This window comes from Leeuwenhoekiella sp. NPDC079379, assembly GCF_044542075.1.
Taxonomy (GTDB): domain Bacteria; phylum Bacteroidota; class Bacteroidia; order Flavobacteriales; family Flavobacteriaceae; genus Leeuwenhoekiella.
On sequence record NZ_JBITTU010000004.1, the window covers coordinates 345,499 to 403,169 of the forward strand.

A 57,671-nucleotide genomic window follows, 5' to 3' on the forward strand; every position below is an offset into this window, starting at 1 on the left:
TAAATCTTTACGCTGTGCAGGAAGCATATTTATTAACAAGCTTTTACCGTCTTTAAACCAGCTTATGGGACTTCCCATATTGGCATTTAGAGTGGGCTCAGTAAGTTTGCGTACGGTCGCAGTGTTTAAATCTAATATCCAAACTTCTACACCGGTTTCAGTTGTATTTGTAAGTGCCATTTTAGTCTCGTCTGGAGACCAGCTAAAGTTGCTAAGCATAGGATTATCTGGTAAGCCGGAAATAGCACGGGCTTCAGTTTCCTGTACTCCTTTTATTTTTACATCATTATAAAAGGTAGTACGACTGCCTATATTTGTTTTGGGATTTATACGTAAACCACCCAGACGCAATTCTTCTTCAGAAAGTTCTGCAATGGTTTTAAAACTGTCGCGGTAGAGTAGAAGCATCGTATCACCTGCGGTATTTATGACCACAGCGGGGGCTCTGGGAACGTCAACTAAATCAAGAATTTCTTTAGGTGGTTTTTGATAATCTAAATTTTCCTGCGCAAAAAGTGGGGTAGAGAGAAATAACATTAAAGCAAAGTAGCATATTTTTTTCATGAGATGGATTTTAATTCAATTTAGGAAAAATAATTATTCTAATTATTATGCACGCATAGCTAAAGGCAGCTGCTTTAAAGCATTTAAAATTGCAGAATCTGTATCTTTCCGCGGTTTATGGCATCAGAAATTCTGGTACTACTAATTATATCTCATATTTATTACCCTATGTATAATTCTCGAATTGCAGGAATGGGAGCCTATGTTCCCGAAAATATAGTGACAAATGATGATTTGTCTAAGATTATGGAAACCAATGACGCCTGGATACAAGAGCGTACCGGTATAAAAGAACGCCGTCATATAAAAGACGGAGACGGCAACAGCACCGCGGTTATGGGTGTAAAAGCTGCAAAAATCGCTTTAGAACGTGCAAAAATGACTGCGCAGGATATAGACATGATTGTTTTTGCTACATTAAGTCCAGATTATTATTTTCCGGGCTGTGGTGTACAGGTGCAGGAAATGCTAGATATGCGTACCGTACCTGCTTTAGATGTACGTAATCAATGTAGTGGTTTTATCTATGCCCTCTCTACAGCAGACCAGTTTATAAAAACCGGGATGTATAAAAATATATTGGTAATAGGTTCAGAAAATCACAGTGGCGGTTTAGATATGACTACGCGTGGGCGTAATGTATCAGTCATCTTTGGTGATGGGGCAGGAGCGGCAGTACTTACCCGAGAAGAAGACAATGCAAAAGGTATTTTATCTACACATTTACATAGTGAAGGTAAACACGCCTTAGAGCTTTCTTTAAAAGGACCAAGTACTTTGGAATGGGTGCCTGAATTGATTGAAAAAAATCCGCAGGAAGATATCCCGTATTACCCGTATATGAATGGTCAATTTGTATTTAAAAATGCTGTAGTGCGTTTTTCTGAAGTGATTGTTGAAGGTCTTGAGAAAAATAAACTAAAAGCCGAAGATATCGATATGTTGATACCGCATCAGGCAAATCTTAGAATTTCTCAATTTGTACAGAAAAAATTTGGCTTAAATGACGATCAGGTGTACAACAATATTCAGAAATATGGAAATACTACCGCGGCATCAATCCCTATTGCTTTAACTGAGGCCTGGGAAAATGGTAAAATTAAAGAAGGTGATACGGTTGTACTTGCTGCTTTTGGTAGTGGGTTTACCTGGGCGAGTGCTATTATTAAGTGGTAATAAGTATATACACTTAAATTTTTTCCAAAAAGAAGAACTTGAGTTTAAAAGCAAAAAAAAAGAGCAACCCTGTTGCTCTTTTTTTTTATTGAAATTCCTTTTTATTTTTTCTTCGGTTTAAAAACGGGTAGTATTTTAGTTTTTACCTCGCCAAAGCCTATACGTACTGCACCAGGTTTCTCGCAGTAACCTCGCATAATAACGGTGTCTTTATCTTCAATAAATTTACGATCACCACCATCATTAAGCTTAACCGGTTTAGAACCCTTCCAACTTAATTCTAGCATAGAACCAAAAGATTTAGGAGCAGAACCCGAAATAGTACCACTTCCCATCATATCTCCACTATTTACAGGACACCCATTAACGGTATGATGCGCCAGTTGCTGGCTCATATTCCAGTAGAGATGTTTAAAGTTAGAATTAGTAACTACCGTTTCTTCTTTATTTTCGGGCTTAATACTTACTTCAAGATTAATATCAAATGTTTTTTTGCCGCTGTATTGTAAATAGGGTAACAGTTCTTTTTCAGGCTTAGGACTCGCCGTACGGAAAGGCTCTAAGGCATCTAATGTAACAATCCAGCAGGATACTGAAGATGCAAAGTTTTTTCCTAAAAACGGACCTAGAGGTGCATACTCCCACCGTTGAATGTCGCGTGCACTCCAGTCATTAAAAAGTACCAGTCCAAAAATATATTCTTCGGCTTGATCTACAGGAATAGGTTGCCCAAGCTCATTAGCATCTGTAGTAATAAAAGCCATCTCCAATTCAAAATCAAGTTGACGTGATGGGCCAAATATAGGTTCTGTAGCGCCATTAGGTAATTTTTGTCCCTGTGGTCTGTGTACAGAAATACCTGATGGTATTATAGAACTGCTGCGCCCGTGATAGGCTACCGGTAAATGCATCCAGTTAGGTAACAAAGCGTTTTGAGGATCACGATATAAAGACCCTACGTTTATGGCATGTTCTTTACTACTGTAAAAATCTGTATAATCGCCTATTTGTACCGGAAGCTGCATTTCGACTTCATCCATAGCAAAAATAACACGTTCACAATGGTCTTTTTGATCTCTTAACTCGGCATTATCTGCTTCAAAAATCACCGAAATACGATTACGTACTGCACGCCAGGTCTTGCGACCGTCTGCTATAAAATCATTTAAGCTGTCTTGTAAGAAAATATCGTCTGTAAGGGGGATCTCGCTAAAATACCCTAATTGATGTAAAGCTCCCAGATCTATGGCAAAATCACCTATGCGTGTACCTATAGTGATAATGTCATCTCTAGTTAAAAACACACCAAAAGGTATATTTTGTATAGGGAAATCTGTATCTGCAGATGTTTCTAACCAGGTTTTGCGTTTTGGATCGTTAGTCTTTGAGGGCATAGATTTTTAATAAAATGTTAGTAAATGCTCATTTCAAATATAGAATTAAAATAGTACCAAAGGCATGTATTCACTACTTTTGAACCTAATTTAACAAACTTTATATCGCATGCAACGGGATACCGAAATCTTTGATTTAATTCAAGAGGAAAAACAACGACAACTTAATGGTTTAGAGTTAATTGCTTCAGAAAACTTCGTCAGCGAACAAGTTATGGAAGCTGCAGGTTCTGTATTAACTAATAAATATGCAGAGGGTTACCCTGGCAAACGCTATTATGGCGGATGTGAAGTGGTAGATGAAGTAGAAACCATCGCGATAGAGCGCGCAAAAGAACTTTTTGGAGCAGAATATGCGAATGTGCAACCGCATTCTGGTTCACAAGCAAACACTGCTGTATTTCACGCAGTGATGAAACCGGGAGAAACTTTTTTAGGTTTTGACCTATCACACGGCGGACATTTGACACACGGTTCACCGGTAAACTTTTCTGGACGTATTTACAATCCGGTATTTTACGGTGTAGATAAAGAAACCGGTCTCTTAAATTACGATAAGATAGAAGAACTTGCGATACAAGAAAAACCTAAAATGATCATTGCAGGGGCATCTGCTTACAGCCGTGAGATAGATTATAAGCGTTTTCGCGAGATAGCAGATAAAGTAGGAGCTATTTTATTGTGTGATATGGCTCACCCGGCAGGATTAATTGCAAAAGGGATTATAGGTGATCCTGTACCACATTGTCATATATGTACTACGACTACTCATAAAACGCTGCGTGGGCCACGTGGAGGTTTAATTATAATGGGTAAAGATTTTGAAAACCCATTTGGTGTTACTTTAAAGAATGGAAATCTGCGTATGATGTCTTCTTTATTAGACAGTGGTATTTTTCCGGGAAATCAAGGAGGACCTTTAGAGCATATCATTGCTGCTAAGGCAATCGCTTTTGGAGAAGCACTTACAGATGATTTCTTGCATTATATGGTTCAGGTTAAGAAAAATGCTGCGGTTATGGCTGCTGCTTTTGTTGAAAAAGGATACGACATTATTTCTGGTGGAACAGACAATCACATGATGCTCATAGACTTAAGAAATAAAGAGATTTCTGGTAAAGATGCAGAAGAGGCTTTAGGCAAAGCAGATATCACAGTTAATAAGAATATGGTACCCTTTGATACCCGCTCACCATTTGTGACTTCAGGAATGCGAATAGGTGTTGCAGCTATTACAACCAGAGGTCTCGTAGAGGCAGATATGAATAAAGTTGTAGAGCTTATAGATGCTGCACTTACTAATTTTGACAATAATGATAAGTTAGAAAGTATAGCAGATGAGGTTAATGAAATGATGGGACACAGACCATTATTTAAACATTAAAAACTGTATCTCATTAAAAGAATTTAAACCGGCATATTTTGCCGGTTTTTTTTTGAATAAAAACGATAGTCTACAATCCTAATGAGTTGAATTGTATTTAAGTAGATCCCTAAACAAACATCTTTCATTAATAAAAATGGCAGTTAACTTAATCGATTAACTTGTGAAAAACTACGATTGGGTGTTTGTTGTCGGATTTATTGTTAAAAATAATCAACTTAATCGATTAACTTACGTTCTTTGAACTCCCTAGAATAATAATATTAATTTCAATTACTTTTTATTTTTTTATTATGGACTTTAATACTACTATTTTTTTGATTGATGATGACGCTGTTTACCGCTATGGAATGCAGAAAATTTTAAGAGCACAGTTGAGCGATGTTAATATTATTCCATTTAATAATGGCCTAGAAGCATTAGAATATTTAGGAAATGAAACCCGGGAAATAGCATATCCTGATTTAATACTGGTTGATATTAATATGCCTATAATGAACGGCTGGGAGTTTCTTAACGAGTTAGACAAATTAGAAATTAATATAAATAAAGAAACATCTTTATATGTGGTTTCTAATTTTTCAGAAATTGCTCTAAAAGAAATTTGTAAGTCATTTACTTTTATAAAAGGTTATCTTAAAAAACCTATAGATTTAAGAGTTTCTCAATACGGAATACCTGGCTTAAGTATTGCGGTTTAATAATAATAGAGTTTATATTTAGAATGGTTAAAAGATTGACGAGTGATCGTCAATTTTTTTTTGCGATCTATGAAAGACAATTTAGCACGTTGAAGAGTGCGAAATACTTAATTTATATACAAGTATTTTTTAAAAACTGTAATCTAGAAATGTCTTAAAAACCCTTATTAAATAACTGTAAAACAGATAATTGTATTGTTTTGTAAGTTATGCTTAATTCTTACCTATAATTTACATCTAGTTTATTTTGTTTGTAAGAATAAGTCTCTTAAGTTTAATAGATATTTCATTTGTTTTTAAAGTTGAAATACAAAAAAATGTATGGTGTTTCCCTAAATACCAAAATATTAAACAGTGATTTTGCAAGTTTTTACAACTACAGATCTTAAGATTTAGCTTTTACTTGTAACCACTTTATATATTTAAAATACATATACAAGACTGTTAATCTGTGTGGCATGGGGATAAAAATACTTAAGCGATTTCTTCTTTTATACTTACCGGTTTTACTCTTTACTTTTTTGTGGAGTAAACTTCAATACGATCATCTCATTGAAGTTTTTTCAGTCGTGGAAGACCGAACCATAAAAAACAAAAAAGATCTTTTAGAAAATTTATGTCAATCTATTACTAGCAGTACTGAGCATTGGGGTGATATCATTGACTTTAACTATGTATTCGAGTTATCTCAAAATAGTACTGCCGTTAACCACTATTTTAAAATTATTGATGAATTGAAAGATTTTGATCAATTTAGAATTGTTGCTTTAGATGGGAATGAATTACTACGTTATGAGAGAGATAATCTAGGGAAGTTAAAGGTAGGGGAGTTACAAAACAAATACAATAGAGACTATTTTAAGCAGGGTATACAGCTCAAGCCTGGGCAGATTTTTCTCTCTCGAATTAATTTAAACAGAGAAAATGGTGAGATAGAAATACCATTAAAGCCCGTAATGCGAGGTATTGCTCCTATCTATGACAATCAAGGTATATTAAGAGCTTTAGTGATTATTAATTTTAATATGACTCGAATTCTCAATCAGCTAAATCAGCAAATTACTTTAAGCAATCTTTATTTAGTTGATCGAAATTTAAATGTAATCACGACTAATGTTTCAGATCTTCCGCTTTCTTACGAGCTCGCAGACACTTCTAAAACTGTGCATTTATCAGATAATATAGAAACATATTTTAAAACATTTGAGGATACCACACTTAGAGACGAGGGTGCTATCTGGACATTAAGTAAGTTTAATTTTTCAACTAAAAATTTATCAGACACTTCTAATAGTACAGGTTCACAAAATATTGTAACTCCTACAGATTGGGCTATTCTGCATGAAGTTCCTACAGAAGCTGTAGATTTAATTTTAGGTCCTATAATTAAGTTTTTTGTAATTTTTAATGTTTTTGGTGCGTTAACTATATTGATTATTTCATATATCGTTGAGCGAAAAAGAGTAATTAAAATTTCATTTTTAGATTCTCTTAAGCAGAAAAATGAGAAGTTACGTTTGAGTGAGATTTCTTTAGAAGAGTCTAATCAGAAGTTAATAGTTTCTAATGGTAGGCTAAAAACTCGTAATAAACAATTAGAAGAATTTAATTATTTAGTTTCTCATAATCTCCGCGCCCCTGTAACAAGTATGTCTACAGTAGTAGATCTCCTTAAAGAAGTACAAAATACAAATGAGTTAGATTTATTATTACCAAAATTATCTCAGATAAATAGTAATATAAGTATCATTACAGATGACATACGAGAGTATATTTCGATCTTAAGTGAGAATGGTATTGATCAAAAGAATTTCAATATAAAAACTGTTATTGAAAGTGTAGAGGGAGACTTTTCAGAATTAATCACTAAAGATATCGACTTTAAAATTATTCTAAAATTAGATGCCTGGGACGAATTGTATTTCTCAAAGTTCTACTTCAAGAGTATTGTACAGAGTTTTATGTCTAATTCTATTAAATATAGAAGAACAGATGTTGAATCTTTTATAAAGTTTGAAACCCAAATAGAAAATGGGCGTAAAGTACTTTACGTAATTGATAATGGATTAGGCATAGATTTAGATCTGCACAGTAAAGATATTTTTAAGTTATATAAACGATTTCATAGGGGATATTCTGGTAAAGGTATGGGGTTGTTTATTGTGAAATCGCAAATCGAAAATCTAGAAGCAACTATTGAAATTGAAAGTTCGGTTAACAAAGGAACCACATTTAAAATTACTTTTAAAGAATGAGTCAAGTTGCAGACATTGTTCTAATTGACGATGATGATGTATACCTATTTGTCGTAGGGCATATGTGTAATACCTACTGGCGTGATCTAAATGTAGTAACTATAACAGATGGGGAATTAGGTATAAACTATCTTAAAAAATCAAAAGAAGATAATATACAGTTACCTAAACTAATTTTATTAGATATCAACATGCCGTACCTTGATGGCTGGGGATTTTTAAATGCATTTAGATCTCAAGAAATAGATAAACAAGAAGAGATTACAATTTTTATGGTAACCTCTTCAAATAGAAGCTGTGATAAAAAACGTATGGAAAGTTATCCAGAGATAAACGGATTTATATTAAAGCCTGTTCGTAAAAAAGAATTGCATCAATTACTTGATTCAGTTTTTAAAAAATAATATGAGCAAGTTTACTTGATCTCCACGATTTTAATTATCTGATCTCTAAAAGTTACAGTCTCTCCCACTTGTGCGCCGGTTAGTAACTCACCTATAGGTGAAGCGCTAGAAATACAATATACATTGCCCGTAGCAAGTTTTAATTCTCCAAAAGGAATACCGATGAAATAACTGGCTTTATCTGTCAAAACTAAACTACCGTCTCCTATAATGGTGTTTGGAGTTAAACTTATACGACTTAAAATTTCTTTTTGTTTTTCAGTCTGATCTATTTGTCCTTGGGTGCGCTCCATTTCCTGCTGAATCATTTCAACTCCGGTTTCATATTTATCTCCTGCACTGCTTTTCCCGTCACTTTCTCGTGATTCTATAAGCCCTGCTTTGGTCTCACGCAGTTGTTCAAGACGTTTATTTAAACGTTCTTTCAATTCGTGTATAAGTTCTTTTTTTAACATTTGCAGATTTATTTAAAGGCGGCGAAATTAAGCTAAAAGCAGTCACTTGCGCAGCTGTTTATTTTTATTTAAGAATAAAAATCTACAAGTCTTTAACTACTTGTGTATGTGATAGTTTATCGTGAAAACCACTTTTAAATATTAAAAATGATAGGCGGTCTAGGGGTATAAGCCTGCATAAGGTGCGTATAAGTATTGTAAGCGCACCGGGTTTAGACCCATCAAGATTTACTACTTTAGTTTTGGTAAAAAATTTTCCGAGGGTTTTTTGAGAAAAGTATTCAGATACGCCATAGTAAACCATAAATAGTATGAAAACCATACCGTAACCTATACTCAAAAGCAACTCATTATTAGAAGTAGTAAATACTGAATCTAAAATAAATGTACCTGCTAAGATTAATAGTATAAAAACGATAAAATCTATAATAAAATTTACAAATCGTACTCCAGAATTTGTGACATACAATTGTATTTCCTGCACAGCAGTATTCTGTTGAGCAGCGGCTTTTACCAGATTAGCCATTTGAATTTTTGAAATAGAGCGGTTTGAGAGTTCACGCTCTGCAGCAACTACGGTATCAGGTTTATATTTGTGAACCTCTACAGTAACAATTTTTACTAGCTCTATATCTGTATACTTTTGAATATTAGAGATTGTCTCTTTACTTGCTGCCATTTTTAAATATATAGATTTTAATTAACGTGAGGTTTTAGATTTTTATATTGCAAGAATCTAACTAATATACCGTTCATATCTAGTTCTTTAAAAAGTTTTTTAAAGGGACTATAAATTTTTCAAAACGTTCTATATGGGGTAGGTGACCGGTATTTTCTATTTCTATTAAGCTGCTGTTAGGTATTTTCTGTTGGGTAGCTTTACCTAATTTATCATACAAGCCCATAGTTCTACGTATATTTTCAGAAACTAAAGGTTTACCTAATGCAGTGCGGTCACGATTACCTATAATTAAAAGCGTAGGAACGTTAAGTTCAGAAAATTCATAAACAACAGGTTGTGTAAAAATCATATCATAGGTAAGTGCAGCGTTCCAGGCGATGGTTTTATATTCAGAATTGAGTGTCCACCCGGCTAACACATTTACCCACTCATCATAAGCAGGATCCCAATTACCATCATAATAACTCTCTAATTGATACTTTTTTATTCCCTCATAATTTTTTATTAGTTCGTTCTCATACCACCATTCAACAGGTTTGTAAGGTACTTTTAGTTTCCAGTCTTCAAGACCAATTGGGTTTTCGAGAATCAATTTTTCGGTTATTTCAGGAAACATAAGCGCAAATCGTGTTGCGAGCATACCACCCATAGAATGTCCTAAAACTGCAGTATTTTTTACGCCTATATGGTCTAGAACAGCTTTGGTATTTAATGCTAGTTGCTGAAAGGTATAGTGAAAATGGTCTGGTTTTGAAGATTTTCCAAAGCCTATTTGATCAGGAACAATTACTCGGTAACCATCGGCGGCTAACGCATCAATAGTAGTTTTCCAGTACGCACCATTAAAGTTTTTACCGTGTAGCAGCATGATGTTTTTACCGTTGTAATTTTTTGGATTTACATCCATATAGGCCATTTCTAATTCTTGATTTTGAACCGAAATTATAATTTTATTTACTTCAAAAGGATACTCATAATTAGTGAGTTGTAGATCTAACAGTTGTAGTTGGCTTTCTTGAGCAGATACTAAAGATGCGCAAAGTATAAACAGGGTGAGGAATGTTTTTTTCAAGACGGAAAGTTTAAATATGTAATTATTTGTGGGTATTATCACTTCAAGATTACTAAAACTTAATGAGCTGCTCAACTCTTTAATATATCTTTAAAGCAGATAACAAGCCTATTTTAAACGGAAAGAATATCTAAATTGTGCCTTTAAAATTTCTTTAATGAACTCATCTCACATTAGCAGAAGAAACTCACTTAAGCTTTTTGCTTTAACCGGAACTACGCTTTTAGCAATGCCTAATCTGTTATTAAGTTGTGATAGTAAAAGAGATTTTAAAATCCGTTTTGGAATTTTGACAGATTCTCATTACGCCAATCGCGAACCGGTAGGAACTCGGTTTTATCGGGATTCAATACCTAAAATGCAGGAAGCAATTGAAGAATTAAATTCTCAGCATTTAGATTTTTTAATTCATCTGGGAGATTTTAAAGATCAGGATTCAGCTGCAAAAGCAGAAGATACATTAACATATCTTAGAGAGATTGAAGCTGTATTCCAAAGATTTAAAGGGGATAACTATCACGCGCTGGGTAATCACGATGTTGATAGCATTACCAAAGAGCAATTTTTAAAAAATATTGATAATACCGGCCAGAAAACTGCAGTGAGTTATTATGCATATGAGGCTAACGGGTTACAATTTATTGTACTGGACGCTAATTATGATGCCGATGGGACTTCGCATTATTTTGCCGAAGGTTCAGACTGGGAAAATGCTAATATTCCTGAAGAAGAAATGGAGTGGTTTGCAAACATATTGGCAAACTCAGATTTGCCTACCGTTGTTTTTTGCCATCATCCCCTGTATGAGTATTATAAAGAAGGTTCAAAGTTTCATGTGACCAATTACGCTGAAATTCAGCAGCTAATGGAAGCTAACGGAAACGTGATTGCCTGCCTCCACGGCCACGTACATGCAGAGGATTTTAAGGAGATTAATGGTATACATTATATAACCCAATTAGGAATGGTAGATTATGAAGGTCTTGATAATAATACCTTTAGTATTGTAGAAATCACACCTAACCAACTTAAAATAGAAGGATATAAACGTGCATCAAATAAGGATATTCTGCTTTAAATTAAAAATCTATAGCTGTGGTATTGTGTATTTCTTTCAGTACAAAATAACTTTCTAATACGCCTATATTCTGAATTTTTGAAAGCTTACTGCGCACAAACTCGTGGTACTCTTCAAGACCTCCTAAATGTATTTTTAAGAAAAAATCTACTTTACCTGCCATATGGTAGCATTCCTGTACTTCAACTAGTTCTTTAATCTGGCGTTCAAACGTATCTATAAAACCCTCGTTATGATAACGTAGAGATACCATACAAATCGCTGTTACCGGTCTGTTTAGCATCTTTTTATCTAAAATTGCGACATAATTTTTTATATACCTTTTTTTTTCTAGACGCCGTATTCGCTCATAAACCGGTGATGCTGTTAGGTTCAATTGTTCTGCAATATCTTTAGTTGTCTTCTTCGCATCCTCCTGTAAAATTCTTAGAATTTTTAGATCGGTTTCATCTAGTGTTTCCATAAAAGAAAATTTTCCTGTTTATAAGATTAGTTCATAACAGTATTAGGCGATAATTCTGCTAAATATTTATATTAAAGATAAAATTACTTAATTTTTAGAGTTTAGCAGTTTTTAATATGGTTTGAATTGTGTTTTTGCTAATTTTATGTTGAAATAAAGTTGTTATGAAAGAGCCTAAAATTTTAATTACCGGAGCTTTTGGTCAGTTGGGAACAGCACTTACTGAAGCTCTAATATCAAAATACGGATCTGATGCTGTAGTAGCTACAGATCTTCATATACGGGAAGAATTTAGTTGTAAAACATTAAAGCTTGACGCTACAGATATTCAAGCATTAGATGATGTTGTAAGACAGCAAAAGATCACTCAGATTTACCATCTCGCAGCCATATTATCTGCAAAAGGAGAAGAAAAACCTTTACAAACCTGGGATTTAAACAATTCTACCTTTTTTAATGTTCTTGAGGTAGCACGTTTAAATGCTATTAAAAAGGTGTTTTTCCCAAGTTCAATAGCTGTTTTTGGTCCAGATGCTCGCAAAGAACACGTGCCTCACGATTTTGCGCTGCATCCTACAACTGTTTACGGTATAAGTAAAGTAGCCGGTGAGCATTGGGCACGTTATTACAATGCTAAATACAATTTAGATGTACGTTGCTTACGTTATCCCGGTCTAATAAGTTATCAATCTTTACCAGGTGGAGGTACAACAGATTATGCAGTAGATATCTTTCATAAAGCAATTAATGGAGAAAATTTTGTAAGTTATCTTCAAGAAGATACGCAGTTACCTATGTTATATATGGATGATGCCATTGAGGCAACACTTCAATTAATGGAAGCACCTAAGGAAGCTATAAAAACAGTAGGTTATAATATTCAGGGAATTAGTTTTTCGCCTAAAGAGCTTTTAGAAGCGATTCAAAAACACATTCCAGAATTTAAAGCCGCGTACAAACCAGATCATAGACAAGCAATTGCAGAAAGCTGGCCTATATCACTAGACGATCGTGCTGCACAGGCAGAGTGGGGTTGGAAACCAAAATACGATCTTGCAAAAATGACTCAGGAAATGCTGAAGCAACTCGAGTTAAAAAAAAATAACAGTCAGAAACAACACGCATAAAAATCACACTATGTTTACATCAGTAAGAGAAAATATACAGAACGAACTAGAAGAAATACGGGAAGCCGGTCTTTATAAAGAAGAACGTATAATAACCACTCCTCAACGGGCTAAAATAAATACACAAAACGGATCTGAAGTTTTAAACTTTTGCGCAAACAATTATTTAGGACTTTCTGCACATCCAGATATTATCGAGGCAGGAATTTCAGCGATTAAAACACATGGTTTTGGTCTTTCTTCTGTACGTTTTATTTGTGGAACTCAAGACATTCACAAAGAGTTAGAGCGTAAAACTGCTGAATTTTTAGGGACCGAAGATTGTATTTTATATGCTGCAGCTTTTGATGCTAACGGCGGTGTTTTTGAGCCTATTTTGGGCAAAGAAGATGCTATTATTTCTGACGAATTAAATCACGCCAGTATTATAGACGGCATACGTTTATGTAAAGCTGCCCGTCACCGATACAGTCATAACAATATGGAATCTCTTGAGGAAGAATTGAAAAAAGCTTCAGGAGCCCGAAGAAAGTTAATTGTTACAGACGGTGTGTTTTCTATGGATGGTACAATTGCACAACTGGACAAAATTTGTGATCTGGCCGATAAACACGATGCTATGGTAATGGTAGATGATTGCCACGCCACCGGTTTTATAGGTGAGAACGGTAAAGGTAGTCACGAGTACAATAATGTGATGGGACGTGTTGATATCATTACAGGAACCTACGGTAAGGCCTTAGGTGGCGCTTCTGGTGGTTTTACTGCTGCCCGAAAAGAGATTGTAGATATGCTGCGTCAAAAATCGAGACCGTATTTATTTTCAAATACGCTGGCTCCCGCAATTGCAGGAGCATCTATAAAAGCTATAGATATGTTGAGCACTTCTGCAGATTTAATTGCAAAAGTTCAAAACAATGCAAAACGTTTTAGAAAAGAAATGACAGATGCAGGCTTTGATATTATACCGGGAGTGCATCCTATTGTTCCTATAATGCTATACGATGCTAAGGTCGCTCAGGAATTTGCAGCAAAATTATTAGGAGAAGGTATTTATGTGATTGCATTTTTCTATCCGGTAGTGCCGCAAGAAAAAGCACGTATTCGAGTACAGTTATCTGCAGCTCATGAAGATGAGCATATTACAAAAGCAGTTGCAGCATTTACTAAAGTAGGTAAGCAGCTGGGAGTTATTTAAAATTAAAATTGCGTTTAATTCTAAAGTGCCTTGCGTTTATCGCGGGGCATTTTTTGTTTTACCAAGACTTGATTTGAGAAAATATAATAAAAATGTGAAATAAACACTTATATTTAAGCTTCGCTAAATTTCACTAAAATGAAACTCTTTAAGCTTTCCATTTGCTTGCTTTTTTTAATTACTACTTTAAATTTACAAAGCTGTAAGCCCACAACACAACTGCCCGAAAGAAGTATAATCACATACAATAACCCTATAGTACCTCAGCGTGCAGATCCTTGGGTATATAAAGATATAGATGGTACTTATTATTTTATTGCGACTGTTCCTGAGTATGATCGTATAGAATTACGCCAGTCAAAAACACTAAATGGCTTAGGTACTGCGGAAGCTAAAGTGATCTGGACTAAACACACACAAGGCATTATGGGGGCACATATCTGGGCTCCAGAATTACATAAAATTAATGGGAAGTGGATTATTTATTTTGCAGCGGGAGATGTCGAAGATGTATGGCATATACGTATGTACGCGCTCTCAAATACATCTGAAAATCCTATGGAAGGAGAATGGGTTGAGGAAGGGCAAATTAAAACTGAAAGAGATTCATTTTCGCTAGATGCTACTACATTTGAACACAATGGAGAACGCTATTTAATATGGGCACAAAGTGTTCGGGAAGGAGAAAATACCTCCCTTGTACTGTCTAAAATGGAAACTCCTACACAACTTAAAGGAGAAGAATTAATTATATCAGATCCTGAGTTTAACTGGGAGCGTATAGGCTATAAAGTAAATGAAGGTCCGGCTGTTATTAAACGTAACGGAAAGATTTTTGTTACCTATTCTGCAAGTGCCACAGATAGCAATTATGCTGTAGGTTTACTCTGGGCAGATGAGCAAGCAGATTTAATGAATTTAGCAAACTGGCATAAATCTGAAACACCAGTTTTTTCAACTAATGAGGAAGTAAGAAGATATGGTCCTGGTCATAGCTCATTTACGGTTGCAGAAGATGGTAAAACGGATGTCTTAATTTATCACGCACGTGTATATAAACAAATACGAGGCAACTCCTTGCAAGACTTTAACAGGCACACACGAGCTCGTGTTGTTAAATGGGATGAGAAAGGATTCCCAGACTTTATGCAGTCTAAAACAGATTAATAATCACATATATTAGCCCTAAAAAAAAGCCTCGATTCAAATTCTGAAATGAGGCTTTTTTGTGTGATTAGACTTGATTTACTTAGAAAAACTAACCTGTAATGGGTTTGATAATTTTTCTGATGTTGTATTTAGAAAAGTAAGCCATTCTTGTTCATTTGTAAACTGGCCGCTTTTTTTCCAACCAAAACCTGCATAATAAATCACTTTGTTATTCTCAACGTTTATGTGCGCGTAGAGGTTACTTTCATCTTGCTTTGGTGTAAGATACTTTTCGGTAGCTTGAAGCCCTTGCGGAATAATTAGTGCCGATCCTAAGTCAGAATCATCAATGTGTTCCCAGTAAGAAATCCATTTATTTTCTTCATTTACTGATGTTTTTCCGGTATTGGAGTGTAAGGTAAGGCCGGCAGAAACGGTATCTGCACCGGTAATTGTGATTTCAAATTTAGAAAAATTGCTTCCGTAGTCGAGAGATATTTTTTTCTGCTCGGTTATTTGGGTCCCATTAGCATCCCAATCTTCATACTCGAGAATAAAACTGGTGCGTAAGGGTCCTGTCGTTAAAGTTTTCCACGTAGTAAAATTTTTAGAGTAGTAATAGGTTGAATCTTTTTTTACAGCAATACCGCCTATTCCTCTACTTGCACCTACGTGAAAATTATCTAAACCTTCGCCCGTATCTTCGTGATAGGTTCCGGCTCCTGAAGTCATTTTTTTATACCATTTATTGATAATAGGGTAATCAACGCGTTTAAGCCAGGCGTCTATTCCACTTGATAAAGTGCCACCGGGTATCTTATCTTCAATCATTTTTTGCGCCACAGGGCCATAAGTTCTAAAAGCAACTTTGTTGTTTTCCCAGGCATAATCATCTGTTCGCTCAGGTACAAAACGCGAGTACACAGCAGGGTCTGTTGTGCTAGTATCAGGTTTTTTATAGCTACTTGTAAGATTGTATGTATTAGTACTCTTAGCAGCTATCTCAGGCTGAAAAATGACCACATCTGCTACGCCATCACCATCTTCATCAACTAATTGACTCATTAAGGTATCTTTAGACTTGGTTTGTATAACGGCTATGGTAGTTGTTGTATCTCTTCGATTAAATGTAGTTAACCGATCAAGATCTACAGATACAGTCTCGTAAGAACGGTCTTCATTTAATGTATTTGTAACTATAACTTGTAGAGCAGAATTTTTAACGCCACAACTCGATAAAGCTAGCAGTGTGGTGGCAAGAAAAGCATTTTTAGAATAGTGCATGGAACTGGATTAGAGTTATCAAAATTTGAAATCCGAAGTTAGCGCACTTTTCTTTTCTATTAAAGCATTTGACTAAGAGATTAATTTAGAGCTTCTTTTATAGCATTTCAATTAAATAAGAATTTATTTGATTTTTGGTTTTTGGGATCTACAGCAGAAATTTTTTATAAATAGACTATGAATTCCAGTAGCCTTTAGTGCGATTTGAAAAATAACAGAATTTAGACCTTTTAGACAAATTTTCTTGTTTTTAGTTTCTGCACTTTTTGCTATGAGATATAACATGTATATACCTGAGATATCAATGAGTTCTAAGTCATTAAGTCTAATATTTATAGAGTTATAGTCGCATAACGTATCTTCTATTTTATGTTGTATTTCTGAAACGTTTTCGCTGGTAAGATTTCCACTAAGAGTAATCGTATTTTTAGTGGTTTCAAATTTGATCATTTTCTTAAAAATTTATCAAATATTGATTTTTATGATTTCCTATTTAGTAAAATTCGACTGCACGCAATTTACTGTAGATTAGTGGGTGATAGGTGTCTTTGAATTCTGAATATATGCGAGTAATTTTTGTATTTACTCAAGTATTTTTCAGTTTCACTCTAATTAAAATAGGCTTGAGACAACGGTATAATATTAAAGTTAGAAACTCCTGCTTGTACAAGCGAACTCGCTTCTATTTTAAACTGAATGGGTATATCTGTTCTACATCCTACAAATTCACAAACTTTAATTGCCTGAGAGGCATCATTAGGAATAGTAATATAATTACCTCCATTTGTGGCTGTCAAATCACGAGATCCAAGGGGTTTAATAATTAAAATATCATAGACACTAAATGAAGGAAACCGAAATCCGCTGTTTGTATAAGTTTTGGCCTTTACCGTTAGATTTTGGGGTGCATTCTGAGTATGCATAAAGACTCTGTATCTAAAAACATTATCACTACAAAGCGTGGAAGACGAGAGAATTAAAATAGGATTAAGTACAAAACTTATTTGATTTGCATCTATTGCGCTTTCAAAACCTATGTTGTTATCATCTATACCTGCTTCTTGTACGGTATCCTGAAATGACTGTATAAAGCTAGGCATACCATTTACATCTAAGGTACCATTTAAAAGCTGGCCTTGTAAACTAAACAGTGAGCATAAAGCTATTAAAAGTGATAAATACCGTTTCATAAGCGTTATTATTTTATCTCAAAAACCATTTCAAAACCACTAGGTAATGAGAGCGCATTGGGATTGTTAATTTGATATCTAATTTGATATCCCGTGTTTTCGCCATCGCCCGTAAATCCATTTGCGAAGTCGTAAACAAGAACTTGATCTGTCGTAGATAAACTTACTGGAGATAAGTTAGGGTTCGCTGCAAACTGACCGTTTATAGATGCAGTGTTTATAACCTGAAGTGTAATGGTCATATTTGAAGGTATGGGCAAATTTGTACTCGCATATATTCTTGCATTTTGAAAATTAGCACCCCTGTACGTAAAATTTAACCAAAAGTCACCGGTACTTGGAGATCCTATGCCCACAAATGGTTTACCGGCTTCTGAAACTACTACAGTATTTCCTGATGGTATAGCGTTCTCAGGTTCTAGATCAACGATATGTATAGGTTGTAAATCTAATACCGCTGAGACAACCTCTTGACCACCACCTAAAATAAAGGAACTAGAATTGTTTGCATTTATAGTTTCCTGCGCATGTAGTGTATGCTGAAAAACCATAATTAAAGCGGATGTAATAAATAGTAATAGCTTGCTCATCGTTAATTACTTATTATAAAGTTAGTAGTGTTGAACTTTATTTTTCGCTCTTTAGCTGTTAGATAGATTTGAATATCTTCCTGTTTACCGGAACTGGCAGTTATATTATTGTCACTTATTTTGTAGTAATCATTTTCATTCTTAAAACGTATAAGAGTTAGTTCATAATTGGCAGGCACAATATTTTTAAATATAAAGTTGCCTTTAGTATCTGTTTCAATAAAATAGTTATAATCATCTCCAGATAGTTTTACATATCCTTTATAACCAATAGTATCTTTTTTAGATATCAAATTAATTTTACCGTTTACCACAGCTGCTTTCACCAGTTCTATAGATAAATCTGCCGTATGATTTGAGGTGACATTTACTTCAAAAGGTGCTTTTCTGGTACTTACAATATTTTCAGGAAGACTGCTGTCATCTATAAAAACATAATTTTTTCCCAGAGGTAAATTGTTTAGGCGAAATTCTCCTTGTTCATTTGAAGCAATACGCTGTCCTGTAGTTATTATTTTGATATTTTCTACGGAAATAGTGTCATCTTCAGAAAAAATATATCCGTCAACACCACCTTGTTCCATTGTACGTTTTAATGGTGCGCCAAAGGAGTAGGTGTATTTTCCGAAGGCCGAAAGTTCACGGTTATTAATAGCTCCCGCATTCTCAAAATAATTAGCTCTAATTTCAAATAAATGATTTTTAGAGACGCGAACGGCAAGGTTGGCATTGATAAAGTCTCTCCTTAAATAACTGTCATCTGGACTAAAACCACTATTATAAGAACCATTAAAGTTTATTACTTTATAAAGGTTATAATTTATACCCAGATTGTACCGTGTATAACTCGTACTAAGTCCAGAATTACCGTATCTATTATTATAATTGTCATTTAATCCTACTCGCAGGGATAAGCCCGAAAATAACATATACGAGGCATTGGCATTATGAGCATACGAATCTCTATAGCCATCAAAATTACTGAGTAGATTACGCGTTTTTGATACACGACCATTAAAATTGAAATTAAAGCGACCTCCTGAAAAAAGATATCTATAAGTAATTCCCTTTTCTTTGTAAAAGTATGATTTAGGCTCTAACTGGTCTTCACGTTGTCTTTGATCTGCACGCACATCTACAGAATGTTTTTGATTAAAGCGGTAACCTAAAAGTATGAAGGTATTTTCAAAATAGGGTTCTGCTGCATAAAACAAGGGGTTAAGTCGTTGATTAACGCGAGAAACGGTATTACCAGTAGAAACATTCCATTTATTAAATTTATAAAATAGGTTATTTGAATATTGAAGACTGTTTCTAATAGAACCAAAATAATTTTCACCCGTAAGTGTAAGTGTGCCGCTATATGTTAGGTTTTTATAGGTTTGTATCAAATTCAAATACCCGGCATAATCGGTATGTAAATTTGTAAAACTTCCTGAAAATTCAGATTCTATAAACGTATTTTTGTTTTTATAATCTAATGATAAGGTGGCAATCTGGCCTTTTTCATTTTCATTGGCTTCTATCTTATTACTTGCACCTCTTATAGTTCCATTAGATGCGGCTAGCGATAAACCCATTTGAAGTCTTGGATTTATAGCATATTTCACCTGAGTACCATAAAGTGGACTATCATTAAAAGTGAACAAACGTGGATTAGAATAAAATGCAGTAAACGTCCAGTTTTTTACTTTTTCTTTTGCTAATTTTTTTACGAGATAAAGCATAAATACACCTGAACAGTCAATGTTTTCTAAGTTTTATATATTAATAATGAGATCACTAAATCGTACTAATGCATATTCTATTTTCCTTTGAATCTCAGATACATTACTACAAGTCAATTGACCTGTAATTTTAATTTCGTGTTTTGAACTATCTAAGAAAAACATATAAGTGGGTTTTGTTCTTCAGAGATTCTCAATCAAATTAGATATGTGTAAGAATTTTCGACAGGTAGCTTATTTGTGTAGATTACTCGCCTTTTTATATATTTAAATGAAATTTTATTTATGTAATAGTTAAATTTCAAGAATTTATATTCTGAAAAGGTTAATATTAAATAATTCCAATTTTTTCAAATAGCCGAGAGTAAGTTTAGTTTACAATGTATCGTTGAGTGATATTTTTTAACGATGTAAGTGTGCATTTGATAGACACTTTCAAAAGCATTTATCTAAAAAATAGCTAAAAAGCGTGCAAAGACGTTAATTTTATGAGGAGGTGTTTGACAAATGTTAATTGTCAATAACTTATAGTTTATAATATTAATTTAAACTTGAAGACATGACGCTAAAAATAGAAATAGATAGTTCCATAATTAAACTGAATGGAGTATTCCGCTGTAGAGTCAATACAATTGATAGATGAAATGTTAAAGGCATATTTAAAAACTAATATGCGCTTAGTTATCGATTTATCTAGTATTAGTAGAGTAGATGTAGAATGTGTATTTTTTCTTGAGAAATTTGTCAAAAAACAATCTAAAAAAAATAAATCTATTCAAATACGCCGCGTGCATAATAATAGAATTTATAAAGCTTTTAAAGTTCTTAAATTAGATTCGTTTTTTGAGGATTAATAAATATACATCTTAACTTTCCTGAGTTATCAGCTTAAATAGAGCTTATTATTTAAGTTAACGCGTACCCTTAAAATTAGTTCTAGCATAACAATCACACCAGTTTATAGCAACTTCCAGTATTAAATTTTTATCATTTAAAATTATATTAAAGTATTTGAGGGTATTCTCAACACAAGCTATATTTGTTACTATGATCGTAAGTGCAGATATCAACGGAACCCGAATAATTACGCAAACTCACCACGCGCATATTGCTTGTTACATAGGACATCATTTAAAAAATGATTATAAGAATGCGTATTTCTCTGATGTAATTGCGGCTATTGCTTTTCATGAAACCCGGGAGACCGATTTTAATTATACGCGTCAACTTAACGACCAAGGACAGCCCGTATCTTTTGATAAACCTGACGTTACCGAGACACAGCTTGGTCAAAAGGCAGAACAAATTTTGAATGGATTGAAGAGTAGATCATTGCTAGTAGCAGCTTTAGTATGTAGTCATCTTAAATTCTTATCTCCACAGGTTTTTGAAGCTGGTCTAGTCTCAAAAATTAATTGTGATCTAGATAAACAAGCTATGAAAGCATATAATCTTAAAGCAGATTCTTATAATTTTTTATATGGAATTGTGCGGTTTTGCGATCGACTTTCCTTAATGATTTGTCAGGATGAGTTTCCTGATGCAAACCGTTCTTACGAAATTAATGATGCGCTGGGAGATACTATTCACAACTTGTGTGATAAAGAGGGTGAATTAATAATAGATCCATGGCCTTTTCAAGATAATGAGATTGTGATTAATTATGAATATCACATTTTAAAACAGCGAAGTTTTAAAAACAGTGAAACCTTCTATAAAGCATTCAAAGAAAGTGAAATAGGATTTTCTAAAGTGACTTTTAAAAAATCCTAAATTTAAAATGGGGTAGTTTAATTAATCGGTACCGGTTAATTTTCTTTTTAAATATTTAGCAGTTTTACTTTCATAATTCTGTGCAACTTTTTCAGGTATTCCGGCAGCAACTACATTCCCACCTTCATCACCGGCACCGGGGCCAATATCAATAACCCAATCACTTGCAGCGATAATTTGCATATCGTGTTCTACTACGATAACTGTATTTCCTGCATCAACCAGCTTTGTTAACTGTAGTTGTAGTTTTTCTACATCGGTGGGGTGTAAGCCTGTAGTAGGTTCATCAAGAATATATACCGTATCGCCACGATTTGTACGTTGTAATTCTTTAGACAGTTTTATACGCTGTGCCTCACCACCAGAAAGTTCGGTAGCGGGTTGTCCCAGACGTAAATAACCCAATCCTACTTCCTGCAGCACTTTAAGAGTGCGGTTTACGCGATCATCATCTTTAAAAAAAGCTACAGCTTCATTTACGGTCATGTTTAAAACCTGAGCAATATTTTTGTCGTTATAAGTTACTTCTAGAGTCTCATTATTGTAGCGTGTACCTTCACAAACAGGGCAAGGTGCATACACGCTGGGTAGAAACAGTAATTCTACCATTACAAAGCCTTCACCCTCACAATTAGCACAGCGTCCTTTGCCTACATTAAATGAAAAACGACCAGCACTATATTTACGCGACTTGGCTAAGGGTGTAGTCGCAAATAGTTTACGCACAACATCAAAAAAGCCTGTGTAGGTTGCCAGATTTGATCGCGGAGTACGACCTATGGGTTTCTGGTTAACTACAACCATACGTTTTAGTTTTTCTGCTCCTGCCGAAATTGTCCCACCTATTTTGATGGCTTCCTCATTTTCAAGAGCATCTTCATCAACTTCTTCTTCTAATGAAGTACTATTGCCCAAATGATTTTTCATGAGTTCAACCAGTACTTGACTTACTAAACTACTTTTTCCGGAACCTGATATTCCCGTAACGCTTGTTAATACTCCCAGGGGAAAAGAGACGTTTAGATTATCTAAGTTATTATGGGTTACACCGCTTAAGGTCAACCAGCCTGAAGGATCGCGTGCTTCGGGTTTAGTAAAAGGGGACCTATTAAAAAGGTGCTCTCTGGTTTTAGAACGGGTAATTTCCTTTAAGCCTTCTGGTATACCGCTATATAAAATTTCACCACCGCCTTCACCGGCATTGGGTCCTACATCAACAATCCAATCTGCGTGACGTATTAGATCTAACTCGTGTTCTACGACAAACAGCGAATTTCCGCTTGCTTTTAATCGGTCTAGGGTTTTTAATAGGGCTTCGGTATCTGCAGGATGCAAGCCTGCTGAAGGTTCGTCTAAAACATATACGACACCAAATAAATTACTGCGCACTTGAGTTGCCAGTCTTAGTCGCTGGTGCTCACCGGGCGATAGGGTAGGTGTGCTGCGTTCTAATGATAAATAACCCAAGCCAAGTTCTAATAAAACATCTACGCGTGCGACCAGATCTTCGGCTATACGCTGGGCCACCATTACCTTTTCTTTATGATCTTCACCTAATTTTTTTAATGCAGGAGCAGAACCATCACTATAGGGTTTAAAAACAGAGTGTATTTTTTTTAGCGGCAAGCGTGACATATCTGCAATATCAAAACCTTCAAAAGTAACCGCAATTGACTCACGCCTTAAACGTTTGCCGTGGCAAGCAGGACATTCGCTACTCACCATATAATTAGCCACCCTTTTTTTCATTAACGCACTTTGCGAATTTGAGAACGTGTGTAAAATGTATTTTTTAGCGCCTATAAATGTGCCTTTATAACTAGGTTGAAGTCCGTCTTTAATAGCCTGTTTAACTTCTTCCCGATTATAATTTCGATATACGGGAACCTGAGGTTGCTCGTCTGTAAAGAGAATCCAGTCTCTATCTTTCTGCGGAAGATCTTTCCACGGGGTATCTACATCGTATCCTAAAGTAACTAAAATATCACGTAAATTTTTACCTTGCCAGGCTTTAGGCCAGGCGTCTATTGCGCGTTCTCTAATGGTTAGCGTATCGTCAGGAATCATACTTTTTTCGGTCACCTCGTAAACTCTACCCAGCCCGTGACACTCAGGACAGGCCCCTTCCGGAGTGTTTGTAGAAAATGAATCTGCATATAAAATAGATTGACCATCAGGATAATCTCCCGCACGAGAATAGAGCATTCTCAATAAGTTTGACAAAGTCGTCACAGATCCTACTGAAGATCGCGTGGAGCCAGAGCTGCGTTGCTGTTGTAAAGCAACTGCAGGAGGTAGCCCTTCTATCGCATCAACTTCAGGAATGGGCATTTGATTAAACAATCTACGTGCGTAAGGTGATACAGATTCAAGATACCTACGTTGTGCCTCGGCATATAAAGTGCCAAATGCAAGTGAAGATTTGCCAGAGCCAGATATTCCTGTAAATACCACTAGCGCATCTCGCGGAACTTCAAGTGATACATTTTTAAGATTGTGCTGTCGCGCGCCATGTATAGTTACAAAACCTTCCTTCGCAGTTTCTTTGTCAAACGTTTGTGTCATAATAGTTATTAGGACAGCAAACTTAGTAAGAAGCACTTTGAGTGACTTAGATTTGAGAGAATTTTAAGGATTTGTAGGTGATGAAGTATATTAATTCTTGCATTTACTTGATAATAGAATTAAGTTGACCGCATTTGATAATTACTGAAAATAATTTCTTAGCAATTAAAATAATCAGATTTGACTCTTGAAATAATTTTCAGTCTTTAGTTTTGCGATTCTGAGTTTTGTATTCTTTTCTATATCTAGATGGGGGCATACCCATTAATTTTTTAAATGCTCTAGAATAATAGTAGGGGTCTTCATACCCAATTTTCTGACATATTTCTTTAATACCCATATCTGTAAAATAGAGATACTGGCACGACTTCTGAATTTTAAGCTTATTAAAGTATTGTATAGGTGAGTAGCCCATTTTTTTCTTGAAGAGCTCAGAATATCTTGATACAGAGAGATTTTGTTCTTCAGCGATTTCTTCTACTTTAAAATTTTGATTTAAATTCTGGTTTAAGAATTCAATTGATTTTGTAATTATATCTGTTTTTAGGTCTGAAGGGCTTAACTCTTCAGCATAGATCATATGCATAAGTAAATTAAGTAAGCTGGTATTTGCAAATTCTAAACTTCTCGTTTCAAAACCGCTTTCTAATACGGTCATTATTTTTATAAAATCTTTTTGCCTTCTTTCGCTCCTGGCTATTGTTTTAACCTGATTGGGTTCTTTATTTTCCAGATAATATTTATATAAAAAATCTGCCTTTGAGCCTAAAAAGTGGCTCCAATAAATCGTCCAGGGATATTCTGTTGAGCTTTGATAATGATGCCCTACATGAGGAGGGATTATAATATAAGAATTGGGGACCAAGCTATATTTAGCGTTTTCTACTTCTATAGTTCCGTTACCTTCTGTACAATAAAGCAATATATATTCTTTACTACCAGATTTTCTTTTTCGGTCGTGATAAATAGCTTGAGGATAAAATCCTATAGCGCTTGTATAGAAATCTTTTATAAAATCATTCGCTGCAATTTCATTTAAAACATTGGGCGGAATGGTAATCATACGCTGCCCTATGAAGCCTTCTTTTATTTTAAAATTTTTCGAAGAATAATCCATATGCATTATTTATAAGCTGTAACAATAACGTTGTAGTTTTTGCCTAATATTCAGCAAGATAATTAAATAAAACTATTAACTCACAAATAACGTGGGTTGTGAGGAAATACATAAATAATTGATTTTCAAATCGATTAATTCTTCAAGACAGTAAAATAATCCATTAAAACCATATTTTCCTCCATTTTACAGCCTAACGAAAACGATATATTTGTTTCGGAATTTTTTTGAATTCTTTGAGAATATTTTATTAGGATATAATTCGGTTCCATTTCAAATCATAAAAATCACACATTATGAAAACAAACAAACATTTTTATTTTTTAGTGTCTTGCTTAGCACTTATTATTTTAATGGGCTGCAGTGACGATGATAATGTCAATGTAGATTCTACTCCAGAATTTGCAGACTTAATAAGTGAAATATCTTCTTTGCCGGGTCAGACATTTAATTTGGAGGCGATAATTAACGATCCTGCAGGTATTAAATCTATACGTCTGCACTATGAGCCTTGGTTTTTAGATAAGACTATTAGTAAAGACTCTTTACCTACAAGTTATACCTTAAATTATAGTTTTAAAATTCCTGAAGATGCTCTTAACGACTCTTCACATACAATAAGTATCACCGCAGAGAATGCGGGAGGAGTAACCACTCAGCGCGAAGTTGTAGTTAGTTTAGATGCAGATATTACAGCACCACAAATAGCTTTTGTAAGTCCTGCAAACGCCAGTACGGTACAGATAGGGGAAGGAGATGAGATTTTATTAGATATTAACCTTACTGATAACAAGTCTTTAGGTGAGTTTAAAATTGAAAGTGATATCCTAAATGAGACTATAGAACTTTCAGAGAAGTCTGCTAACTACAATAAGTCTATAAATATTGAGCAACCCGGTCTATATATTTTCAATATTACATTAACAGATAAAGCTGGCAATACGGTTACTTCAACGCGATCTGTAAATGTTGTAGATGAACTGAATTTTCTTCAAATGTTTTTGGCAGATCAAGCAGAGCCTAGTGCTTTTGATAATGCAATATCGGGATATCCTTATGTGGCAGATGCGAGTACCGTGAGCGGAGAAGAGGGTTTTGTATTTACAATTAAATATTTTGCTGACAGTGCTAATAAAGAAGTTCGTTTTGTGGCTCAGCAAACTGGTTTTGGTCCATTCACATTTGGTGGTGATGCAAATACTCCCGGAAATTTAGTTATTGGCTCAGATGCTTCAGTTTCTCCCATTATTATTTCAGAGCCTGGATATTATGATATCAAAATGGATCTAAGGGATTTAACCTATACTGTAAATTCTATAACGGCCACTGCTCCTGCAAATATAGCTTCTGGTTTTACTGGGGTATATGCTACGGGTTCAGGTCTTTTAGTAGATGGTGTTGCTATTACACGATTTAATCCTTCGCAATCATCTGCTCCATTAAAAGTAGATCCGGATTTTCAATACAGATATTCCGCAGAGCTTGAATTTACAGCAGAAACCGGCCAGTTTATTTTTATAGGAAACCAGGTGAACTATAGCATTTTCTGGAGGTTGAATAGTGGCGATATAGAAGCTGCAAGTACTATAGTACCTCAAGGTGGTTCTAATTGTGCTTTTAGTGAGCAATATGAGGGCACTTACAAATTAACAGTAGATATATTTTTAAATACAATGACCATCACAAAGACTTAAACATGGATTTTTTTGTGTGCTTAATAATTGAGAGAATTTTAAATAACGTAAATGTTTAAATAATGAATTTTATAAAAAAGTTAGTTGTTCTAATACTTTTTTGCAATGCATCTTTATATGCGCAAAAGACGGTTAGTGGTGTGGTAACAGATGAGAATGGTACTGTTTTACCCGGAGTTAATGTTATCGAGAAGGGTACAAATAATGGAGCGGTAAGCGACTTTGACGGAGTTTATAAATTAGAAACAGCTAATGATGCCATTTTAGTTTTTAGTTTTCTAGGTTTTCAAAGTCAGGAAGTATCTGTAGCAAGTAAAACAACAATAGATGTAACCTTACAAAATGATCAGCAAGCATTAGATGAAGTTGTTGTGATAGGTTATGGGGCTGTAGACAGAGATAAAATATCAAGTTCTATATCTACTGTAGAAGGAGAGGAATTAACTAAAATTACTGCAAGTAACCCTGCTGAAAGTTTACAAGGTAAAGCAGCAGGTGTGCAGGTACTCTCAGGTGGGGGAAATCCTGGTGCGTCTCCACAAATTCTTATACGTGGGGTTACCTCAAATAATGGCACCTCACCTCTTATTGTATTAGATGGAGTGCCACAACCACAGGGTACTTCTCTTAATTTACTAAACCCTGCAGATATTAAGAATTTTCAAATTTTAAAAGATGCTTCAGCTTCTGCAATTTACGGCTCAAGAGCTTCTAATGGTGTGGTGCTTATTACCACAAAAAGAGGGAAAGAGGGAAAGACTATTATCAATTTAGATTTTTCTCAAGGCTACCAAAGGTTAGAAAAGATAAATCTTGCTGGAGCAGATGAGTATATTCAGGTAATGAATTTAAGACGCACTAATGATGGGAGTGCGCCGCTATACAACGCAGAAGATTTTACTGCAGACACAGACTGGTGGGAGGAGACAATAGAAAATTTTGCACCAGTTACAAATTTTAATTTACGTGCTTCGGGCGGTTCAGATAAAGTTAAATACGCTGCGAGTATGAGTTATTTTAATCAGGAGTCAAATTATACCAAGGGATATTATGAGAAAATAACCGCCCGTTTTAATGTTGATTTTAAGTTATCTGATAAAATTACGCTAAAACAAGATTTGAACCCTAGAATTGAAAATTTTGGAAACTCCCCTAATTTGCTCTATAGCATATTAAGAATAGACCCGCTTACAGATGTGTATTTACCTCAAAACGAGCGTGTGGGCAACAGTTTTAGTATCTATGCACCCAGCAATAATCAAGTGCCTAACCCGGTGGGAAGCGTAGCAAGGTTGTTTAATGAAACTAAGTTTTTTGCGCTTATATCTAATACGCAGTTAAATTATGAGATAACGCCAGAGCTTACTTTTAATTCGCAATTAGGATTAAATATCAATCACTCTAGACAAGACATTTTTAACCCAACATATTTTACCACGCCTAATCAACAACAAGAGATTAATAATGTGTCAAGACGTGTAAATGAGAATTTTGATTATGTTTTTAATAATACTATTAATTACACACAAGATTTCGGAAAGCATTACGTAAACCTTTTAGGTGGTGTTTTATTTGATTCTCAAACGTTTAATTATGTTTCAGCTTTTAGAGAAGATATTCCAGATGATGAAAATCCTGATCTAAGATACCTTGATGCTGCGACAGGTGAAGGTATTTCTGTAGGAGGCAATGAGGCTGTAGAGACCATTTTCTCAGGTATATTTAGAGGTATTTATAGTTATGACAATAGATATTTCTTTACAGGTACCATTCGCGCAGATGAATCTTCAAAATTTGCCAAAGGAAATAGATTAGGCGTTTTTCCCAGTGTTTCGGTAGCCTGGGATATAGATTCAGAGTCATTTTTTGATGTAGATTTTATAAGTAATCTTAGACTTAAAGCAGGTTACGGGCAGATAGGTAATCAAAATATTAACCGTAACGGACAATTTTTTGCTATAGGTACGGGTAATTATGTTTTTGGCGGAGACCGGGTAGTAACTAATTTTCTTTCGCAGTTTGGTAATCCCGGTTTAAAGTGGGAAACCGTTGAGGATAAAAACTTTGGCCTTACCGCAACGCTTTTTGATAACGCACTTGATTTTTCGGTGGAATATTATCAGAAAACATCAAAAGATTTACTTTTTAACGTAGAGCTTCCTAATTATACGGGTATTCCTGGGCTTGTTTCTCAAAATGTTGGGAGTTTTGAATCTAAAGGATGGGATATTCAAGTAGGATATAACAAAACCTGGGGAGATTTTAAAATGGATCTTAACGTAAATGTTTCTACAAATGAAAGTCGTGCTGTTGAGCTAGCTCCGGGTAACGAGCAACTTTTTGGACAAAATAGATCTGACCTGGGTAATAGATTTATAAAAATTACAGAGTTAGGAGAACGTGTAGGTTTATTTTATGGTTTTGAAACTGATGGTATTTTTCAAAATCAAACGGAGATTAATGCACATTCGTCAGAAACAGGTCAACTTATACAGCCTAATGCACAACCCGGTGATTTAAAGTTTGTAGATACTAATAATGATGGGCTGCTTAACGATAATGATTTAACAACTATAGGAAACCCGTTCCCAGATTTTTATGGAGGTTTTACAGGAAACTTCAGTTATAAAAATCTTGATCTTTCTATGCAATGGTATGGTACCTATGGTAATGAGGTATTTAATTATACGAGAACGTTTATTAATGCAGGTACTCAAGATGTTAACGTAGGCGCCGGTACTTTAGGTAGAGTCTGGACACCAGAAAATCCTAATGCAGAATTTCCAAGACTTACGTTGCTAGATCGTAATGGTAACTATCAAAGACCTTCTAGCTTATTTATTGAAGATGCATCATACTTAAGACTTCGCAACATTCAAATAGGGTATAATTTCAACATACCTAATTTTCAGAAATTGAGAGTATTTGTTTCAGGACAAAATCTGTTAACCCTTTCAGAATACTCAGGCTTTGATCCTGAGGTTGGAGCAGGTGGGGACATTATTAATGATTTTGGTGTTGACTATGCACGATATCCTGTTTCTAAAACATATTTACTAGGACTTAATTTAACTTTTTAAGATTATGAAAAAGATAGTAATACTATTTAGTTTAATTCTTACTGTAACCATCAGCGGCTGCAGTAAAGAAGAATTTCTTGATCAACCGCTTAGAGGAAGACAGCAGTTAGACGATTTCTTTTCCTCACCAGAGAATGCAGAGCTTTTTGTGAACTCAGTTTATTCAAAAGTTAATGGTGAAAGCTGGTTTCAAATAGAATTTTTCAGACAAATCTGTGAGATGTCTACAGATGATAACTGGGCAGGAAATACAGAGCAACCACGACCAGATATTTCTGGTATTGCGGCTTATAATGTTTTTGCAGGTTCATTTTATATTAATTCTTTTTGGGAAAATACCTATATAGGGATTACCCGTGCAAATATTGCTTTAGAACGTATTCCTGAAGTAGAAATGGACGAGACTTTAAAATCTCGCTTACTTGCCGAAGCACGTTTCTTAAGAGCCTGGTATTATTATGATTTAGTACGTAATTACGGGGGTGTACCTATTGTTACAACCTATACAGAATTACTAGAACCTGCGATAAATGATAAGGTACGGTCTTCGGTAGATGAGGTTTATGATTTTGTAGAAAGTGAGCTTCTTTTAGCGATTGAAGATTTACCGCTAAAAAGTGAATATGCTACAAAAGATTTAGGAAGAATTACTAAAGGAGCAGGGCAAACGCTTTTAGCTAAAACCTATTTATATCGTGAAAAATGGGCGTTGGCTCAGGATATCGCAGAAGATGTTATTGAGTTAGGCCAGTATCAATTAGAACCTAAGTTTGAAGATATTTTCTCTGTGTATAACCATCACGGGGTAGAATCTATTTTTGAAGTAGATATGATTACAAATCCTCAGTTTGCCAATATAGGAGGGCACATAAGTACTACTGCCGGTACCCGGGTAGATCAAGGTTTTGGGTGGTGTATGCCAAGTAGTGATCTTGAAAATGCATACTTAAGTGAAGGAGATGAAATACGATTACGTTCTACCATTATGAAACATGGAGAGCCAGTTTACGGTGATCCTCAGGTGACTTCATTTGATGCGGCTCCAGACCGCAATAAATCTGGTAGAACGAGTAGAAAAGCTTACATACCGCTGGCAGACCGTGAAGATCCGTATGTAAGAGGTCAACACCCGCTTCCTGTTATACGATTTAGATATGCAGACTTACTATTAGTTCATGCAGAGGCGGCCTATTTTGCAGGTGATGAGAGTGCGGCATTAACATCACTTAAAATGATACGTGACCGTGTTGAATTAGAAACAAATATGGGCTTGACCGGTAGTAGTTTGAGAGATGCAATCTGGAAAGAAAGAAGATTAGAACTTGCTTTAGAACAGCAACGTCTATTTGATCTAAGAAGGCAAAAAGTAAATGGTACTCCTAGAATCGCAACTATTTTAGGACCTAACGGAACTTTTGTAAAGTATAACACAGAGGTAAGTACAGACCCTTTTGAAACCACAAATCTGGGAGAACCTCAAGACAAAGGAGCTTTGTTTGACCCTAGTGTTCACTTATTGTGGCCCATACCGCCAGAAGAAATTCAATTGTCAAGAGGAAACATTACCCAAAACCCGGGTTACTAATAAATAAAATTAAAATGAAAAATTTTAGAAAACTTAAATTTCTGACTTTCGTAAGTATCCTCGTTTTTTTATCGAGCTGTGAGCGTGATAATTTTACAGATCCTAATGATCAGAGATTTGGTGCGGTGATAGACACCTCTAACACAACAGATGAGGTCATTGAAGATGAGGGTCCTGATTTTCAAACTTCAAGTCTTACTACAGAAATTACTGTAAGTACAACAAATGGTAAAGCAATAAACCCTCGTATTTATGGGATTAATAATGACTGGCGCAGAATCACAAATGGTATGTATCCTGCATTTCAAACTGTGTTAGAGCAAATTAATTATGAATTAATTCGGTTTCCGGGAGGCTTTGAATCAGAATTTTATGACTGGAGTGAGAACACAACTCCGGGTTGGCCTAATAGTCCTGCACAGCAGGGAGCAACAATAGAGACGGTTAAGGCATCAAATCCTAATGCAATAAGTATTGTGGTGCCTATACGTCTTGCGATGTTAGAAACTCTTTTTTCATCAGGCTGGGATACCGCTGTAGAATTGCTAAAAAGTGAGGCTGAAGATGCAATTACGCGAACCGGTGCAGCTAATATTTTAAGTGTAGAACTGGGCAATGAGTGGTGGTTGCAGTTTGCTGGTCAAGGTGTAGAACGCGAAGATAAACTCAAAAAATACGGTGAGATTGCAAAGCGGTTAGCAAGACATATCAACGAGAAATTTCCAGATTCTTCATTTAAAATTCTGGTTAATGGTGATTATACACAGCCAGAGGAATTCACGGTCTTAAATCAAATTTTTGGAACAACGCTTGACGATATAGATGGTCTTATACTACACACTTATACAGGTTATGATTCAGAATCACATGATATACGTGATTTGCAGGCAAATATAGATGCCTGCCAGACAAATCTGGGCAAGAGCTATTTATCACTCTCTGAGTGGGCTCCTTCAAAAGCTTATAATAATGGGAAAATTTATGCTCAGGGTGCTAATTTACTTGTAGAACAAATGTATGAGCACGCTTTAGCAGAAGCAGATGAGGCAGCTTTCTGGCCACCTACAAACCCGGCGATTCCCGGTCTGGGTCTTTTTAATTTTCAACTTACGCTGGCGTATCCTACCGCTCAGCTTTTTGGAGACATGGCTAGTGATTTTAGAGGTAAAGTGTTAAATGTTACAGATGGCACTGTGCGAGGCGCAGCAGCACTGCAAGAAGATGGTACTATGGTTGTTTATGTTACCGGTAAGGAAACTCCATTTACAACGGTAACATTAAATCTGGATACCGAAATAAGTGAGGTGGTTTCTGCTCAAATCTGGCAACCAGGTAACTTAGCAGATACAGCAGAAGCTACGCCCATGACTTTAATAAATGAAGTTCCATATTTTAAAAAAGACAATTCAATTGTATTTAATATTAATGAAGAGAGTCTCTACACGATTTATAAACTAGTTCTTAAAGTATCTAACTAACCTATAACTTAAGATCTCTCTCATCTAAAAGTATATAATGATTAAACTAGCAAGTAAAGTTTTTTTAATTGTAAGCGTTTCTCTTATAATCGTTATAATGGGAGGCTGTGATAAAGACAATTTTACAGATCCTAATGACCCTAGATTTGATGCAGAATTTCAAGGCGTTTCTATAAATCTTGAAAGTACTTTTCAAACAATAGATCATTTTGGAGCCTCAGGAGGTTTTCAAGATCAATGGGTAGGTAAATGGCCCGATGCAAAGCGAGAAGCTGCTGCTAAATTATTATTTAGCAATCAAAATGACGCTCAGGGTAACCCTGAAGGTATAGGTCTTAGCTTGTGGAGAACCGTTATTGGTGATGGTGCTGCAGATCAGTCTGATAGCGGTTTTCGATCTAATTCCTGGTTTAGAGAGACAGAATGCTTTCTGAGTCCAGATGGTACTTACGATTGGTCAAAGCAAGAAGGAGAGCAATGGTTTTTGGCTAAAGCGCGAGAATATGGAGTTAACAAATTTTCAGCCTGGGCAACCACGCCTCCATATTTTATGACAAAAAACGGCTATACGTTTAGCACTAGTGATGTGGCTACTTTTAATTCTCCTGAAAGCAATTATGAAGCCTATGCTAATTTTTTAGCATCCGTTATGAATCACTATGAGGGCGCAGGTTATAATTTTGAAACTATTTGCGCATTTAATGAAACGCAATATGAGTGGAATGCGGTGATAGGTGAGGCTTCACAATCTGGCACAAGGGTGACTAATGCAGAAGTTGCAGCAGTTACACGAATTATGGATGAAGTATTTACAGAGAAAGGAGTGAATGCTAAAATTATGATACCAGAAGCTGCACAATTAAAATATCTCTTCGAAGGGACTACTAATACCGAAAATCAAATTGAAGAATTTTGGGAGGAATCTAGTGCAAACTATATAGGTGATCTTAATAATCTTTCCCAGCATGTCGCCGGTCACAGTTATTTTAGTAACAACACCACTGAAGAATCACTTCGACAGCGTAAATCACTAAATTCTAAATTACAAAGTAATCCTCAAAATCTTGATTACTGGCAAACAGAATATAGTTTACTTGGCGCTGCCTATCAGCAAAATAGGGATGTAAATACTTTAGAGGATATAGATTATGCTCTTTGGCTTGCCCATATTATTCATACTGATTTGGTTTATGGAAATGCGACTGGTTGGAGCTTCTGGACAGCTTTTAATCAATCTCAATTTGGAGATCACCCTAATCGTTTTAATTTAATATTGTATACTCCTAATGTAGATGGGCCATCAAATACAGACGGTACGTTTCAGGAGAATAAACTTTTATGGGCATTGGGCAATTACAGCAGATTTGTAAAACCAGGTATGGTTCGTTTTGCTATTGAAGATCCTGATTACACAGATGATGTAGCCTCAATAGAAAATTTTATGATATCTGGCTACACAGACCTATCAAATAAGGAAATTGTTCTGGTATTAATAAACGCTACAGAAGATACAAGAAGTCTGGCTTTAGATGGATATGCAGAAAGGTTTTCAGTTGTAGGTGATATTTTTGAAATGTACACAACCTCCGCAACAGCTAATTTAAGAAAATCAACTACTAATGCAGAAGAGATAACAATACCCGCAAAATCTATTGTTACTTTGCGTGCTCCACTTAATTAATTCTTTTGAAATTTTAGTTATTTATAAGGTCTCTCTCTAGAGATCTTTTTTTTTGTAAAATTTTACGGTTTACTAAAATTTCAAACGTTTTTTTATAGCCACTACTGCTGTCGTTATCAAATGCAGTAGGAATAGAACACTTAAATTTAAACTTGAAACATTAAGTAAAAAGGGGTTTAAGAGCCTTTTTGTGAAGAATTGAACGAATTATAAAACCATTTCGTAAGATTATCCATTTTTTGAATTGATAAGTCCATTTCAAACACCCTGTAGATAGAATAAATTTGAGAAAGCACAATGAAGTCGGTTTTTATAAACTTTCAAAATATAATAGTATGGTAAAGTCTGGTATGTTGACAGTTTCACTAATTCTTTTTTTAAGCATGATATCCTGTGGCTCAAAACAAGAGAAAAAAGTAATTGCAGATGAGAATCCAGTAAGACCTAATATTGTTTTTATTCTTGCAGACGATTTAGGAATTCACGATTTGAGTGTAACCGGGAGTAATTATTACGAGACTCCTAATATAGACCGTATAGCAAAAGAGGGTACTGTATTTACTCAGGGATATGCTGCAAGCCAGGTTTGTAGTCCTTCTAGGGCGAGTATAATGACCGGTCAATCTACCGCACGACATGGGGTTACAGATTGGATAGGAGCTGCCTCTGGCTCAGACAGGAAAGGCAATAATAAAATTATGCCGGCATCTTATAACCATAAACTAGACGCTAACGCAATCACATTGCCTGAGGCATTTAAAGAAAATGGTTACACTACATTTTTTGCGGGCAAATGGCACTTGGGAGACACACCTTCAACCCCAGAAAATAATGGGTATGACATAAATGTAGGTGGCTGGGAAGTAGGAAGCCCTAAAGGCGGTTATTTTTCTCCCTGGGTAAACCCAAAATTACCTAATAAAGAAGCTGGTGAGAATTTATCAATGCGTCTCGCAAAAGAAACTAACCAATTTATTGAGAAGCAAGACGGAACACCATTTTTTGCGATGTTATCATTCTATGCAGTTCACGGTCCCATACAAACCAGTGAAGAGGCGTGGAGTAAATACAGAGAGAAGGCAGAAGAACAAGGTATAGCTGATACAGGTTTTGAGATGGAGCGTATTTTGCCTATTAGAACTAAACAGGATAACCCTGTTTATGCAGGTCTTGTTGAGCAGATGGATAAAGCTGTGGGAGTAGTTCTTAATAGACTTGAAGAACTAGGGATTGCAGATAATACGATAATTGTTTTTACTTCAGATAATGGAGGTGTAGCCTCAGGAGATGCTTTCTCTACTTCTAATTTACCTCTTCGTGGTGGTAAAGGATATCAATGGGAAGGTGGTATTCGAGAACCGTATTTTATTAAAGTTCCTTATGTAAAAGCGGCACCAAAAGAAATAGACTATCCGGTTACAGGAGCAGATTTATATCCTACATTACTAGATTTAGCAGGATTACCTCAGAAACCTAATCAATCTAAAGACGGGGTAAGTTTAAAGCCATTATTTACTGGAGAAAAAATTAATGAGCGTTCTTTATTTTGGCATTATCCGCATTATGGAAACCAGGGAGGAGAACCTTCCTCGATGATTAGAAAAGGTAATTACAAATTAATTTACTACTGGGAAAGTAGTAAAAGTGAGTTATACAACTTATCAAGTGACCCATCTGAGCAAAATGATATTGCTAGGGCAAACGTTGAGCTTACTGCTCAACTTCAAGAAGAGCTTTTAAATTATCTTGATGAAGTAGGAGCAAACAAACCAATAGCAAACCCAAAATATGATGCTGCTAAAGCAAAAAAACTTTATCAAGATCGTAAAAATAGGTTACTGCCCAGATTAGAAGCTGAGCGTAAAAATATGCTTTCAAAAGATTATGAGCCTAATGCTACATGGTGGGATAGTAAAGTAACTAAAGACTAAATAGATTATGCTTAAGTACTCGTGTAATATAGTTCAAACAAAAAAAATATTTCAGCGAAGTGTAGCATCAATTATGTTGCAAATACTTCTGCTAATGGGGATAGTTTCAATACCTGTAAAAGCGCAAACGATACAATTAAAAGTAGATTCTCAAGAAGAGTTTCAAATGATTGATGGTTTTGGAGCTTCAGATGCATGGCGGTGTCAGTTTGTAGGAGCAAATTGGCCTGCTGCGAAAAAACAACAAATGGCAGACTGGCTTTTTAGTCAGGAACTTGATGCCAATGGTAGCCCAAAGGGTATAGGGTTATCACTATGGCGTTTTTATATTAGTGCAGGCACGACAGAGCAGGGTGATGATTCAGACATTAAAAATGAATGGCGACGTGGAGAATCTTTTATTGATGCAGAAGGGAACTATGACTGGTCTAAGCAAGCAGGGCAACAATGGTTTTTACGCAAAGCGAAAGATGCAGGAGTGGAAAAATATTTGGCATTTTCTATTGCGGCACCTACGTTCTGGTCTATAAATAATAAAGGTTATGCTGCTACAAAAAATGGCGAAATGAATATTAAGCCTAGCCATTTTGAAGCTTATGCGAGCTTTATGGTTCAGGTTTTGAAACATTTTAAGGCGGAAGGTCTTCCGTTTGATTATTTAAGTCCTATTAATGAGCCGCAATGGGATTGGGAAAAATCTTCGCAAGAAGGTACACCAGCAACAAATAAAAATTTAGCACAACTTACCCGGTTACTAAATGTTGGTATTGAAGAGAAAAAGCTAGGTACTAAACTAGTTCTGGCCGAAGCAGCAGATTTACGTTTTCTATACTCAGAACATAATAAACCCGAGAGATCAGAGCAGATTGAAGAGTTTTATGCTGATACTTCTAGAGAAAAAGACACATATATAAAAGATTTGAGTAATGTAATACCTACCGTTTCGGGACATAGTTATTTTACCACCTGGCCGGTTGAGAATTTAATTCAGATACGGCAGGAGCTTAATCAAGCACTTACACAAAACAACATAGATTACTGGCAAAGTGAGTTCTGTATTCTCGAAGAATCAGAAGACATAGGTAGTGGCCATAAACGAGATTTAGGGATGGCAACTGCGCTCTATGTTGCTCGCGTTATTCACGCAGATCTTACTTTAGCAAATGCCAAATCCTGGCAATGGTGGACGGCTATAACAATTGCAGATTTTAAAGATGGGTTAATCTATTTAGATACCGGTAATCCTGAGGATATGTACAATAAAACCTCTCTTAAAACCGATGGCGAATTTCACGATTCAAAATTATTATGGGCCTTAGGAAATTACTCCAGATTTATTCGACCCGGTTTTCAGCGGGTGGGAGCAAATTATACCAGTGCTAAAAGTCTCAAAGAGCAATATGAAGAGTTAATGGTTTCAGCATATAAGAATTCAGATACCGGTGATCAGGTTGTTGTATTAATTAATTATGCAGACGACGATCAGCAAATAAAGATTAATACTTCAGATACTAAATTTTTGTACGCTTATGAAACTTCAGAAGACAAAAATCTGGAACATCGTACCCTATTGAGTAATCAAGTTACACTAGCAGCGAGAAGTATTACGACGCTTACAAATACCAATTTATAATTTATTAAAATCATTTAAATGCAAAACACAAAATTCAATTTTAAATACCTGCTTTTCCTTGCGCTTGTATCTGCAATGGGAGGATTTCTTTTTGGTTATGATTGGGTAGTTATAGGTGGGGCTAAACCTTTTTATGAGCTCTATTTTAGTATAAATGAAATGCCTTCTTTACAAGGGTGGGCTATGAGTAGCGCACTGGTAGGTTGTATTTTTGGAGCGGTAATTTCAGGGTTGGTTGCAGATAAGTATGGTCGTAAAATTCCGCTTATTTTAGCTGCAGCACTGTTTACACTTTCTGCTTTTGGTACGGGTTATGTTGACACATTTACTCCTTTTATAGTGTACAGACTTATTGGAGGGTTAGGTATTGGTTTAGCTTCTACCTTATCGCCTATGTATATCGCAGAGATAGCACCTGCAAAATACAGAGGGCAGTTTGTAGCCATCAATCAGCTTACTATTGTAATAGGTATTCTTGCTGCACAAATAGCAAACTTTCTTATTGCAGATACAATCCCTGATGGTCTTAATGCAGATCAAATGCTGGTTTCCTGGAACGGGCAAACGGGATGGAGATGGATGTTCTGGGCAGAATTAATCCCTGCTGGATTATTCTTTATCCTTATGTTTTTAGTACCTAAGAGTCCGCGATTCTTAGCTAAAATTAATGAAGACAGTGCTGCCTTAGATGTACTTAAGCGTATAGGTGGATCAAGTTATGCTACCAGCGAATTAGAAAATATGAAGCTTACTCTTAAAGAAGGAGGTAAGCAAAAAATTAAGCTATCTGAGTTACGTAGCAAAAAAGTACTTCCCATTTTAACTATAGGTATTGTATTGGCATTTTTTCAGCAATGGTGCGGTATTAATATCATATTTAATTATGCCGAAGAGATATTTACCGCTGCTGGTTATAGTGTAGGAGATATGCTTTTTAATATCATTATTACAGGAAGCGTAAACCTCATATTTACTTTTGTTGCAATGCGTACGGTTGACAGCTGGGGTCGCAGAAAATTAATGATTTTTGGTTCTATTGGTCTTGCTCTTGTATATGCTTTATTAGGAGGAGCGTATTATTTTGAGTTTAAAGGCTTACCGGTTTTAATTTTAGTGATTGTAGCTATCGCTATATATTCTATGTCGCTAGCGCCTATAACCTGGGTAGTGTTATCAGAGATTTTCCCTAATCGATTAAGAGGAGTTGCAATGTCTATAGCAACATTTTCTCTATGGATAGCTTCATTTATTCTAACCTTCACTTTTCCTATTTTAAATGATTTGCTTGGTGCTTACGGTACATTCTGGGTTTACAGTGGTATCTGTATTCTGGGATATTTATTTATTAAAAATAAGCTGCCGGAAACTAAAGGAAAAAGTCTTGAAGAAATTGAATTTGAACTTACAAACAGAACTGATGAAAACTAAATTACAGTATTTAATTCTGTTTGCGGTTCTGTTTACATTGAGTTGTAAAGCTCAAGTTACAGGCCCAGATTATCTAGATTCTTTAAAACAAGAACTTCAGGTCAAATGGCCTAATAATCGAACTATTAATCTTGTATTTCACGGGCATTCTGTACCTACAGGATATACCACAAAAGGAGTGTTAGATCGAATGCATTCCTATCCTTTACAGACTTTAAAGGCGGTTAATGATCATTATCCCTATTCTGTTGTAAATAGCATAACTACTTCGATAGGTGGTGAGCAGGCAGAGCAAGGAGCTAAGCGTATGCAGGATGTATTTACGCACAAGCCAGACGTTATTTTTATAGACTATGCACTTAACGATAGAGGAATAGGTTTAGAACGCGCTAAGGTTGCGTGGGAGTTGATGATAAAACAGGTTTTAGAACAGGATATTAAATTAATTCTGCTTACACCTACTCCAGATTTACGAGAAGATACTACTTCAGAAGATACACAGCTTGCTATGCATAGTGCACAGATACGTGAATTAGCTGCTAAATATAAAATAGGATTGGTTGACAGCTATGCACTTTTTAAAAATCTGGCGGTTAAAACAGATTTAGAAGGGTTTATGTCTCAAAACAATCACATCAATCAAAAAGGACATCAGCTTGTTTCTCAATTAATTTTTGAAACCTATTTCAACTTCAAACAGTAAACCATAAGAAATGATAAAAACTTTAAAACATATTGGGTTTAGCATTTGTATTTTAAGTGTGTTAGTACTTGGCGTGAGCTGTGAGCAACCGCAAGAAATGAGTATTGATCTTTCGGGAGATTGGAAATTTCAAATAGACTCACTAGATCAGGGAGAAGATAAAAAATGGTATACCGAAGCTTTAGAAGAAACGATACGGCTTCCGGGTTCTATGGTAGAAAATGGTAAGGGGTACGATGTAGATTTAGAAACTAAGTGGACCGGTAATTTATGGAATGACAGCTTGTGGTACAAAATCCCTAAGTACGAGAAATACCGAAAAGATGATAATATAAAAGTTTCCTTTTGGCTGCAGCCTGAAAAAAAATATTACGGTGCTGCCTGGTATCAGAAAAAAATTACAATACCAGAAAACTGGAAAGATCAGGTGGTAACGTTTAATATTGAGCGTGCCCACTGGGAATCTACAGTCTGGGTTGATGATAAAAAAATAGGATCAGAAAATACATTAGGTACTGCACATCGTTACCTTCTTAAAGAACTTAAGCCAGGAGAGCATATACTAACAGTAAGGATGGATAATCGTGTGCGTGATATAAATGTTGGGCTAGACGCACACAGCATATCAGACAATACCCAATCTAACTGGAATGGTCTTGTGGGTGAATTAAGTCTTACTGCTACACCCAAAGTCTTTATTAAAAGTATAAAAATTGTTCCCGATGTAAATAATAAAAAGGCGCGAATAAAACTTACAATAGAAAACGCTACCGGTACAGTAAATACTGCGCAATTAAAGCTTGAAGCTAAAGGAATAACTCAACATGTTGCATCAGTAAAAAGCTTAACAGAAGACTTAGAATTAAAATCTGGGGATAATGAATTGAGTTTTGACTATACAATGGGTGATAATCCTGCATTGTGGGATGAGTTTGATACTAATCTGTATGAACTCAACTTGACGTTAGATTCAGATGCGGGTGTGCATTTTACAACCGAAAAATTTGGAATGCGGGAGTTTAGAGCCTCAGATAAGCATTTTGTTATTAACGATCGTCCGGTTTTTTTGAGAGGCACTTTAGAGTGCTCTATTTTTCCGTTGACGGGGTATCCACCTACAGATATAGATTCTTGGAAATCAATATTTACCACTATAAAAAAGCACGGTCTTAATCATATGCGTTTTCACTCGTGGTGTCCCCCAGAAGCTGCATTTGACGCTGCAGATGAGATAGGAGTTTACTTACAGATAGAAGCTTCTGCCTGGGCTACAATAGGAGATGGCGCTCCTGTAGATAAATGGCTTTATAAAGAAGGAGAAGCCATATTAGAAGCTTATGGAAACCACCCATCTTTTGTAATGATGGCTTATGGTAATGAGCCTAGTGGTAAAAATCACAAGCAGTATTTAATAGATTATGTAACTCACTTTAAAGCCCTAGATGGTACTAAGATGTACACAAGCGCTGCGGGATGGCCATTAATTGATAATGCAGATTACTTTAATACCCCAAAGCCACGTATTCAGCAATGGAATCAAAACTTAAACAGCATTATAAATGCAGAAGCACCACAGACGCTATTTGACTTTCAAAGTATTATAGATAATACACCTATGCCGGTGGTAAGTCACGAAATAGGGCAATGGTGTGTATACCCTAATTTCAACGAAATTTCAAAATATACAGGGGTTTTAAAACCTAAGAATTTAGAGATTTTTAAAGAGACTTTAGAAAACAATCATTTAGGTCATCTTGCAGATAGTTTAATGCTCGCATCAGGCAGACTACAAACACTATGCTATAAAGCAGATATTGAAGCTGCATTACGCACTAAAGGTTTTGCAGGATTTCAACTATTAGATTTACATGATTTTCCTGGTCAGGGAACCGCTTTAATAGGGGTGTTAGACGCATTCTGGGAAGAAAAAGGGTATGTGAGCCCGGCAGAATTCAAAGCCTTTAGTGGTGAGACTGTCCCGCTGGCTCGATTAAAACAACGCACATTCTTAAATACAGATACTTTAAATGCTTCTATAGAACTGGCGCATTATGGTGCGAAACCACTTAAAGGTGTAACACCTGCCTGGAGACTGAACAATAAGTCTGGAGAACAAGTATCAAGTGGGACCTTTCCACAAGGTGATTTTAAGATAGGCAACGGTATCGCCCTGGGCAAAATTTCACTTCCGCTAAATAGTATAAAGGCTGCACAACAATTAACGCTAAGTGTAGCGGTTGGCGAATTTGAGAATAGCTGGGATGTTTGGGTATATCCTGCAAAAAATAAAGAAATTAATAATGAACCGCGAGTTGTAACACAATTAGATGCTGCTACAATTGAATTTCTAAAACAAGGTGGGTCTGTTTTATTAAGTACTAAAAAAGGTGCTGTTGCCGCAGATAAAGGTGGCGATATTGGCATAGGTTTCTCCAGTATTTTCTGGAATACCTCGTGGACAAATGGTCAAAAGCCCCATACATTAGGAATTTTATGTGACCCCAATCATCCTGCATTAGCAAATTTTCCAACACAATACCACTCTAACTGGCAATGGTGGGATGCTATGACGCACAGCAATGCGATAATTCTAGATGAGTTTGGTCCAGATTTAAAACCTATAGTGCGTGTCATAGACGACTGGTTTGAAAACCGAAGTTTGGGATTGTTGTTTGAAACGCGGGTAGGTAACGGAAAACTTCTTGTTTCAGGAATAGATCTACACACAAATATTCAGAATCGTATTGAAGCGCAACAACTACTGTACAGTTTAAAAAAATACATGAGTAGCGATAAATTTAATCCTGCTCAAGAGTTAGATATTCAACTTATAAAGGGCTTATATGCCACTAATTAAAATACTAAGTAAAACAAACCTTTCTTTTAAAGGACCTAAGAATTAGAACCATGAGTAAAGTTAAAGCTTGGAGAGAAACCGTAGTAATCCCTACGTATGAAGTAGGAACACCAGAAAAATATCCTGTATTTTTAGAAAAAAGGGTATATCAGGCTAGTACGGGTTCAGTATACCCACATCCTGTAATAGAGCAGATAAGTGATGAGAAAGTAGATAAAGAATGGGATGTTATTTTTATAGAAAATGACTACATACAGCTGATGATTCTTCCGGCTTTAGGAGGAAGAATACAGCGTGCTTATGATAAAATACGTCAGCGTGATTTTGTGTATTACAATCATGTTATAAAACCTGCACTGGTAGGATTAACCGGTCCGTGGATTTCTGGTGGTATAGAATTTAACTGGCCACAACACCACAGACCTAGTACATATGATCCTACAGATTCCTATATTGAAGAAAATAAAGATGGAAGCATAACTGTATGGGTTAGTGAACTCGAGCGTATGTTCCGCACTAAGGGTATGGCAGGTTTTACACTACACCCTGATAAAGCTTATCTAGAAATAAAAGCACAGTTATATAACCGTACACCTCACCCGCAAACGTTTTTATGGTGGGCAAATCCTGCAGTAGCTGTTAATGATGAGTATCAGTCTGTTTTTCCTCCAGATGTAAACGCGGTTTTTGATCACGGTAAGCGTGATGTGTCTGAATTTCCTATCGCAAAAGGAGAATATTATAAAGTAGATTATGCGCCGGGCACCGATATTTCTAGGTATAAGAATATTCCTGTACCTACATCTTATATGGCAATTACTTCAAAATACGATTTTGTAGGCGGCTACGAGAATGATAGTAAAGGCGGATTATTACACGTAGCAGACCATAATGTGTCGCCGGGTAAAAAACAATGGACCTGGGGTAATGGTGATTTTGGTCAGGCCTGGGATAGTAACTTAACAGATGAAGACGGACCGTATATTGAGCTTATGTGTGGCGTTTACACAGACAATCAGCCAGATTTCTCGTGGATGCATCCTTACGAAGAGAAAAGTTTTAAGCAGTATTTTATGCCGTATTACAACGTAGGTGTGGTAAAAAATGCTACTAAAGAAGCGTTGCTTAATTTGGAAATAGAAAATGGAAAGGCAAGATTAAAAATTTATGTTACGGGTATCTATGAGAATGCAAAAGTAACTTTAACCGCTGCAGACCATGTTTATCTTGAAGAAACGCTTGACCTTGATCCTGCAACCGGTTTTGATACCTTAATAGACACGGCCACTGCAGACTATAAAGATTTAAAGGCAACGCTTACTGCTGCTAACGGTAAAGTGCTGGTAAGCTGGTCTCCGGGTGATGATAGCGTAGAAGAAATTCCTGAGGCGGCAAAAGCAGCAAAAGAACCTCAGGACATAGATACAGTAGAGCAATTATTTTTAAATGGGTTGCATCTTGAGCAATACCGTCACGCAACCTTTGATGCGACGGCTTATTATCTTGAAGCTTTAGAGCGCGCTCCCGGTGATGTACGCTGTAATAACGCTATGGGGTTGTGGAAGATGAAGCATGGTAAATTTGAAGAGGCGCTTGCATATTTTAATACTGCTATAGAAACACTTACAAATAGGAACCCCAATCCCTATAACGGGGAACCTTATTTTAATAAAGGTGTTGTTCTCAACTATCTAGGTAGAAAAGATGAGGCATACGCCGCTTTTTTCAAATCCTGTTGGAATGCTGCCTGGCAAGCTGCCGGCTATTTTAATCTCGCACAAATAGATTGTGAACGAGCAGATTTTGATAAGGCATTAGAGTTAGTAGATAAGGCTTTAATAAGTAACTGGCACAATCACAAGGCAAGACATTTAAAGGCGATTATCTTAAGAAAAACAGGAAACAAAGATGAGGCACTTCAGCTTATAGAAGATTCACTTCAGATAGACCATTTTAATTTTGGAGTACGGTATGAGCGCTTTCTGCTAACCGGTGATCAAGAAGATTTAGTAACACTTAAAGAATTATTGCGAGGCTACCAGCATAATTATATAGAGTTTGCACTCGATTATGCACAGGCAGGACAATATGAAGAGGCAATTGCATTGCTTAAAGAGATAGCTCAGGGAGAGCAAGTGTATCCGCTAGTGGGTTATTTTATAGGATATTTCTATCAGCAAAAAGAAGATAACACTAATGCTTCAGAATGGTTTAAAAAGGCTCAGGATCTGTCGCAAGATTACTGTTTTCCAAACCGTTTAGAAGAGGTAATTGCATTGCAGGCGGCTTTTGACTTTGATTCTACAGATGCTAAAGCTTCTTATTATTTGGGTAATTTCTGGTATGCTTCTCGTCAATACAAAGAGGCGCAAAATTGCTGGGAAGCGTCAATAAGACTTGATGAGAACAATGCTATTTGTCACCGTAACCTTTCCTTATTGTATTACAATAAAACTAATCAAAAAGATTTAGCACGTAAGCATCTAGAACAGGCATTTAAACTAGATCCTACAGACGCACGTTTGTTGATGGAGCTGGATCAGTTGTACAAAAAAATAAATGTTTCCGTAGAAGAGCGTTTAGAACTTTTAGAGCAAAACTTAAGCCTAACGCAGTCTCGAGATGATTTGTATTTAGAGCGTATTGCTTTATATAACTTTAAAGGTGATCACGAGAAAGCTTTAGAATTGATAGAATCACGACAGTTTCACCCGTGGGAAGGTGGTGAGGGGAAAGTTCCTTTTCAGCACATAAATACTCACGTAGAATTAGCAAAAAAACTTTTAAGTAATGACAAGGCAGAGAAAGCAATAAGTCATCTAGAAGCCGCTCAGCAATATCCTCACAATTTAGGGGAAGGTAAACTTTTTGGCTCACAGGAAAATGACATCTTATATTGGTTAGGTTGTGCCTACGAGCTATTAGGCAAAACACAATCTGCAAAAGAGGCGTGGCAAAAAGCTTCAGAAGGACTAAGTGACCCAAGCCCGGCAATATTTTACAACGATCAGCAACCAGATAAAATATTTTATCAGGGTCTCGCTTTACTAAAATTAGGGGAGCAGGCCGAAGCTCAAAAGCGCTTTGAAAACCTAAAAAATTATGGAGAGGCACATAAAGAAGATGCTGTAAAGCTTGATTATTTTGCAATCTCATTACCCGATTTATTGATCTGGGAAGAAGATTTGCAAGTGCGTAACCGTATTCACTGTGACTATCTTATAGGTTTAGGCGCTTTAGGTTTAGATAATTTAGCAGCTGCCGAAAAAGCCCTAACTGCAGTTTTAAATCAGGATTTATACCACCTGCCCGCGCAGTTACATCATTTGATGATCTCTAATTCTGAATTAAGTATCAAGTAAAATGATGCTTCTAAAACAGTATATAACTGGTATGCTAACAACCCTGCTTTGCGGGGTTTGTTTACCCTATTTTGCTCAAGAGCGTCCTAATATTTTATGGATAACTTTTGAAGACACTTCACCGCAATTTATGGGTAGTTATGGTAATCCAGATGCAGAAACTCCGGTTTTTGATAGGATGGCATCGCAAGGGGTGCGTTACACAAATGCTTTTTCGACAAATACAGTTTGTTCTCCCAGTCGCACTTCCATAATTACAGGAGTGCCTACCTATGAGCTGGGTACAGGTAATCACCGTAGCAATTATGCGATACCAGATTTTATAAAAGGATTTCCCAAATACTTGAAAGATGCGGGGTATTACGTGACTAATAACAGCAAGACCGACTATAATGTTAAAAATGAAAAAGACTTTATTGCAGAGACATGGAATGAAAGTTCTAACACCGCAGGGTGGTGGAACAAAGAGGAAAGTCAGCCTTTTTTCGCGGTATTTAATATTGCAGATTCGCACCAGTCACGTACAATGTCTATGAGTTATGAGTGGTATGAGCAAAATGTACTTAATTATCTTCCGGTTGCGGTTAAAAATGCAAACAATAAATTAGACGATGCCGCTGAACATTCACAACAAGCAATACCTCAATTTTCTGAAGGTAAAATAGATTTTACTTCGCTGCATAAAATGCATCATATAAGTGACACCGCATTTGCTATGCCTCCTTTTTATAGAGACAGTCCCAAAATGCGTAAGCAAATGGCTCGGGTTTACAATTCGCTCAAGCTTACAGATATTAAAATGGGAAAACTTCTTGAGAGACTTCAATCTGAAGGTTTTATGGAGAATACTATCATCTTTATTTTTGCAGACCACGGCGAAGGAATGCCAAGAATGAAGACAAACGGTATAGGTTTGGGATACCGGGTGCCTTTTGTAGTTTGGTTTCCAGAACGTTATAAGCATCTTGAGCCCAATGGAAAAACAGGTGTTGTGACGGAACAGTTAGTGAGTTTTGAAGACCTCGCTCCTACAGTTTTAAATCTTGCACGTGTAGCAAAGCCCCATTATTTGAAAGGAAGAAATTTTCTAAGCGATAAAGCTGTAGAAGCTCCAAAATATTTATTCTTAGCTTCAGACCGGGCAGATAACGGGCCAGATTTAGTACGTTCTGTTACTGATGGTCGCTACATGTATTCTCGCAACTTTATGCCTTTCTACCCAGAATTGAAGTATATACACTATATCGAGCAAGGTGAGATAACAGCACATATGCGTGAAGATTTTAAAGATAGTAAGCTAAACGAAACTCAAAAGTCAATTTTTAATAGACGTCCTGTAGAGACTCTTTACGATCTAAAGAATGATACCTGGGAAATTAAGAACCTAGCAACTAATAAGCAGTATGATTCTATAGTTAGAAAAATGCGTAATGCATTGATACAAAATATTAAAGAGCGAAAAGATGTGAATTTTATGCCAGAGTATGAACTTGCTCAAGATTTTAAGACCGGTTCTGTATATTCAGAAAAAGATAATACAGCATACTACCCTATTTCTGAAATTTTAAATATTGCGTTGAAAGTAGGTTTTGCTGATGAGCAAAGTATTCAGAATAAAGTAGAAGGTTTAGATCACAAGAATAAATTTGTGCGCTATTGGGCAGCATTGGGTCTTTATAGCGAGCGTAATTCGTTAAGCAGAAAAACTTTATTACAGATTAAAAGCAAGCTAAATGAAACTTACAAACCCGCTCAAATAACACTAGCAGCCGCCCTTTATGATAGAGAAAAAAACAATGAAGCATTAGAAATATTAAAAAAGGCAATTAACATTGAAAATTCAGAAACCAGTTTGATGGCTATTAATTATTTACTCTATACTAAAAATAAATCACCATTCTTAAAGGAAGTTACGCTATTGAATACTTCAGATGTACCCTATAAGGTTAAAGCAGCATGCTTAGATTTCTTAAATCTTGAAGAAACTATAAATTAAGTAGAATATAAAGATAAAAAAGAATGGTAAAGAATCTAATACATATCGTTATACTAGCTTTTTTAGCAATGAGTTTTACGACTTTATATGCACAAACGTTAGCAGATAATCCTAATATTATTTTAATCTACATAGACGACTTAGGCTATGGCGATATTGGTGTTAATGGGGCTATAGGTGTTAAAACTCCTAACATAGATAAGCTTGCAAAAAATGGTATAAACTTTACAGATGCACATAGTGCCGCTGCTACCTGTACACCTTCGCGCTATTCGCTGCTAACTGGGAGTTATGCATTTAGAAAAAAAGCAGAAATTCTTGAAGGTGATGCGCCTTTGTTAATAGATACTACGATACGTACGCTACCGGGTATGCTTAAAGATGCAGGCTATAAAACAGGAGTAGTAGGAAAATGGCATCTAGGTCTGGGCAATGGCAATGTAGATTGGAACACCCGTGTATCGCCAGGACCGGCAGAGGTGGGCTTCGATTATAGTTTTTTAATACCAGCTACGGGTGATCGTGTGCCTACGGTTTTTCTAGAAAATCAACTTGTGGCTAATCTAGATCCTACAGATCCCATTACTGTACGATATGGTAAGGCTATTGAAGGTGGGTATCCTACAGGACGTGAACATCCTGAACTTTTAAAACAATATACAGATAACTATCACCTGAGTGCAATTACAAATGGCATCAGCAGAATAGGCAATATGAAGGGTGGGGCTGATGCGTTATGGGTAGATGAAGAAATTCCTTTTGTATTGAATGATAAAGCAACTGCTTTTATTGAAGATAATCAAGAACAGCCTTTTTTTTTGTTTTATTCGTTTCATGATATTCATCAACCGCGTGTGGCCAATGTAAAGTTTATAGAGTCAAGTACTATGGGCCCTCGTGGAGATGTCATCGCGCAGATGGATTGGAGTGTGGGCGCAATAGTTGATAAGCTTGATAAGTCTGGTCTTCTTAATAATACAATAATCATATTTACCAGTGACAACGGTCCTATTCTAGACGATGGGTATGTAGATTATGCTCGCGAACTTGTAGGAGATCACAAGCCTGGTGGAGTTTTTAAAGGTTCTAAATATTCGGTTTATGAAGCAGGAACCCGTATGCCTACCATTTTACACTGGCCAGCAAAAGTTAAGCCCGGCACATCAAATGCTTTGTTATCACAAGTAGACCTGTATGCAAGTTTAGCAGCGCTAACACATCAAAAACTTAAAAAAAATGAAGCGCCAGATAGTAAAAATAACTGGGACGCCTGGATAGGTAAATCTGATAAAGCACGCACCTTTATGCTTGAGGAAGGTTATACCTATGCATTACGTAAAGGAGATTTTAAGTACATACAGCCTAAGATAGATGCGACTATACCGCAGTGGATACGTTTAAAACATGTAGATCCCGGCTTTAGTACAGTGCCTCAGCTTTACAATTTAAAGTTAGACCCGGGAGAAACTAAAAATTTAAGTGAAGCTCATCCCGAGATTGTGAAAGAGATGGAAAACAGATTAAGTAAAATTTTAAAAAATAAATAAGCAATGTCCCTATTAAAAAAAACACTAAGAAATTACTGGGTATTCTGTATACTCTTAATAGCCAGCTCTTGTAAGCATCAAGCCGAAACTATTAACGCAGCTGATGAAAACTCGCTAACTCAAAACAGAATAGATTTGTCGGGTACATGGCAGGTTAAATTAGATTCTCTTAATACTGGTGAGCAGCAGCAGTGGTTTTCAAACAGCTTAGAAGGCCAGGATATACAATTACCGGGAACACTTGATGATGCCAGTATAGGTAACGCAGATACGCTTACACCTGCACTAAATAATTATGTATTATCTAGTCTGGCTCGTAAACATCAATATATAGGTAAAGCCTGGTATCAGCGTGAGATAAATATACCTAAAAACTGGGACGGTAAAGAAATTGAGCTAACACTTGAACGTGTTTTATGGCAATCAACTGTATTTATTGATGATAAAAAAGTAGAAAGCAGACAGAGTCTTATAGGATCTCACGACTATGATTTAACTTCTTATCTAACACCGGGAAGTCATACTCTTACCGTGATCATAGACAACTCAGATTTTTACCCAAAAATTAATGTGACGGGTGATCGCTATCCTATTGAAGTTAATCAGGAGATGGCGCACGCATATACAAACCATACGCAGATAAAGTGGAATGGTATTTTAGGAGCCATCTCATTAGAAGTTTCAGATAAAGCTTCAATAGCTAATCTTCAGGTATATTCAGATACAAAAAATGAAATGCTTGATTTTGTTTTTGAGACGACTCAAAATAATCTTTCAAACTTAAGTTTAGAAATTTTAAAAGCTGATGGAAGTATACTTTTTTCTCAGCAAATTACCGAGTCAGAAAAAAACGGGAATCGTGTTAACCTAGCGATTAAAAAACCAGAAAGCTTAGAGTACTGGGATGAGTTTAACCCAGTGATGTATAAGGCTGTTTTGAAAACTGAAAAAGAACAAATTACTCAAGAATTTGGTTACAGAACGGTAGCAATAGAAGATGCGCAATTACAATTAAATGGCCACAGAATATTTTTACGTGGAAACTTAGAGTGTGTGATTTTTCCACTTACAGGATATCCGCCTATGCAGGTAGAAGAATGGGCTACCTTGTTTGAGCAAGCAAAAAATTATGGGTTAAATCACATACGTTTTCACAGTTGGTGTCCGCCGGAAGCAGCGTTTGCAGCAGCTGATAAAGCCGGAATGTACTTACAGGTAGAGTTGCCGCACTGGAGTTTAAAAGTGGGAGAAGATGCTGCTACAACTGCATTTTTAGAGCAAGAAGCTGCTAAAATTATAAAAGACTATGGGCACCATCCTTCATTCTTGTTCTTTTCTATGGGTAATGAGTTAGAAGGTGATTTTTCGGTATTAAACAAAATGGTAAATGATCTTAAGCAAATAGATAGCAGACATTTATATGCTACTACAAGTTTTTCATTTCAGAAACCGGCAGGTACACGTCCTGAACCAGAAGATGAGTTTTTTATTGCACAGTGGACAGATAAAGGCTGGATACGCGGGCAAGGTGTTTTTAACGATATAGCTCCTAATTTTAATAAAGATTTTACCGCAAACAGTGCACATATAGAAGTACCTCTTGTTGCACATGAGATTGGTCAATATTCTGTTTACCCAGATTTAAGTGAGATCGAGAAATATACAGGTGTACTAGCACCTTTAAACTTTATAGCGGTTAAAAATGATTTAGAACAGAGAGGGCTTATAGATCTTGCTTCAGATTTTACACAGGCGTCGGGCAAACTGGCTGCGATGCTTTACAAAGAAGAGATAGAGCGCGCTTTAAAAACACCTAGTTTTGACGGTTTTCAATTGTTACAATTACAGGATTTTCCAGGGCAGGGTACTGCACTAGTAGGCTTGCTAAATGCTTTCTGGGAGTCTAAAGGAATAATTACCGGTGAAGAATTTAAAAGGTTTAATAGTGAACTAGTCCCTTTAGTACGCTTTGAAAAAGCGATTTATGAAAACGGAGAATCTTTTGAAGCTCAGCTAGAAGTAGCTAATTTTTATAAAGAACTTAAAAATCAAAAATTACAGGCTACCCTAAAAGATACTAAGGGTAAAGTCATTGCAGAAAAATCAATTGAAAACCTAAATCTTTCCATAGGGAATAATGTGAATTTAGGGGTTCTAGAAACTAAAGTTAAGGTTAATAAAGCAGATGTCTGGACGTTAGAATTAAGCCTTGAAGGAACTCAGTTTGTCAACAGCTGGTCTGTATGGGTATACCCAACACAACACGCAGAGGTAAGTAAAAATATTAGTACAACTCAATCTTTTGATGAAGCTATTAAATTACTTAATGCTGGCAAAACGGTATTTTTTAATCCTGATGTGGCAGACTTAGAAGGTGTAAAAGGGCGTTTTGTACCGGTATTTTGGAGTCCTGTGCATTTCCCTAATCAGCCGGGAACAATGGGATTATTAGTAGATGCAGATAGTGAAGCATTATCAGACTTTCCTACAGCACGTCATACCCAATGGCAATGGTGGGATTTATGTATAAACTCTAAATCTGTAGTCTTAGACGATCTTAATGTGAAGCCTATCGTACGTATCATAGATAATTTTGTGACTAACCGTGATTTAGCAAACGTGTTTGAAGCCCAGGTAGGAGCAGGAAAATTAATATTCTCATCTATAGACCTTTCTTCAGATTTAAAAAATAGACCTGCAGCGCGACAATTGAGGTCAAGCTTACTTAATTATATGGCTTCAGACAACTTTAAGCCACAAAATAAATTGACGATTCAAGACCTTAACCGTTTTAAAAAATAAAGAATAGTTATGAATTTAAATGTTATAAAACATAGCGTAGTATTCGCATTATTAGTATGCTCTAGTATTCAATTAAAGGCGCAATTAAAAGTAGATGAAGTTAAGCCTAATGTTGTGTTTATTCTGGTAGATGATTTAGGCTGGATGGATCTGGGAGTGCAGGGAAGTACCTTTTACCAGACACCACGGGTAGATGAGCTGGCATCAAATGGATTACGTTTTACAGATGCTTATGCTGCAAACCCTGTATGTAGTCCTACACGAGCTAGTATTATGAGTGGTAAAGATCCTGCAGATGTTTCTGTTAATATTAGTAACTGGATAGGTGCTCAGTTGTATGAGAAAAGAACTAATCAAGCTTTGATACAACCCGGTGTGGGAGATCATTTACCATTAGAAGAAATAACTATGGCAGAAGCTTTTCAACAGCAAGGCTATACTACGCAGTTTATTGGAAAATGGCACCTGGGAGAAACCGAAGAGTTTTGGCCTGAAAAACAAGGTTTTGATGATAATATAGCGGGCTGGTCACGAGGTAACCCCGGTAGTTTTTTTGCACCGTATAACAACCCAAGAATTTCTGATGGTCCTGATGGGGAGTATTTGCCGTATAGATTAGGAAATGAGGCGGTATCTTTTATAGAACATAGTGCTAAAGAGAAAGATCCTTTCTTTTTATTTTTATCAATGTATAATGTTCATACCCCTATTGAAGCGCCTAAAGATTTAGTTGCCCGTTTTGAAAAAAGACGCGATCAACTAAAGTTATCAAAAAAAGGTGCCTATAAATTAGACGAGGGTGTAGAGAGCAGAACAAATCAAAGTGATGCGACCTATGCTGCGATGATCTGGGCTATGGATTCTGTTGTAGGGATGGTACAGGATAAGTTAGACGAATTAAACTTAACTAAAGAAACGGCTATTGTATTTTTCTCAGATAATGGCGGCCTGTCTAGCCCTGGTTATGGTGTAACTTCTAATTTACCACTTAGAGGCGGTAAAGGTTTTTTATATGAAGGTGGTATAAGAGAACCACTTATTATACGTTATGACCCGTTAACGTCGAGTCACAAAGGTAGTGTTGTTGCAGAACCTGTGATTAGCCATGATTTTTACCCTACGTTGCTCGATATTGCAAATCTTGAAAAACCTAAAAATCAAGAACTCGAAGGCGTAAGCCTAAAGCCGTTGCTATCTCAAAAAGACTTAGCTAGAGAAAGCATTTTTTGGCATTATCCACATTATAGTCCGCAGAAAGGAAAACCGGGCTCTGCCATTAGAAAAGGAGATTATAAGCTTATTCATTTTTATGAAAATAATGTTGATGAATTGTATAACCTTAAAGAAGATATAGGTGAAACAAATAATATTGCTAAAGAACACCCGCAATTAGTAAAGGAACTTAATTATGAATTGTTTGAGCATTTAGAAAAAATAAATGCATCATATCCTGTAAAGAGACCAATAAAAGTAGATTAATAGGTGCTCCCTTATTTTTAAAGTAAATTTGAAAAAGGCAAATTAATAGATGATGTTCAAATTGAGTTTGATTAAAAAAAGAGGATACGCAGTAGTGTTAAGTTTAAGTGCAATAGCGTTTTTAATCTCTTGTGGAGAACACGCAGATAAAGAATCAAAAAAAAATCAACAAGTTGAGGTAATTAAGCAGCCATATACCAAAGAACTACTTGTAGAGCAACCAGAAAGCCTTACGGTTCCTGACGGAATGGTTTGGGTTTCTGGTGTTCATTTTACACAGGGAGCGTCAAACGGTGATGAGGCAGCTTTGCCCCGTGAAAAACCGGCTCATCCTGTAGCTGTTGATGGTTTTTTTATAGATAAAACCGAAGTGACTAATGCTCAATTTAAAAAGTTTGTAGACGCCACAGGGTATCTTACTGTTGCAGAGCAACCTATAGACTGGGAGGAGATGAAAAAAGAATTACCCCCAGGAACGCAAAAACCGGCAGACAGTATTCTACAGCCGGGCTCGTTGATTTTTAACCGAAATGTAGAAAATGTAACAGACCTGCGTAATTATTCACAATGGTGGGAGTGGAAAACAGGTGCAAACTGGCAACATCCTCAAGGACCCCAAAGCACTATTAATGGTAAAGATAATTACCCTGTAGTGCATATCTCATACAAAGATGCATTAGCGTATTGCAAGTGGGCAAACCGCAAACTTCCTACAGAAACTCAATGGGAAGCAGCTGCACATGGTAAATTAAACGGTGGGGTTTATACGTGGGGAGAAGATAGTGCAGCATTACCAAAAAAGGCAAATACGTGGCAAGGTAATTTTCCTAATAAAAACTTAGTTGAAGATGGCTATGCTAATGCCGCACCGGTAGCTTCTTTTGATTCAAATTCACTAGGTATTTATGATATGGCGGGTAACGTGTGGGAACTCACACAAGATAATTTTTCGGTAAACTATTATCAGGAAATTGCGGGTAGCGGTGAACTTAGAAATCCGCAGGGACCCGAGGTATCTTATAATCCCGAAAATCCCTATCAAGAAGAAAAAGTAATAAAGGGAGGTTCTTTTTTATGTGACGACTCATACTGCGCCAGCTATCGCATCTCAGCTAGAATGGGGCAAAGTCTTGACTCTTCTTCAGACCATACCGGTTTTAGAACCGTTGCTACCGTAGATATGCTCGAGTAAAAAGTAATGCTAAGAATTGAATTTCCTTGAGCCAGGCCTTTGTGTTATTTTTTGTTCAAGTACCTTAAATGGAGCACAAGTAAAGCTTATTCAAAATTATAGTATTTTCACTTCGAGTGAATTACACGGAGCTTGAGCGGAGTTTAATTAGTATCGAGAAGTACAAGTTAACTGGGTTCTCGATACACTTCTCTTCGGTTACCACCTCAAAAAAGCACTCGAACTGACAGCCTGAGTAGAGTTTAATTTATGAGGAAAATTGTCACTTCGAGTGAATTACACGGAGCTTGAGCGGAGTTTAATTAGTATCGAGAAGTACAAGTTAACTGGGTTCTCGATATACTTCTTTTCGGTCACCACCTCAAAAAAGCACTCGAACTGACAGCCTGAGTAGAGTTTAATTTATGGAGAAAATTGTCACTTCGAGTGAATTACACGGAGCTTGAGCGGAGTTTAATTAGTATCGAGAAGTACAAGTTAACTAGGTTTTCCATATACTTCTTTTCGGTCACCACCTCAAAAGCACTCGAACTGACAGCCTGTGTAGAGTTTAATTTATGGAGAAAATTTCACTTCGATTGAATTACACAGAGCTTAAGCGCAGTTTAATTAGTATCGAGAAGTACACGTTAATTGGGTTCTCTATATACTTCTTTTCGGTCACCACCTCAAAAAAGCACTCGAACTGACAGCCTGAGAGAGTTTAATTTATGGAGAAAATTGTCACTTCGAATGAATTACACGGAGCTTGAGCGGAGTTTAATTAGTATCGAGAAGTACACGTTAATTGGGTTCTCGATATACTTCTTTTCGGTCACCACCTCAAAAAAGCACTCGAACTGACAGCCTGAGTAGAGTTTAATTTATGGAGAAAATTGTCACTTCGAGTGAATTACACGGAGCTTGAGCAGAGTTTAATTAGTATGGAGAAGTACAAGTTAACTAGGTTTTCCATATACTTCTTTTCGGTCACCACCTCAAAAAAGCACTCGAACTGACAGCCTGTGTAGAGTTTAATTTATGGAGAAAATTGTCACTTCGAGTATATTACACGGAGCTTGAGCTAAGTTAATTAGTATTGAGAAGTTTTAGTTAACTAGGTTTTCCATATACTTCTTTTCGGTCACCACCTCAAAAAAGCACTCGAACTGACAGCCTGAGTAGAGTTTAATTTATGGAGAAAATTGTCACTTCGAATGAATTACACGGAGCTTGAGCGCAGCTTAATTAGTATCGAGAAGTACAAGTTAATTTAATTCTCGACACACCTCTTTTCGGTTACCTTTTAAAAAACACTCGAACTGGAAAGAGCAGTTTTATTTTATCGAGAATAGCCTAGATTTTCGACACACTTCATTTTAGGTAATAGTTGAAAGATGTACATCTAGTGAAAATTACTAGCCTGAAAAAAAAATCTTCATTAAATAATTTCTGATTTAAAGTCATAATTTTTTTAGTTTAAAAAAGAATGTGCTTGTTTCATTAAATTTTCACTTCCGCAATAAAAAGGAACACGTTGATGCAATTCGGTGGGTTTTAAATCCATAATACGATCGCTACCGTTTGTGCATATTCCACCAGCTTGTTCTGTTATAAATGCGATGGGATTGCACTCATACAAAAGACGTAATTTACCTTTAGGAGCTGTTGTTCCTTCGGGATAAAAATAGATGCCACCTAATAACATATTTCGATGAAAATCTGCTACAAGAGAACCCGTGTAGCGTGATGTGAATGGGCGTCCTTCAGCTTCATTAATTTCCTGCATCCACCTAATTAATTTTTTTACACCATCTGGAAAGTGAATGTAATTACCCTCATTAACAGAATAAATCTTGCCAACTTTTGGAATTTGAATATCTGGATGTGAGAGGA

40 protein-coding genes (2 of these 40 only partly in view) are annotated in these 57,671 nt (G+C 36.1%); 26 read left to right on the forward strand and 14 right to left on the reverse strand.

From position 1 onward, the window contains the following. On the reverse strand, positions 1-564 hold the beginning of the coding sequence (locus ACIGAM_RS09840; protein ID WP_396511285.1) for a prolyl oligopeptidase family serine peptidase. It extends 1,887 nt beyond the left edge of the window; the window shows 564 of its 2,451 coding nt (coding positions 1-564); it begins with the start codon at positions 562-564; its stop codon lies off the left edge, out of view. Positions 565-732: 168 nt separating this feature from the next. Here ACIGAM_RS09840 and ACIGAM_RS09845 point away from each other — a divergent pair, with 168 nt between their 5' ends. After that, the gene (locus ACIGAM_RS09845) at positions 733-1,740 is read left to right on the forward strand and encodes a 3-oxoacyl-ACP synthase III family protein (protein WP_396511353.1); all 1,008 of its coding nucleotides are present in this window, start codon (positions 733-735) and stop codon (positions 1,738-1,740) included. 101 nt (positions 1,741-1,841) lie between these two features. Here ACIGAM_RS09845 and fahA read toward each other — a convergent pair whose 3' ends face one another. Then, positions 1,842-3,134 (reverse strand): fumarylacetoacetase, encoded by a 1,293-nt coding sequence (gene fahA, locus ACIGAM_RS09850; RefSeq protein WP_396511286.1) that lies wholly within the window; start codon positions 3,132-3,134, stop codon positions 1,842-1,844. 109 nt (positions 3,135-3,243) lie between these two features. Between fahA and glyA the strand changes: the two genes are divergently transcribed. The 4 genes from glyA to ACIGAM_RS09870 all read left to right on the forward strand — a co-directional run bounded on the left by glyA (position 3,244) and on the right by ACIGAM_RS09870 (position 7,878). Continuing rightward, complete coding sequence (gene glyA / locus ACIGAM_RS09855; protein WP_396511287.1) at positions 3,244-4,518, forward strand: serine hydroxymethyltransferase; 1,275 nt, start codon at positions 3,244-3,246, stop codon at positions 4,516-4,518. A 293-nt stretch (positions 4,519-4,811) separates the two neighbouring features. Further along, a complete protein-coding gene (locus ACIGAM_RS09860; RefSeq protein WP_396511288.1) occupies positions 4,812-5,219 on the forward strand; it encodes a response regulator in 408 nt (135 codons plus the stop codon). A 458-nt stretch (positions 5,220-5,677) separates the two neighbouring features. Beyond that, positions 5,678-7,474, forward strand: coding sequence for an ATP-binding protein (locus ACIGAM_RS09865; RefSeq protein WP_396511289.1), 1,797 nt, complete (start codon positions 5,678-5,680; stop codon positions 7,472-7,474). Continuing rightward, positions 7,471-7,878: a response regulator gene (locus ACIGAM_RS09870; RefSeq protein ID WP_396511290.1), complete on the forward strand. Its 408-nt coding sequence runs from the start codon at positions 7,471-7,473 to the stop codon at positions 7,876-7,878. Before ACIGAM_RS09865 ends, ACIGAM_RS09870 begins: the two co-directional genes overlap by 4 nt. A gap of 11 nt (positions 7,879-7,889) precedes the next feature. Here ACIGAM_RS09870 and ACIGAM_RS09875 read toward each other — a convergent pair whose 3' ends face one another. The 3 genes from ACIGAM_RS09875 to ACIGAM_RS09885 all read right to left on the reverse strand — a co-directional run bounded on the left by ACIGAM_RS09875 (position 7,890) and on the right by ACIGAM_RS09885 (position 10,087). After that, the gene (locus ACIGAM_RS09875; protein WP_396511291.1) at positions 7,890-8,333 is read right to left on the reverse strand and encodes a 3-oxoacyl-ACP synthase; all 444 of its coding nucleotides are present in this window, start codon (positions 8,331-8,333) and stop codon (positions 7,890-7,892) included. Between the two features lie 82 nt (positions 8,334-8,415). Continuing rightward, positions 8,416-9,012, reverse strand: coding sequence for an RDD family protein (locus tag ACIGAM_RS09880; RefSeq protein ID WP_396511292.1), 597 nt, complete (start codon positions 9,010-9,012; stop codon positions 8,416-8,418). Positions 9,013-9,091: 79 nt separating this feature from the next. After that, the gene (locus tag ACIGAM_RS09885; RefSeq protein WP_396511293.1) at positions 9,092-10,087 is read right to left on the reverse strand and encodes an alpha/beta fold hydrolase; all 996 of its coding nucleotides are present in this window, start codon (positions 10,085-10,087) and stop codon (positions 9,092-9,094) included. A 157-nt stretch (positions 10,088-10,244) separates the two neighbouring features. Between ACIGAM_RS09885 and ACIGAM_RS09890 the strand changes: the two genes are divergently transcribed. Further along, the gene (locus ACIGAM_RS09890; RefSeq protein WP_396511294.1) at positions 10,245-11,165 is read left to right on the forward strand and encodes a metallophosphoesterase family protein; all 921 of its coding nucleotides are present in this window, start codon (positions 10,245-10,247) and stop codon (positions 11,163-11,165) included. 1 nt (position 11,166) lies between these two features. Here ACIGAM_RS09890 and ACIGAM_RS09895 read toward each other — a convergent pair whose 3' ends face one another. Continuing rightward, positions 11,167-11,628, reverse strand: coding sequence for an Lrp/AsnC family transcriptional regulator (locus tag ACIGAM_RS09895; RefSeq protein WP_396511295.1), 462 nt, complete (start codon positions 11,626-11,628; stop codon positions 11,167-11,169). A 164-nt stretch (positions 11,629-11,792) separates the two neighbouring features. Between ACIGAM_RS09895 and ACIGAM_RS09900 the strand changes: the two genes are divergently transcribed. From ACIGAM_RS09900 to ACIGAM_RS09910, 3 genes are all read left to right on the forward strand, one after another. Beyond that, the gene (locus ACIGAM_RS09900) at positions 11,793-12,755 is read left to right on the forward strand and encodes an NAD-dependent epimerase/dehydratase family protein (protein WP_396511296.1); all 963 of its coding nucleotides are present in this window, start codon (positions 11,793-11,795) and stop codon (positions 12,753-12,755) included. Between the two features lie 10 nt (positions 12,756-12,765). Further along, positions 12,766-13,953 carry a glycine C-acetyltransferase gene (kbl, locus tag ACIGAM_RS09905; protein WP_396511297.1) on the forward strand — a complete coding sequence of 396 codons (1,188 nt, stop codon included), beginning with the start codon at positions 12,766-12,768 and terminating at the stop codon, positions 13,951-13,953. A 138-nt stretch (positions 13,954-14,091) separates the two neighbouring features. Then, positions 14,092-15,120: a family 43 glycosylhydrolase gene (locus ACIGAM_RS09910; protein WP_396511298.1), complete on the forward strand. Its 1,029-nt coding sequence runs from the start codon at positions 14,092-14,094 to the stop codon at positions 15,118-15,120. A 78-nt stretch (positions 15,121-15,198) separates the two neighbouring features. Here ACIGAM_RS09910 and ACIGAM_RS09915 read toward each other — a convergent pair whose 3' ends face one another. From ACIGAM_RS09915 to ACIGAM_RS09935, 5 genes are all read right to left on the reverse strand, one after another. Beyond that, positions 15,199-16,386 carry a DUF4861 family protein gene (locus ACIGAM_RS09915; protein WP_396511299.1) on the reverse strand — a complete coding sequence of 396 codons (1,188 nt, stop codon included), beginning with the start codon at positions 16,384-16,386 and terminating at the stop codon, positions 15,199-15,201. A 123-nt stretch (positions 16,387-16,509) separates the two neighbouring features. Then, positions 16,510-16,836 (reverse strand): STAS domain-containing protein, encoded by a 327-nt coding sequence (locus ACIGAM_RS09920; protein WP_396511300.1) that lies wholly within the window; start codon positions 16,834-16,836, stop codon positions 16,510-16,512. Between the two features lie 158 nt (positions 16,837-16,994). After that, the gene (locus tag ACIGAM_RS09925) at positions 16,995-17,576 is read right to left on the reverse strand and encodes a hypothetical protein (RefSeq protein WP_396511301.1); all 582 of its coding nucleotides are present in this window, start codon (positions 17,574-17,576) and stop codon (positions 16,995-16,997) included. Positions 17,577-17,584: 8 nt separating this feature from the next. After that, positions 17,585-18,166 (reverse strand): hypothetical protein, encoded by a 582-nt coding sequence (locus ACIGAM_RS09930; protein WP_396511302.1) that lies wholly within the window; start codon positions 18,164-18,166, stop codon positions 17,585-17,587. Between the two features lie 2 nt (positions 18,167-18,168). Continuing rightward, positions 18,169-19,893 (reverse strand): hypothetical protein, encoded by a 1,725-nt coding sequence (locus ACIGAM_RS09935; protein ID WP_396511303.1) that lies wholly within the window; start codon positions 19,891-19,893, stop codon positions 18,169-18,171. Positions 19,894-20,904: 1,011 nt separating this feature from the next. On the opposite strand from ACIGAM_RS09935, the gene ACIGAM_RS09940 reads away from it, so the two are divergent. Further along, positions 20,905-21,666: a DUF3891 family protein gene (locus ACIGAM_RS09940; protein WP_396511304.1), complete on the forward strand. Its 762-nt coding sequence runs from the start codon at positions 20,905-20,907 to the stop codon at positions 21,664-21,666. 21 nt (positions 21,667-21,687) lie between these two features. Here ACIGAM_RS09940 and uvrA read toward each other — a convergent pair whose 3' ends face one another. Beyond that, positions 21,688-24,231, reverse strand: a complete 2,544-nt coding sequence (gene uvrA / locus ACIGAM_RS09945) for an excinuclease ABC subunit UvrA (protein ID WP_396511305.1) — start codon at positions 24,229-24,231, stop codon at positions 21,688-21,690. Positions 24,232-24,430: 199 nt separating this feature from the next. After that, the gene (locus ACIGAM_RS09950) at positions 24,431-25,348 is read right to left on the reverse strand and encodes an AraC family transcriptional regulator (RefSeq protein ID WP_396511306.1); all 918 of its coding nucleotides are present in this window, start codon (positions 25,346-25,348) and stop codon (positions 24,431-24,433) included. Between the two features lie 296 nt (positions 25,349-25,644). On the opposite strand from ACIGAM_RS09950, the gene ACIGAM_RS09955 reads away from it, so the two are divergent. The 16 genes from ACIGAM_RS09955 (at position 25,645) to ACIGAM_RS10030 (ending at position 55,796) form a co-directional block, all read left to right on the forward strand. Beyond that, positions 25,645-27,042: a hypothetical protein gene (locus tag ACIGAM_RS09955; RefSeq protein ID WP_396511307.1), complete on the forward strand. Its 1,398-nt coding sequence runs from the start codon at positions 25,645-25,647 to the stop codon at positions 27,040-27,042. Between the two features lie 62 nt (positions 27,043-27,104). Then, entirely contained in the window at positions 27,105-30,122 is a 3,018-nt protein-coding gene (locus ACIGAM_RS09960; protein WP_396511308.1) for a SusC/RagA family TonB-linked outer membrane protein, read from the forward strand. Positions 30,123-30,126: 4 nt separating this feature from the next. Next, positions 30,127-31,707 (forward strand): RagB/SusD family nutrient uptake outer membrane protein, encoded by a 1,581-nt coding sequence (locus ACIGAM_RS09965; protein ID WP_396511309.1) that lies wholly within the window; start codon positions 30,127-30,129, stop codon positions 31,705-31,707. 14 nt (positions 31,708-31,721) lie between these two features. Then, a complete protein-coding gene (locus ACIGAM_RS09970) occupies positions 31,722-33,185 on the forward strand; it encodes a hypothetical protein (RefSeq protein ID WP_396511310.1) in 1,464 nt (487 codons plus the stop codon). Positions 33,186-33,222: 37 nt separating this feature from the next. Then, positions 33,223-34,866 carry a glycoside hydrolase gene (locus ACIGAM_RS09975; RefSeq protein ID WP_396511311.1) on the forward strand — a complete coding sequence of 548 codons (1,644 nt, stop codon included), beginning with the start codon at positions 33,223-33,225 and terminating at the stop codon, positions 34,864-34,866. Between the two features lie 284 nt (positions 34,867-35,150). Further along, positions 35,151-36,797 (forward strand): sulfatase, encoded by a 1,647-nt coding sequence (locus ACIGAM_RS09980; protein WP_396511312.1) that lies wholly within the window; start codon positions 35,151-35,153, stop codon positions 36,795-36,797. A gap of 94 nt (positions 36,798-36,891) precedes the next feature. Further along, positions 36,892-38,430, forward strand: a complete 1,539-nt coding sequence (locus tag ACIGAM_RS09985; protein ID WP_396511313.1) for a glycoside hydrolase — start codon at positions 36,892-36,894, stop codon at positions 38,428-38,430. Positions 38,431-38,448: 18 nt separating this feature from the next. After that, positions 38,449-39,858 (forward strand): sugar porter family MFS transporter, encoded by a 1,410-nt coding sequence (locus tag ACIGAM_RS09990; protein WP_396511314.1) that lies wholly within the window; start codon positions 38,449-38,451, stop codon positions 39,856-39,858. Continuing rightward, complete coding sequence (locus ACIGAM_RS09995; RefSeq protein WP_396511315.1) at positions 39,848-40,561, forward strand: SGNH/GDSL hydrolase family protein; 714 nt, start codon at positions 39,848-39,850, stop codon at positions 40,559-40,561. Before ACIGAM_RS09990 ends, ACIGAM_RS09995 begins: the two co-directional genes overlap by 11 nt. A gap of 10 nt (positions 40,562-40,571) precedes the next feature. Continuing rightward, positions 40,572-43,418, forward strand: coding sequence for a sugar-binding domain-containing protein (locus tag ACIGAM_RS10000; protein WP_396511316.1), 2,847 nt, complete (start codon positions 40,572-40,574; stop codon positions 43,416-43,418). Between the two features lie 50 nt (positions 43,419-43,468). Beyond that, positions 43,469-46,780, forward strand: coding sequence for a DUF5107 domain-containing protein (locus tag ACIGAM_RS10005; protein WP_396511317.1), 3,312 nt, complete (start codon positions 43,469-43,471; stop codon positions 46,778-46,780). 31 nt (positions 46,781-46,811) lie between these two features. Further along, positions 46,812-48,776: a sulfatase gene (locus ACIGAM_RS10010; RefSeq protein ID WP_396511318.1), complete on the forward strand. Its 1,965-nt coding sequence runs from the start codon at positions 46,812-46,814 to the stop codon at positions 48,774-48,776. Positions 48,777-48,799: 23 nt separating this feature from the next. Continuing rightward, entirely contained in the window at positions 48,800-50,323 is a 1,524-nt protein-coding gene (locus ACIGAM_RS10015; protein ID WP_396511319.1) for an arylsulfatase, read from the forward strand. A 3-nt stretch (positions 50,324-50,326) separates the two neighbouring features. Further along, positions 50,327-53,125 carry a sugar-binding domain-containing protein gene (locus ACIGAM_RS10020; RefSeq protein WP_396511320.1) on the forward strand — a complete coding sequence of 933 codons (2,799 nt, stop codon included), beginning with the start codon at positions 50,327-50,329 and terminating at the stop codon, positions 53,123-53,125. Positions 53,126-53,134: 9 nt separating this feature from the next. Continuing rightward, positions 53,135-54,604: a sulfatase gene (locus ACIGAM_RS10025; protein ID WP_396511321.1), complete on the forward strand. Its 1,470-nt coding sequence runs from the start codon at positions 53,135-53,137 to the stop codon at positions 54,602-54,604. 67 nt (positions 54,605-54,671) lie between these two features. Beyond that, entirely contained in the window at positions 54,672-55,796 is a 1,125-nt protein-coding gene (locus tag ACIGAM_RS10030) for a formylglycine-generating enzyme family protein (protein ID WP_396511322.1), read from the forward strand. 1,453 nt (positions 55,797-57,249) lie between these two features. Here the strand turns inward: ACIGAM_RS10030 and fbp are convergent. After that, a protein-coding gene (gene fbp / locus ACIGAM_RS10035; protein ID WP_396511354.1) for a class 1 fructose-bisphosphatase crosses the window boundary here: on the reverse strand, positions 57,250-57,671 show its final stretch. 577 nt of this gene lie beyond the right edge of the window; 422 of the gene's 999 nt are visible here — the last part of the coding sequence; the start codon falls outside the window, past its right edge; its stop codon occupies positions 57,250-57,252.

Excerpts from the sequence above, each read along its gene's own strand:
- ACIGAM_RS09845 (WP_396511353.1), top strand. The coding sequence starts at position 733 with ATGTATAATTCTCGAATTGCAGGAATGGGAGCCTATGTTCCCGAAAAT.
- fahA (WP_396511286.1), bottom strand. The coding sequence starts at position 3,134 with ATGCCCTCAAAGACTAACGATCCAAAACGCAAAACCTGGTTAGAAACA.
- glyA (WP_396511287.1), top strand. The coding sequence starts at position 3,244 with ATGCAACGGGATACCGAAATCTTTGATTTAATTCAAGAGGAAAAACAA.
- ACIGAM_RS09860 (WP_396511288.1), top strand. The coding sequence starts at position 4,812 with ATGGACTTTAATACTACTATTTTTTTGATTGATGATGACGCTGTTTAC.
- ACIGAM_RS09865 (WP_396511289.1), top strand. The coding sequence starts at position 5,678 with ATGGGGATAAAAATACTTAAGCGATTTCTTCTTTTATACTTACCGGTT.
- ACIGAM_RS09870 (WP_396511290.1), top strand. The coding sequence starts at position 7,471 with ATGAGTCAAGTTGCAGACATTGTTCTAATTGACGATGATGATGTATAC.
- ACIGAM_RS09875 (WP_396511291.1), bottom strand. The coding sequence starts at position 8,333 with ATGTTAAAAAAAGAACTTATACACGAATTGAAAGAACGTTTAAATAAA.
- ACIGAM_RS09880 (WP_396511292.1), bottom strand. The coding sequence starts at position 9,012 with ATGGCAGCAAGTAAAGAGACAATCTCTAATATTCAAAAGTATACAGAT.
- ACIGAM_RS09890 (WP_396511294.1), top strand. The coding sequence starts at position 10,245 with ATGAACTCATCTCACATTAGCAGAAGAAACTCACTTAAGCTTTTTGCT.
- ACIGAM_RS09895 (WP_396511295.1), bottom strand. The coding sequence starts at position 11,628 with ATGGAAACACTAGATGAAACCGATCTAAAAATTCTAAGAATTTTACAG.
- ACIGAM_RS09900 (WP_396511296.1), top strand. The coding sequence starts at position 11,793 with ATGAAAGAGCCTAAAATTTTAATTACCGGAGCTTTTGGTCAGTTGGGA.
- kbl (WP_396511297.1), top strand. The coding sequence starts at position 12,766 with ATGTTTACATCAGTAAGAGAAAATATACAGAACGAACTAGAAGAAATA.
- ACIGAM_RS09910 (WP_396511298.1), top strand. The coding sequence starts at position 14,092 with ATGAAACTCTTTAAGCTTTCCATTTGCTTGCTTTTTTTAATTACTACT.
- ACIGAM_RS09915 (WP_396511299.1), bottom strand. The coding sequence starts at position 16,386 with ATGCACTATTCTAAAAATGCTTTTCTTGCCACCACACTGCTAGCTTTA.
- ACIGAM_RS09920 (WP_396511300.1), bottom strand. The coding sequence starts at position 16,836 with ATGATCAAATTTGAAACCACTAAAAATACGATTACTCTTAGTGGAAAT.
- ACIGAM_RS09925 (WP_396511301.1), bottom strand. The coding sequence starts at position 17,576 with ATGAAACGGTATTTATCACTTTTAATAGCTTTATGCTCACTGTTTAGT.
- ACIGAM_RS09930 (WP_396511302.1), bottom strand. The coding sequence starts at position 18,166 with ATGAGCAAGCTATTACTATTTATTACATCCGCTTTAATTATGGTTTTT.
- ACIGAM_RS09935 (WP_396511303.1), bottom strand. The coding sequence starts at position 19,893 with ATGCTTTATCTCGTAAAAAAATTAGCAAAAGAAAAAGTAAAAAACTGG.
- uvrA (WP_396511305.1), bottom strand. The coding sequence starts at position 24,231 with ATGACACAAACGTTTGACAAAGAAACTGCGAAGGAAGGTTTTGTAACT.
- ACIGAM_RS09950 (WP_396511306.1), bottom strand. The coding sequence starts at position 25,348 with ATGGATTATTCTTCGAAAAATTTTAAAATAAAAGAAGGCTTCATAGGG.
- ACIGAM_RS09955 (WP_396511307.1), top strand. The coding sequence starts at position 25,645 with ATGAAAACAAACAAACATTTTTATTTTTTAGTGTCTTGCTTAGCACTT.
- ACIGAM_RS09960 (WP_396511308.1), top strand. The coding sequence starts at position 27,105 with ATGAATTTTATAAAAAAGTTAGTTGTTCTAATACTTTTTTGCAATGCA.
- ACIGAM_RS09965 (WP_396511309.1), top strand. The coding sequence starts at position 30,127 with ATGAAAAAGATAGTAATACTATTTAGTTTAATTCTTACTGTAACCATC.
- ACIGAM_RS09970 (WP_396511310.1), top strand. The coding sequence starts at position 31,722 with ATGAAAAATTTTAGAAAACTTAAATTTCTGACTTTCGTAAGTATCCTC.
- ACIGAM_RS09975 (WP_396511311.1), top strand. The coding sequence starts at position 33,223 with ATGATTAAACTAGCAAGTAAAGTTTTTTTAATTGTAAGCGTTTCTCTT.
- ACIGAM_RS09985 (WP_396511313.1), top strand. The coding sequence starts at position 36,892 with ATGGGGATAGTTTCAATACCTGTAAAAGCGCAAACGATACAATTAAAA.
- ACIGAM_RS09990 (WP_396511314.1), top strand. The coding sequence starts at position 38,449 with ATGCAAAACACAAAATTCAATTTTAAATACCTGCTTTTCCTTGCGCTT.
- ACIGAM_RS09995 (WP_396511315.1), top strand. The coding sequence starts at position 39,848 with ATGAAAACTAAATTACAGTATTTAATTCTGTTTGCGGTTCTGTTTACA.
- ACIGAM_RS10000 (WP_396511316.1), top strand. The coding sequence starts at position 40,572 with ATGATAAAAACTTTAAAACATATTGGGTTTAGCATTTGTATTTTAAGT.
- ACIGAM_RS10005 (WP_396511317.1), top strand. The coding sequence starts at position 43,469 with ATGAGTAAAGTTAAAGCTTGGAGAGAAACCGTAGTAATCCCTACGTAT.
- ACIGAM_RS10010 (WP_396511318.1), top strand. The coding sequence starts at position 46,812 with ATGCTAACAACCCTGCTTTGCGGGGTTTGTTTACCCTATTTTGCTCAA.
- ACIGAM_RS10015 (WP_396511319.1), top strand. The coding sequence starts at position 48,800 with ATGGTAAAGAATCTAATACATATCGTTATACTAGCTTTTTTAGCAATG.
- ACIGAM_RS10020 (WP_396511320.1), top strand. The coding sequence starts at position 50,327 with ATGTCCCTATTAAAAAAAACACTAAGAAATTACTGGGTATTCTGTATA.
- ACIGAM_RS10025 (WP_396511321.1), top strand. The coding sequence starts at position 53,135 with ATGAATTTAAATGTTATAAAACATAGCGTAGTATTCGCATTATTAGTA.